This window comes from Actinoplanes sp. NPDC048988, from assembly GCF_043197815.1.
In the GTDB taxonomy this organism is placed as follows: Bacteria; Actinomycetota; Actinomycetes; order Mycobacteriales; family Micromonosporaceae; genus Actinoplanes.
Genome location: NZ_JBICTW010000014.1, coordinates 165,534 through 220,790, shown reverse-complemented (window position 1 = coordinate 220,790; position 55,257 = coordinate 165,534). Strand labels below are relative to the sequence as shown.

Below are 55,257 nucleotides of genomic sequence, written 5' to 3'. Positions count from 1 at the left end.
CGAGGCCGTGGACGCCGGCGAGATCAACCCGCCCGGCCTCCCGATCGAAGGTAAGTGATCATGACACAACCCCTGCATCTGGCCGTCGCGCTCGACGGCGCCGGCTGGCACCCCGCCGCCTGGCGCTCCACCGGCGCGCAGCCCGGACACCTCTTCACAGCGCCCTACTGGACCGAACTCGTCCTCGAGGCCCAGCGCGGCACGCTCGACTTCGTGACCATCGAGGACTCCCTCGGCATCGCCGACAACGGTGTCGGCGCCCGCCTCGACGCCGTGCTGATCGCGGCCCGGGTCGCCCCGGTGACCTCGCACATCGGGCTGGTGCCGACCGCGACCGTCACGCACACCGAGCCGTTCCACGTCTCCAAGGCCCTCGCCACCCTCGACTACGTGAGCCACGGCCGCGCCGGATGGCGCGTCCAACTCTCCGCCCGCCCCGCCGAGGCCGCGCATTTCGGGCGGCGGACGGTCCCCGAGATCCGGGAACACTTCGCCGAGGCGGCCGACTTCGTCGAGGTGGTGCGCCGGCTCTGGGACAGCTGGGAGGACGACGCGGAGATCCGCGACGCCGCCACCGGCCGGTTCATCGACCGGGCGAAGCTGCACTACATCGACTTCGACGGCAAGTACTTCAGCGTGAAGGGCCCGTCCATCACGCCCCGGCCGCCGCAGGGCCAGCCGCTGGTCACGGCCCTGGCCCACGCCGACATCCCGTACGCCTTCGCGACCGGCTCGGCCGATCTGGTGTACGTGACGCCGGCCGACGTGGACGACGCCCGGCAGATCGTGGCCCAGGTGTCCTCCCTCCCGCACGTCTTCGGTGATCTCGTCGTCTTCCTGGAGGACAGCGAGCAGGCCGCCCGCGACGCCAAGGCCCGGCTGGACGAGCTCGCCGGAACCCCGTACACCTCGGACGCCTCGATCTTCACCGGCACCCCGGCCCAGCTGGCCGACCTGCTGCTGAGCTGGCAGGCGGCGGGCCTGACCGGCTTCCGGCTGCGGCCGGGCCGGCTGCCGGCCGACCTGGAGGCCATCACCCGCGCCCTGGTGCCCGAGCTCCGGCTGCGCGGCGCCTTCCGCAAGGAGTACGAGTCGGCGACCCTGCGCGGCCTGCTCGGCCTCGGCCGGCCCGCGAACCGCTACCGTCAGGAGGCACCCGTTGCCTAAGCAGATCCACCTCGCCGCGCACTTCCCGGGCGTCAACAACACCACCGTGTGGAGCGACCCCGAGGCCGGCAGCCACATCGAATTCGAATCCTTCGTCAAGCTGGCGCGGACGGCCGAGCGGGCCAAGTTCGACTTCTTCTTCCTCGCCGAGGGCCTGCGGCTCCGCGAGCAGGGCGGCCAGATCTACGACCTGGACGTGGTCGGCCGCCCCGACACCTTCACCGTCCTGGCCGCCCTGGCCGCGGTCACCACCCACCTCGGGCTGGCCGGCACGATCAACTCCACGTTCAACGAGCCGTACGAGGTGGCCCGGCAGTTCGCCAGCCTCGACCACCTCTCCGACGGCCGGGCCGCGTGGAACGTGGTGACCTCGTGGGACGCCTTCACCGGGGAGAACTTCCGCCGCGGCGGCTTCCTGGCCGAGCCGGACCGGTACAGCCGGGCCACGCGGTTCCTCGAGACGGCCAAGGAGCTGTTCGCCTCGGTGCCGGCTCCCGAGGGCTTCCTTCGTGACCCGTCGGCCGGCACGTTCGCACACCAGGACGACCACTTCGACATCGCCGGCCGGTTCAACGTGCCGCGCAGCCCGCAGGGCCGCCCGGTGATCCTGCAGGCCGGCGACTCGGACGCGGGACGGGAGTTCGCGGCGGCCACCGCCGACGCGATCTTCAGCCGGCACGGCACGCTCGCCGAGGGCCAGGCGTTCTACGCCGACGTCAAGGGCCGCCTGCCCAAGTACGGGCGCGAGCGCGACGAGCTGCTGGTTCTGCCGGCCGCCACGTTCGTGCTCGGCGACACCGAGACCGAGGCGCAGGAGAAGGCCCGGATCGTCCGCCGCCAGCAGGTCAGCGGGGCGACCGCGATCAAGTTCCTGGAGCAGCTGTGGAACCGGGACCTGAGCTCGTACGACCCGGACGGCCCCCTGCCCACGGTCGACCCCGACGTGTCGGACAACCACATCGCGCGGGGCCGGGCCAGCGTACGGATGCACCGCGACCCGATCGCGGTGGCCGGCGAATGGCGCGCCAAGGCCGAGGCCGAGAAGCTCTCCATCCGGGAGCTGATCATCGAGGTGACCGGGCGGCAGAACTTCATCGGCACGCCCGCGTCGGTGGCCTCGTCGATCAACGAGCTGGTTCAGGCCGACGCCAGCGACGGCTTCATCCTGGTGCCGCACGTGACGCCCGGCGGCCTGGACGAGTTCGCCGACAAGGTGGTCCCGCTGCTTCAGGAACAGGGCGTCTTCCGGACGGACTATTCGGGTCCCACCCTGCGCGACCACCTCGGTCTGCGGGCGCCGCGATGACCACCGTCTCGCCGGGCACCTCGGTCCTGGACAACGCGGCCTGGGAGTCGCTGACCGGCCCGCACGCCCGGTTCGCCGAGCGGTACGGGCAAGCGGCGCGCTATCAGCCCGACGTGGCCCCGTTTTACGCCCTCGACGACCCGAACGACCCGGCCGCCTGGAAGGACCTGCTCGAACTGACCGGGCCCGGCGCCGAGGTGGCGGTGGCCGGCCCGGTACCCGCCGCCCACCCCGGATGGCGGCTCGTCGACGAGGTGGCCGGCGTGCAGTTCGTCGACGACACCCTCGCGGACGCGCCGGCGCCGGAAGCGGTCCGGCTCACCGCGGCCGACGTGCCCGAAGTGCTCGACCTGATCGAGCGCACGCGCCCGGGACCGTTCCGGACGCGCACCATCGAACTGGGCGGCTACCTCGGCCTCCGGGACGGCGGCAAGCTGGTCGCCATGGCCGGCGAACGGCTGCACCCGCCGGGCTGGACCGAGATCAGCGCGGTCTGCACGGACGCCGCCCACCGCGGGCGGGGCCTCGCCACCCGGCTCGTTCGGGCGGTCGCCCACGGCATCCGGGAGCGGGGCGAGACGCCGTTCCTGCACACGTCGGCCGCGAACGCGACGGCGATCCGCCTGTACGAGTCGATCGGGTTCCGGCTGCGCCGGCGGACCACGTTCGGCCTATACGCCGCGCGGATCGAAGTCTGAGCTGCTGGCGAGTTTCTGCCAGCGGCGGCGCTCGCTCGCGCTGAGCTTGGGCGGCATCACGATCCTGATCTCGGCGTAGAGGTCACCGGCGACACCGTCCGGGTTGGGCAGGCCCCGGCCCCGCAGGCGCGCCCGGCGGCCCGAGGACAACCCCGCCGGCACCTGCACCTGCGCGGGGCCGGACGGGGTGTCCACGGGCACTGTCGCGCCCAGGGCGGCCTCCCACGGCGCCAGCGGCAGGTCGACGTAGACGTCGCGGCCCTGCAGGCGGTAGCGCGGATGGGGGGCGATCCGGACGGTCACCGAGATGTCCATGCCGGGCAGCGGGATGCGCCGCCCGTCGACGACGCCCGGCGGCAGGTCGACCTCGACCACCCGAACGGCGGTGCCGAACTCCAGCGTCAGGTTGCGGCGGCCACCGGCGTACGCCTCCTCGATCGAGATCTCGAGGACCTCGACGCCGGCGTCGAAGCGCGGCATGCGCGCGCCCCACCCGAACTGCGCCGACCCGGATGACACCCCGAGACCGCGGTCCAGGTCGTACATCGCCCGTTTCCGCTCGTCGGCCAGGATGTTGTACGCCTCGGTGATCTGCTTGAACCGGGTCTCGGCGCCCGTCTCCCGGTTGAGGTCGGGATGGAACCGCCGGGCGAGGGCCCGGTAAGCGCGCTGGATCTCGGCCGGGGTGGCCGACTTGGCCACGCCGAGAACTTCGTAATAATCGCGCGTCTTCGTAGGCACGGGCCCTCCCCTTGCGCTCGCGTCCATAGAGGTTTATGGCTTGAGCGCCCTCATGTCAACTCTGTGTCCCCAGGGAGTCACGTTCCGGTCCCGCGAACGCCCCGGGCGCTCGTTGGGCATGATGGACTGGCTCACGAGAGGAGGCCCGGCGTTGATGACATCGAATGGCTCGGCCCGTCCGGTCACGCTGCGCGACGTGGCGCGCCTGGCCGGTGTGTCGGTGGCGACGGCCTCCAAGGCCCTCAACGGCCAGCCGCAGGTGAAAGCGGAGACCCGCAGCCGCGTCCTGGAGGCGGCGAGCCAGCTCTCGTTCTCGCCCAACACGCTGGCCCAGGCCCTGATCGGCGGCCGCACCGGCACCGTCGGCCTGCTCACCTCCGACCTCGAGGGCCGCTTCTCCATCCCGATCCTGATGGGCGCCGAGGACGCGTTCGGCTCCGACCAGGTGTCGGTCTTCCTCTGCGACGCCCGCGGGGACGCCATCCGCGAGAAACACCACCTGCGCGCCCTGCTCTCCCGGCGGGTGGACGGCCTCATAGTCGTGGGAGCCCGCCCCGACAGCCGGCCGTCGCTGGGCCGGGACCTTCCCGTGCCGGTCGTCTACGCGTACTCACCAAGCGATGATCCTGAAGACCTGTCCCTGGTCACCGACAACGAGGCGGCCGGCCGTCTGGCGGTCGACCACCTCATCGCGTGCGGGCGCACCCGGATCGCCCACATCACCGGCGACCCCTCCTACGGCGCCGCCCAGGACCGGGCCCGCGGCGCCCAGTCCCGCCTGGCCGAGGCGGGCCTGGGCCTGGCCGGTGACCAGGTCTGGTTCGGCATGTGGTCCGAGGCGTGGGGCCGCGGCGCCACCCGCATGCTGCTCCAGAAGGACCCGACGGTCGACGCCGTCTTCGCCGGCTCCGACGAGATCGCCCGCGGTGTCCTCGACGTGCTCCACCAGGAAAACCTGGACGTGCCGGGGCGTGTGGCCGTCATCGGTTTCGACAACTGGGAGGTGCTGGCGGCCAACGCCCGCCCGCCCCTGTCGACCATCGACATGCGGTTGGAGGAACTGGGCCGCCGCGCGGCCCAGCGCCTCTTCGCCGCCATCGACGGCAACCCCACGTCAGGAACCGAGACCCTCCCCTGCCGCCTGATCACCCGCGAGTCGACGGCTCCGCTGGGCTGACCGGCGGAGCGTGAAGCTGAAGTCGCCGGCCGACTTCCCGGTCAGCCGGTGGGCCGAGGTGAGCAAGCCCTCGGCGATGAGCCGGCGCACCTCGCGACCCGGCACCTCCAGACCGGCCGACAGCAGCCGCGTCCGGCGGACCGGAATCCGCCGGACGAAGCGGATGGAGGTGTCGACGGCCCGGGCATCGGTCCTTTCCCGGCGGAGCGTCCACGCGCCGTCCCAGTCCAGGGAGACGTTGTTCCGGCGCAGAACCGCGGGATCGGCGAGCACGGTCGCCGCGAGTTCGGGGTCGTTGTCGTGGAAGCGGGTCAGCGTGGACGGGTCGATGGCGCGGACGGTGACCCGCTCCAGAACTGTCAATTTGATGGTCTCCCCGCATCGGGAGCACAACGCCAGGAGCCAGACGTCGAGGAGCTTGTGGTTGGCGTTGACGCGGAATTTGCCGTACGTGCGGTACCGCCCCGACGGGCAGCGCCGGCAACGGCGGTTGATGAGGGGAAGGCCGGTGGGACACACCAGCCACTGATTGGTGGTCACTGAGGGACAAGCCGATCTGCTACGACGATTCCGTGCGGAGACACAGCTCCGCTGAGGAGTTCCGCGCATGACTGGGAAGCGAGGGGCGGGCCGTGTGTCACGACGGCCGGCCGCACTCGCCTGGTCGATGCGGGAGGTCAATGCTCGAGAAAGCAGAGCCCGGCGCCGCGCGCCGGGAAGATGTCTTAGCTGTACAACGGCTTTCCTCGTCTGGTGCCACCGGATGGGCCCGGCGACGTTAACAACGCTCCGCCGCGGCGCTCCACCGGTTTTCGCCGGCGGCGCGGCTCAAGCCCGTACCGAAAGTGGCTCCCACAGCGGGGACCGCGACCGAGCCGGCGAAAACGAGGATGGCGGTCGGGGCGCCGAAGGCGGCCACGAGGGAGCCCGCGACGACCGGGGCGAGGGCCGCCATCGACGTGGCGGCCATCATGATCACGCTGACGACGCGGCCCTGCAGGTGGTCGGGGGTGATGGCGGCCTGATAGCCGAAGAGCGCGGCATTGCCGGCGGGCCCGAGGAACACGGTCAGAGCCAGCGGTACGGCGGCGGCGACGCTCGACGTGAGCAGGGCGGCGCTCGCCAGCAGGACGACGGCCAGCCAGCAGATCACCCGGACCAGAACGGTCAGCCCGAGGCGGCGCTGAAGACGGGGCGCGACCACGGCCCCGAGCAGGCCGCCCACGGCGACGACGGTTTCGACGAGCCCGATGACGGCCGGCGCGGTGCCGCCGCTCTGCAGGGCCACGACGACGGCGAAGACGACACCGCCGATCGCGAAGTTCAGCGGGGCCGCGATCAGCATCAGCATCCGCAGGAACGGGTGGGTCACAATGAACCGCAGCCCCTCGGCGAACCTGACCGGAACATCCTTGTCGCGCGGCGCCTGCAACGGCTTGCGAATGGCGCCGACCATCACCAGCGAGACCAGATAGGAGACGGCGTTACCGAGGAACGGAACCGCGTGTCCCACCGAGAAGAGGAGACCGCCGAGAGGCGGGCCGGCCAGCATGGCGCCGTACGAACGGGCCTCGTTGCGCGCGACCGCGTCGGGCAACTGCTCGATCGGCACGATGCTGCGCAGGGAGGCGTCCTCCGCCGTACCGAAAAGGGCCCCGAAAGCCGCGTCGAACACCGCCGCCGCGATGATCAGGGGCAGCGAGGCCCGGCCGGTGACAACGGCCACTGTCAAAACCGTGAAGGCCAGCAGCCGTACGCAATCACAGGCGAGCATGAGCCGCCGCCGGTCGAACCGGTCGGCGATCACTCCGGCCGGCAACCGGCAGACGAGCCGCGCCACCGAGGCGAGGGTGCCGACCAGCCCGGCGCTGACCGGATCGCCGGTCTGCACCAGAACGAGCAGGGCCAGCGCCAGGGTGGCCACGCCGTCGCCGAGATCGGAGAGCGTCTGCGACGTCCACAGCAGATTGAACTCCCGGTTGCGCCACAGCGAGGCGTTCACGAGGCGCGATGCGGGTAGGTCTGAAGGACGACGAGCACCTGCTCGGCGCCCGGCTCATTGGTGCGGGCCTCCTCGACGGCCTGCCAGATCCGTTCCCGGAGCCGTTCGAGCCGCTCCGGAGTGGTCCGGATGACCTGATCGGAGCCCTCCCCCGCGGCCTGCCATTCCGGGCTCCACCGCCCTTGCGCGACCTGAGCGTGAAAGGTCTCGATCCAGGCACCCCACACCTCCCGGGAGGCGCGCTCGACGGCGACCTCGTCCTCCCGGCTGCCGTCACCGAACCGCGTCGACACGTGAGCGGCTTTCCACCAGCGCTCCCGCCCGTGCGCGCCGCGCCCCAGCTCGGGCGCGTCCACCACGAGCCCGTGCCGGGCCAGAAGCCGCAGGTGATGGCTGGCCTGCCCCGAGTCGGTGCCCAGCCGCCGCGCGAGAATCGCCGAGGTGGCGGGCCCGTCCACCCGCAACGACCCGACGATCCGCATCCTCAGCGGATGAGCCATCACCCGCATCAGCATCGCGTCGGTGACCACCAGTTCACTCATGAGCGGGACGCTAGTTCGTCCGCCACAACGAGTACAAGCGGCTTATGCATAGAAGCTCTGCATCGGTCGGCGGAAAAGTGTCATACCCCGGGGTCATCATGTCCGCATGGCCCAGCCAGCAGCTTTCTCACCGTCCGACCACGACTTCGAGGTGTCGGTGCACGAGGCCCGCACCCGCTTCGTCCAACTGGTACGCGTGGCCTCCCTGACCGGCCGCCCCGTCACCATCACCGACCACGGCCGAGCAATGGCTACGATCGTCCCCCACCAGCGCCCCGGCCTCAGCCGCCCACCCGACCCCCCGCCACACCGCCCGGTCCCCACGGACCCCGCCGCGAATCCCCCAACCGCCAGCAGGACCGCTCCTCACCCGCCCACCGCCGCCAACGCCGCTTCCCACCCGCCTACCGCCCCCAGCGCTGCTCCCCACCCGCCGACCGCCACCAGCGCTGCTCCCCACCCGCCGACCGCCACCAGCGCTACTACCCACCCGCCCACCGCCGCTTTACACCCATCTACCGCCACGCAGTTACATTCCGGCGCCGCTTCACCACCGACCGCCTTGCCGGCCGATCTCGAAGCGGAGCGGCGATCCGGAGCGGAGGGTGAATGGCGTACTGGCCTCGCACCCGGACGGCAGGCTGGGCCTGGGTATGAGTGGCAGGCCTACCCGAGGGCCAAGCGGCGCACCGGGGCATCGGCCGAGCGAAGAGCCGAACACCACGCCGGAGCCGAACAGCGAACCGGGGCGGATGCCGAACACCGGACCGGGGCCGAACAGCGAGCCTGGGCGGAAGCCGAACCCCGGGCCGGAGCCGAACGGCGAGCTGGAGCCGAACAGCGAGCCGAGGCAGAAGCCGAACACCGCGCTGGAGCCGAACAGCGAGCCTGGGCGGAAGCCGAACCCCGGGCCGGAGCGGAACAGCGAGCCGGAGCCGAACAGCGAGCCGGAGCCGAACGGCGGGCCGGGGCGGAAGCTGAGCGGCGGGCCGGGGCGGAAGCTGAGCGGCGGGTCGGGGCGGAAGCCGAACGGCGGGCCGGGGCGGAAGCTGAGCGGCGGCACGTCGAGACCTTCAGGCAGGCGGAGGCTGCGCGGCAGCGGGCCGATCCGGAGCGGGCTCAGGCGGTCGCGGCGGGGTGGGCCCGGCGGCTCGAAGAGGTGCGGGCCGCCCAGCAGCGCCGGCATGCGGCTGAGATCGCGTCTTTTTCGCAGGCGCTGGCCGAGGCGTGGCGCGTCATCGACCACCTGCGCCCGCGCGGAGCCGATCCCGGTATCGACCGGCTCCGCACCGAGCATCGTGAATTCCTGCCGGGGCGGCTTGGTCAGTCGATGTAGAGCTTGTCGAGCAGGTGGGCGTTGTGCTGTTCGACGTAGCGGCGGCGCAGCTTCAGAGAGGGGGTCAGGTCGCCGTTCTCGACGGTCAGGTTTCGTTCGAGGATGGTGAAGCGTTTGATGGTTTCCCACTTGCCCAGTTCGGTGTTCAGCTGGGTCACGTAGCCGTCGATGGCGGCCACCGTCTTGGGGTGGCGGACAATCTCGGCGTGGGTGGCGCCGGGCACGCCGTGTTCGGCGGCCCAGGCTCTGGTGGCGTCGGGGTCCAGGTCGATCAGGGCCGTGATGTACTGGCGGCCCTCGCCGTGGACGACTATGCGGGCCGACAGCGGGCACAGGGCCGCGAAGCGGGTCTCCAGGGACTGCGGGGCCACGTACTTGCCGCCGGAGGTTTTGATCAGATCTTTCTTGCGGTCCGTGATTTTGATGTTGCCGCGAGGGGTGATCTCGCCGATGTCGCCGGTGTGGAGCCAGCCGTCCTCGAGCATGGTGGCGCTGGCGTCGGGCAGGCCGTGGTAGCCCTCCATGACGCCCGGGCCCTTGATCAGGATTTCGCCGTCGGCCGCTATCGAGATCTCGGTGCCGGGCAGGGGAAGCCCCACCGTGCCGTATTCGAGGTGGTGGCTGCGGTTGATCGTGGAGCCGGCGGCCGATTCCGTCAGGCCGTATCCCTCCAGGATGGGCAGGCCGATCGCGTCGAAGAACTCGGCGATGTCGCTGGACAGCGGGGCGGCGCCGGAGATGAAGTACCGCATCCGGCCGCCGAAGCGAGCCCGGACCTTGCTGAGCACGATCCGGTCGGCCAGAGCATACTGCCTGGTCAGCAGCGCGCCCGGGGTTTCGCCGCGGCGGCGGGCACGGACCGCTCGGCGGCCGACGCCGATCGCCCAGTCGAACAGGCGCGCCTTCACGCCACCCTCGCGGTGCACGGTGGCCACGACACCGGCGTGGACCTTTTCGAAGATTCGCGGTACGGCGGGCATCACCGTGGGCCGTACGACGGGAAGGTTGTCGATGATTTTGGTCAGGTCGCCGTCGACCGCCGTGGGATAGCCGATGGAGAGCTGCGCCGCCAGCAGCACCTTGCCGAACGAGTGGGCCATGGGCAGCCACAGGTATCCCAGATCGTCCGGCTCGATCAGCGCGATCGCCTTCGCCGTTGCCGCCTCGTACGTCCAGCGGCTGTGCGGGAGGCGGACGCCCTTGGGCCGGCCCGTCGTGCCCGACGTGTAGATCAGCGTGGCCAGGTGGTCGGCCGTCACCGCCGCCGTGGCCCGGGTGACCGCGTCCGGGCGTTCGGCCAGCAGCGCCCGGCCGCGGGCGCGCAGGCCGTCCAGGGTCATCGCGCGGGACTCGCCGGCCGGCACCGGCCCGTCGATCATGATGACGTGCTCGACCAGGGTGCCCGGGGACAGGACCTTGGACAGGTGCTCCGAGCTCTCGATGATCGCGATGTGACTGTGCGAGTCGGCGAGGATGTGCTTCACGTCCTCGGCCGACGACGTCGGGTAGATCGTGGTGGTGGCGCCGCCGGCGCACATGATGCCCAGGTCGGCGTGGATCCACTCGACCCGCGTCCCCGACATGATCGAGACACGGTCCTCGGGCTTGAGGTCCAGGGCGAGCAGTCCGGCCGCGATCTCGGTGGCGATCTCACCGACGCCGGCCCACGTCTGCGACTCCCACCGCCCGTCGACCGGCCATTTGTACGCCTCGGCGTCCGGCGTGCGGGCCACCCGGTCGAGGAGCAGGGCGCCCACCGAAGCCGGTGTCTCCTTCTGGATCCGTTCCCAGGTGGTGATTTCGTCGGGCTGGGCGCGCTGTGCCGTGCTCACTGTGGACCTCCCGGCGTCACTGATCGATGGGCATCACCGACAGGGTACGCACGGTAACGTGTCCTGCGTCACATCCGTTCGGCCTGATCACGACGAGAAGCCAGCTCGACCAGGCGCTCCAGGTCCGTACTGAGAGATTGCTGTACGTCGTTGCCCATCCGCCGGGCCCACACCCGCGCCCGGCGTCCCTGAAGGTAGGCGTGCACCTCGAGCCGGCTGCCCTCACCGAGCGGACGAGCCTCGTGATGCACCGTCAACCGGGCACCCCGCAGGAAGGTCGTGTCCGCGTACACACTCCCCGGCTCCAAGGCCGTCACCATGAACGGCGCCGGCGATCCGTCGTTCGGCTTGGACACGCCCCGCGCCCCGACCGCCAGCGGCTCCGACAGGCGCAGATACTCCATGCTGGCGCTCCACTCCTGATGAGTGGCGAGGTCGCACCACCGCTCGTAGAAGTACGACGGCGCGACGTGCGACTCGGCGGAGACCCGCGCAACTTCGATCATGGCGAGAATGTACCGGTACGATGCCCAAGCGATGAGCGCCGAGCAGGACCCCGAGCTCGCTCGGCGGCTGACGTTGTTGCGATTGCCGGTCCAGCCGCTGCGGCAAGTCGCGGTGTTGCGTCCCACGACGAACGGCCGTTGGTCATCCGATCCCGATGCCGTCGGGGTCGGCCGGATATTTCGACGAGGCGTTGTTCGGGCCGGGCGAGCTGTCGCGGCACATGCTCGTGTGCTTCGACGACCGGCTGGCGGCAACGTGGCGCTATCCGCGTATCGGCGACCTGCCGCGGATCTGGGAGTGTCAACGCACAGCGGTTCTGTCGCGGGGATGTGCTCTACGTGGCCGACCATGGGGCGTTCACCATGACCAGCATGTCAGGCGGCGCGGGCCGACCAGACTCGGGCGGCGGCGTTGCGGGCGGTCAGGCCGGGTCGGGTGCGTGGGACCAGTAGGCCTGTGGTGCGGCCGATGTGGCGCTGCTTCGGGTCGGTCAGTGTGCGGTGGCGGGTCTCGTAGCGGCGCAGGGCGGTCGCCACGTCGGCCTCGTCGGTCAAGGCGGCGGCGAGGGTGTACGCGCCCGCCATGGCCAGGGAGGAACCGTCGCCGAACAGGGAGACGCAGGACGCGGCGTCGCCCAGCAACGTTACGCGGCCTCGGGTCCAGGAAGGAAGGGACACCCGGCTCACCGCGTCGAAGTAGAAGTCGGTGGTGGTCAGGTGGGTCAGCAGTTCGCGCGTTCGCCAGCCCGCGTTCTCGTACGCGGAAGTGACGAGGTCGCGCGGGCCGGGATCGGGCGTCCACGGGTGCCGGAAGATGAAGGCGGCCAGGGCGTCGCCGCGCCCGGGGTGGACGGAGAGCAGGCGGCCGGGGGTGTTGTAGAGCAGCACTTCGGTGGGATTCCACGATGGCGCGCCGAGGGACACCGTGGCCACGTACAGGCCGAGGTGTTGGACGAAGTCGCGTTCCGGGCCGAAGGCCAGCCGCCGCACCGTCGAGTGCAAGCCGTCGGCGCCGACGACGAGGTCGAAACGGGCGGGCCGCGCGTGCGCGAATGTCACGTCGACGCCGCCGGCGTCCTGGGTCAGCTCCGTGACGGTGTCGTCCATCAGGATCGTGGCGTCGGCGGCGGCCGCTTCGAACAGGAGGGACGCCAGGTCGCCGCGCGGGATCTCGGTGCCGGAGTCCATCGGCAGCCGGGCCACGGATCGGCCGGACGCGTCGAGGACCCGCATGCCCGTCGCGTGGGTCGCGGCCGCCCGCAGCGCCGCGGTGATCCCCATGGCGGACGCGACATCGACGGCTTGATGTCGTACGTCGACCGGGTTGCCGCTCGACCGCAACGCGGCCGCCTTTTCGACCACGGTCACCCGCCAGCCGGTCCGGGCCATCCAGTACGCCAGGGTGCTGCCCGCTATGCCGGCACCCGAGATCAGAACTCTGCGCTCAGTCATGACGCCGACGTTAACCGCACTCAGTGCAGATTTGCAACGAGTGCTGCTTTGCATCAGGTGCGATATGGTACGGCGGTGAGCCTTCGCGACCGCAAGCGCGCCCGCACCCGCCAGGCCCTCGTCGAGGCCGCGGCCGATCTGTTCGAGAGGCAGGGCTTCGAGGCGACCACGATCGCCGAGGTGGCGGCCGCGGCCGAGATCGGTACGCGTACGTTCTTCAGCTACTTCCCGGCCAAGGAGGAACTGCTCTTCCCCGAGAGCGACCTGCGGGTGCACGCCGCGGTCCGGGCCATCGCGGAGCGCGGCCCCGGCGACGGGCCGGCCGAGGTGCTGCTGCGGGCGCTGCACACGGTCGGCGAGGACAGCGACGACCTCTCCGGACGGCTGGCCGCGCTGCGCCTGCGCTTCATCCGCGAGGTGCCGTCGGTGCGCGGGCGCGCCCTGCAGATCCAGTTCGACGCCCAGCGCGAGATCGCCCGCCACCTGGCCGCCGCGTTCCCCGGCGAGCTCGACGAGGTCGGCGCGGCCGCCATGACCGGTGCTTTCGTCGGCGCCGTCACGGCCGCCCTGCAGGTGCTGCTCGAGGACGTCGACGACCCGGGCGACCCGGCCCAGGTTCAGGCCGCGGTCGAGGTGGCGGTCGACCGGGCCCTGAAGCCGTGGCTCACGCACCGATGATTCGCATCCGCTCGGTCGACACCAACCCGGTCATGGTGCCGGCGCGCAGCCTGCGACACCCGCTCACCGACGCCGGCCGGTACGCCAAGTGCGCCACCGTGGTCACCGAACTGTTCAGCGAGCACCTGGCCGGCGGCCCGCCGCTGATCGCGAAGACCAGCTGGGTCCGGTTCCTGCCCACCGACCTGGACGGCCCGGCGGCCATCTCCCCCCTGCACGCCACGTCGGCGCTGGGCCTGGGCGAGGTGCACGAGGTCCCGTACGACCGCAAGGTCCTCGACCTTCCCGACGACGACCGTCGCCGGGCCATCCTCGACTGGCTGCGCGACCACATGCTGGCCCTGGGGTCCGGCCTGAACTGGGACCCCGGCCCGATCGAGGCGGCGTACGAGGCGTGCCTGCGCGACGGCTGCCGCTACCGGCGGACCGGCGCCGCCAAGGCCAGCCCGAACCGCCGGTGGAAGGCGCACGTCGAGTTCGAGATCGACGGCGACGGCGAGGCCTGGTCCTGGCTCGTCGTCACCGACCGGGCCGGCGCCGTGCTGACGGTGGGCGAGCGCCGGGACTCGGTCCCGTTCGCCCGCCGGGGGCGCAAGGTGCTGCGGTCCGTCCGCTGGGACGGCGACGTGCCGACCTGGACGCCCTGGATCGACGACGTCTTCACCGACGGCCCGCCGTGACGTGGGCGACCACCAGGTCGCCGATCATGGCGCGCAGGTGGTCGCGCAGGTGCGGGTCGAACAGGTCGCGGTCGAACATGGCCTTGAACGTGTAGCGGTTGGCGCCCCGGAAGACGCAGAACGCGCTGATGATCATGTGGACGTCCAGGGCGTCCAGGTCGTCGCGGAACAGGCCGGCGGCGCGGCCGCGCTCCATGATGCGCGACAGGACCTCCAGGGCCGGCGCGGCCAGCACCTCGCGCGACGACGAGCTCGACAGGTGTTTGGCGTAGTGGATGTTCTCGATGGCGACCAGGCGTACGAAATCGGGGTGTTGCTCGTGATGGTCGAAGGTCGTCTCGGCCAGGCGGCGCAGGGCCTCGACGGGTGCCAGATGCTCGACGTCGAGTTCCTGTTCGGAGGCGCGGATCCGCTGGTACGCGCCCTCGAGCACCGCCAGGTACAGGCCTTCCTTGCCGCCGAAGTAGTAGTAGATCATCCGTTTCGTGGTGCGCGTCTTCGCGGCGATCTCGTCGACCCGGGCGCCCGCGTAGCCCTGGTCGGCGAACTCGTGCGTGGCCACCTCGATGATCTCGGCGCGGGTGCGCTCGGCGTCCCGGACGCGCTCCTTCGGCGCCGACTCCGCTGTCATGCCCTGATCCCCCTCGACGTCGTTGGTGTCGACTCTAGTGGTCACGTCACCTAGGCTGAACGGACCGGTTCGTACATTAGGAGTTTCATGCGTACGAGTATCGCGACCGTCTGCCTCTCCGGCACCCTCGAAGATCGCCTGGACGCCGCCGCGGCCGCCGGCTTCGACGGTGTCGAGATCTTCGAGAACGACCTGATCGCCTCGGCGAGCTCTCCCGAGAGCATCAGAGCCCGTACTCAGGACCTGGGGCTGAGCATCGACCTCTACCAGCCGTTCCGTGACGCGGAGGGTGCCACCCCGGAGCGTTTCGCGGCCGTCGAGCGGCGGTTCCGGGCCAAGCTCGACCTGATGGGCCGCCTCGGCGCCGACACCATCCTGATCTGCTCGTCGGTCGCACCGGACACGATCCCCGACGACGCGGTCAGCGTCGCTCAACTCCGTACCCTGGCCGACCTCGCCGCCGCCCGGGGCATGCGCATCGCGTACGAGGCCCTGGCCTGGGGCCGTCACGTGTCCACATGGGACCACTCCTGGGAGATCGTCCGGCAGGCCGACCACCCCGCTCTGGGCTTGTGCCTGGACAGCTTCCATGTCCTATCGCGCGGGGCCTTTGAAAATATCCAGAATGTTCCGGGTGAGAAGATCTTCTTCCTTCAGCTGGCCGACGCGCCCCGGCTCGACATGGACGTCCTCCAGTGGAGCCGCCACCACCGCCTGTTCCCCTTGCAGGGCGGGCTCGACCTGGCCGGCTTCACCCAGGCCGTCCTCGACGCCGGTTACACCGGCCCCCTGTCGCTGGAGGTCTTCAACGACGTGTTCCGGCAGGCCGACCCGCATCGTACGGCCGTCGATGCCCGCCGTTCCCTGATCGCCTTGCGGGACGCCGGCCTCACCCCGCCCGCCGACCTGGACGGCATCGCGTTCGCCGAGCTGAGCGTCGACGCCTCGACCGGCCCCGAACTCGAGAACCTGCTGCGCGCGCTCGGTTTCACCCACTCCGGCCAGCACCGGTCCAAGGCCGTCCAGCTCTGGGAGCAGGGCACCGCCCGCATCCTGCTCAACTCCGGCGCTCCGCGCCCCACCGAGGGCTCGGCCGCGATTCGCGCTTTCGCTTGGGAGAGTACGCAGCCGGAGCAGTCGGCCGAACGCGCGCAACAGCTCCTCGCCACGCCGCTCCCCCGCCGCCGGCGGCAGAGCGAGGCCGACCTGACCGCCGTGGCCGCGCCGGACGGCACCGAGGTGTTCTTCGTCCGTACCACCCCCGCCGGCTGGCACGACGACTTCCTGCCGACCGGCGAGCGGGCGCCCGGGGCCGGGATCACCGGCATCGACCATCTGTCCCTGGCCCAGCCGTTCGACCGGTACGACGAGGCCGCGCTCTTCTACCGTTCGGTGCTCGGTCTGGTCGACGACGAGGCGGGCGAGTTCGCGGCGCCGTACGGCCTGGTCCGTACCCTGGCGATCCGCGATCCGCGGCGACGGGCCCGGATCGCGCTCAGCGTGCCCGTGCTGCGCCGCGGTGACTGGGCTCCGGCCGTACCGCAGCCACAGCACATCACCCTTGCGACGTCCGATCTTTCGGTGACGGCGGCGGCCCTTCGGGCGGCCGGGATCGAAACTCTGCCGATTCCCGCCAACTACTACGACGATCTGGAGGCGCGCCTGGAGCCGCCGGACGGGCTTCGAGCCCTCGGGGCGATGTACGACGAGGACGAGCACGGTCACTACCTGCAGCTGTTCACACCGGTCGTCGGCGACCGGGTCTTCTTCGAGATCGTGCAGCGGGTGGGTGGCTACCGGGGCTACGGCTTCGCCAACGTTCCCGTTCGCATGGCGGCGCACCGGGCGCAGCGCCTGCGCGTCAAAGGTTGAGCAGGGCCGCGCGCGTGCGGGCGGCGGTCCAGCGCCGGCCCAGCTTCGGCTGCAGCAGCCCTTCCAGTACGGGGGTGAGCCGCCCGGCTCGGCGGAACGGCGTCATCCGCCCCTCCGCCACGGCCAGCACGGTGGCGAACAGGTCGCCGCGGTCGAACGGCGACCGGCCCTCGACGGCCGCGTACAGCGTCGCCCCCAGCGAGAACAGGTCGCTGGCCGGAAGCGGCTCCCCGCCCTGCAACTGCTCCGGCGACACGAAGGCCGGGCTGCCGGCGAACCCGCCGGGCGGCGGCCGCCAGTCCCCGCCGGGCACGTGCGCCACCCCGAAGTCGAGCAGCACCACCCGGCCGTCGTCGCACAGCTGCACGTTGCCCGGCTTGACGTCGCGGTGCACGACCCCGGCCCGGTGCGCGGCGTCGAGCCCGTCGACGATGCAGTGCCCGATCCGCACGACCTGCTCGATCGGCAGCGGCCCCTGCTCCTTGATCGCCGCGCCCAGGCTCTGCCCGCTCAGGGCCTCCATCACGATCCACGGCTGGTCGTCGTCGCGGACCACGTCGTGAATCCGCACGACCCCCGGGTGCGGAACGCGCGACGCCGCCCGCGCCTCGGCCAGGGCCTGCCTGCGGGCCGTCTTGCCGGACCAGTCCGAGCCCAGGTCGACCTGCTTGACGGCGACCCAGCGCTCCATCAGCTCGTCCTGAGCGAGCCACACCGTTCCCATGCCACCGCGCCCGAGAACCGAGCGGAGCCGGTACCGCCCGGCCACCACGATCCCCGACGCGATCGGCGCTTCCGCTGCCTGAGTAAGAACCCCCATGCCCTAACAGGGTGGTCATTCGCGGCCCGGCTGTCGTCCAGGCGAGCCCCCAACCGCGGTACCGGCTAGCCGGAAAACCTCAGCTGCCACCCATCCGAATCAGGGCATTTCCCCCGAGCAGCAGCACGTCCGCACCGGCCACCAGGGCCATGCTCAGGTGCAGCCGCCGCGACGCCTGCTCCGGATCGGTCTCGCGAAGCCCCCGCACGAGCGCCCCGAGAGCGGTCAGCACGAGCGGAATGCCACCGATCAGCAGCAGCCCGACCGACCCCGGCGTACGCCCCTTGACGACCAGAAGCGTGACAAGCACGGTGGGCACGATCCCGAAGAACAGCCAGCACAGCCCGGCATACCAGCGCAGAGGCCGTGTCGCATCCATCCGAGGATCTTAAACATCCGTCAGCCGCCCAGGGCACGCAGCCCGTCCTCCCACCGCCGCCGCCGTTCCTCGAGGCTCTGCTCCCACCACGGCGTGCCCCGCTCCCCGAGCGCCACCTTGGCAACTTGCACCCGGGCCCGCGCCGCCGCCGGATCCTCCCCCGCCTTCAGCGCCTTCCCCACGTCCCGCCGCGCGGCCATCAGCGCCTTGCGCAGCACAGCCGCCTCCGGCTCAGGAATGGCCGGATCGGTAGCCCGCCAGCGACGCCCCTTGATGACCAGATAGCGCCCGTCGTCAGTCACCGTCTTCACCTACCCCAGCGGCCGCCACCTGAACTGTCACGACCGAGCGAAGAGGCTACCGATCTAGAAGCAGGCCAGCGACAATCTGTCGCTAGAGACCCACGAGCCGGCGAAACCTCGCCTTTCGGTGGAGAGCAGTCAGCGGCACTCCCGCCAAGACCGAAGGACGCGGTAAGCCGGCACCGGGACAACACGGTCCTTGAGCACAGAAAGGCGGGCCTCCATGATGCCCAGCACGCGGGAGTAGGACAGCCTCGGTGGGAAGTGCCACGGGACTTACCGTGGTGATCTTCCTGTTCTCGATCGTCGCACTTGCCCTCATCCTGGTCGGCTACTTGGCGAGCAAGGCCAATAGGACTCATGGCGGCAGGACGTACATCGAGATCAAGGCCGCGGGCCTCGTCCTCAAGTTCGGGACGGAGATCAATGGATCATCCTCCCCAGGCGTCCGAAGCGCCGACACCGGAGAGTCGTCGACCGGTGAGCACGAACAAGGACAACTGAAGGTCGAAAATCCACCTCCGGTGGAGCTGCCACCTGGCCGGCGACGGAAACGGCGTCCGCCCAGCAAGCGCGCTCCCGACGGGGGTGAGGCTTGACATAGAGCTCGCGAAGCAGCGCCTTCCCGGCGACGGGGAGGCGCTGCTTCCGCGCTCCTCGAACAGCGGGCGAGCGGCCCGTTCAGAGGGCGGAGAAGCGGCTCACCTTCTCCGGGCGCAAAACGATGCGGACCAGTGGGCCGGTGCGCCACTCGGTGAGGAGCTTGTCGTGTTCCGGATCGGAGAAGGTCCAGTAGCGCTCGGCCAGGCGGAGGGCGAGCTCGTTGGCGCCGTCGTCGTGGACGGTGGCCGGGCCCTCGGCCGCCACCCAGTGTTCGGGCTCGCCGGTGGGGGCGGCGACCACGATCGAGGCGCGGGGGTGCTCGCGGAGGCGGTCGACCTTGGGGGAATCGGGCAGCGAGAACAGTTGGAGGTCGCCGTCGGCGGTCAGCTCGTACCAGACCGGGCGGGGTGACGGCCATCGTCCGCCGCGCGGGGCGACGGTGAGGAAGGCGTAGAGCGGGCGGGCCAGCAGTGCGAGATCCTCGTCGCGGAACATGATGGGCAGCGTAAGCCACCCTCAAAGCCCGTGCACAATGCGTTCCACGCTGATTCACGGCTACGAATGCTGCAACGGCCGGCCCTTCGCTCCACCAGAGATGCCCAGCTGTAATCGGAAAGGGGGTTCAATAATGGAGTTGGCCGAATTTCACACCGAAGACGGTACGGCAGTACTCTTCGAATTGGCGCGAGACGACACGGTACGTGGGACGTCGCTCGCCTCGCGGCGCGGTGACGCATTGGTGGCTGAGACCGGCAAACGACTTGAGCAGGTGACCGAGGCCGTACGCCCTGCGGTCAACGCGTTGAAAGCCGCCGTCACGAGCCTTGACCCGGAAGAAGTGACAGTCGAATTCGGCGTCAAACTGACCCTGGCCGCCGGCGTGGTGATAGCTTCTGGAACTACCGAGGCTCACTTCAAAATCATCTGCAAGTGGTCGCGCGATAGTGGAGATCCCGGCAATGACGAAAATTGAACGGGCTTTGGGAAGCGCTCTTGTGACCGTCGGGAAACACGACCAGAAGGCGCCCGAAGGCGCGGGCCTGCTCCTGACCCGGACGCACATACTTACTTGCGCGCATGTGGTGAACAGCTCTCTCAACCGCAGCGAGAATGCGGCTGACGGGCCGAGCGATACAGAAACAGTTCGGCTGTCCTTCCCCTTCATCACGCCGACCGAGCACTACGAAGCGCGGGTCCGGGCCTGGGTGCCGCCATTTCCGAACGGGTCCGGGGATGTGGCTGTACTTCAACTTGTCGAATCCGCACCGGCCGACGCGCGCCCCGCGCAGCTCATCAGAACACAAGACCTCAATCGCCACGAATTCTGGTGCTACGGATTTCCAAATGGATATAGCGGCCGGCAAGCATCGGGGCGCTTGCTGCGCACCGAACCCAACGGGCTCGTCGCCTTGGAGGATGTCAAGTCCACGGGGGCCAGAATAGAGGCAGGTTTCAGCGGTGCACCCGTATGGGACGAGGATCTAGGTGGCGTTGTTGGCCTCGTAGTTCAAGAAGATCTTGACGCAATGGCACGTCGCGCGTTCTGCATACCCACCGGAAAATTAGTAGAGATTCTTGAGCATGAATGGCCGCCGATCCGGCAGACCGTCGTCCCCGCACGACGATCTGCCGTCAGCGGCCAAATGGATAGAAAGTACAAGTCCGTTTGGTATCGGAGCACCGCCCCCGAATTCACTTTCAAGAATCTCGCTGGAGTTCGAGAGACCACGGGAGAACTAATTGTTGGACGTGACTACATCTGGTACGAGCCCTTGGACATGGTGATCTTCGCAGAAGACATACTGCGAGTCAGACTGAGCAAAGCCGGGGCCGATTTCATCAATATGTGGGTGCAAATAGAACACGAAACACCCCATGGCCGCGCCATCGCCTATTTTGCCAGCGGACAGTTACTCGGATACGCCGGTTTGGCCGGCCGAAATCGAGCTATACATCGAGACATCGTCACCATGAAGGAAAGCACCAAGTATTGATGTGACCGGGGGCGGCGGCCTGAGACGGCCGTTCTTGAGTTGGCCGCCGAGCCGGGCACCGTGGTCGTGCGGGGAAGCGCCGTAGTTGCGCTCCATCGGCGGGCTGACCACCCGGTTGCGCAGGCCGAGCGGCGGAAAGGGGAGCCGAGCGGCATCACAGTCCCAGGTAGATCTGGCGTACGCGGGGATCGTTGCGCAGCTCGGCCGAGGTGCCGGTCATCGCCACCGCGCCGTTCTCGACGACCAGGCAGCTGCTGGTGGCCTCGAAGGTGAGTTTGGCGTTCTGCTCGACCAGCAGCAGGGTCAGGCCCTCGGAGCGCAGCCGCAGCAGCACGGCGAGGATGTCCTCGACCAGCTTCGGCGACAGGCCCATCGAGGGCTCGTCGAGCAGCAGCAGCCGGGGTCGCGACATCAGGGCCCGGCCGATCGCCAGCATCTGCTGCTGGCCGCCGGACAGGGCGCCGGCCAGCCGGTGCCGCATCTCGCCCAGCACCGGGAACAGCTCGTACACCTCGGCCAGCGTCGACCTCACCGAGGAGTCCCACTTGCGGGCGTACGCGCCGAGCAGCAGGTTCTTCTCGACCGGCAGGCCGGTGAAGACGTGCCGGCCCTCCGGGACGTAGCCGATGCCGTGCCGGACCATGTCGCGGGCGCTGACCCCGGCCAGGTCCACGTCGCCCAGGCGCAGCTTCCCGGACCGGCGGGACACCAGGCCCATCACCGCCTTGAGGGTGGACGTCTTGCCGGCGCCGTTGGCCCCGATGACGCCGACCGCCTCGCCGCCCGGCACCTCGAAGCTGAGGTCCCGGACGGCGCTGACGCCGCCGTAGTTGACCGTCAGCCCCTCGACGGTCAGAGCGAGCCCGGTGGTCATCGGGTGGCCTCCCCGACGGACGGGACGGGCAGGTCGTCGGTGTTCATCGAATCTCCCAGATACGCCTCGATCACCGCGGGTTCGGCGGCCACCTCGGCCGGCGTCCCGGAAGCGATCACCCGGCCGCCGGCCAGCACGGTGATCTGCTCGCAGAGCGACATCACCAGGCCCATGTTGTGCTCGATGATGATGACCGTGCGGCCGCTGTCCCGGATCGACCGGACGATCTCGGCCAGCTGCCGCACCTCCTCGCCGTTGAGGCCGGCCGCGGGCTCGTCGAGCAGCAGCAGGGCCGGGTCGGCGGCGACCGCCCGGGCGATCTCGACGCGCCGCTGGATCCCGTACGGCAGTGATGTGGGCGCGAGGGAGGCGAACTCGGTGAGCCCGTACCGGTCCAGGATCTCGGCGGCGGAGCGCCGCAGCGCGTGGTCCCGCCGCAGGACGCTGAGCGGTCGCAGCGCGTAGCGCCAGGCCGACCGCGTCGGCCAGCGGTCGAGCGCCACGAGCAGGTTCTCCTCGACCGTCAGATCACCGAAGAGCCGCAGATTCTGGAAGGTACGGGCCATGCCGGCGCGGGCGAGACGGTACGGCGCACGCCCGGTCATGTCGGCGCCGCGGAAGATCACCCGTCCGCTGGTCGGCTTGTAGAGGCCGCTGATCACGTTGAACAGCGTCGTCTTGCCGGAGCCGTTCGGGCCGACGATGCCCCGAATCTCTCCGGTCGCGACGGTGAGCGAGACGTCGTCGAGCGCTTTGAGGCCCCGGAACTGCTTGGTGACCCCCTCGACCCGGAGAAGTTGATCATGGGAGGTGGCGGGGGCGGCGGTGGTCTCGTACGGCTGGAAAGGTCGCAGCTGCGCGGCCACCCTCGCATGCTTGCCGAACCGCTGCCGTACGCGGCGGGGCAGACCGGCCAGGCCGGTGGGGGCGAAGACGACGACCAGGACGACGACCGAGCCGTACGCGAGCTGGGCGATCGTGGGGTGGTCGACCAGCAGCTCGCGGACCAGGGCCAGGCTGATCGCGCCGACCACGCAGCCGATCAGGCTCTGCCGGCCGCCGATGATGACCATGGCCAGGAGCAGGAACATGTTCGCGATGTTGAACGATTCCGGGGCCACGTAGCGGATCAGGCCCGCGTAGAGCACGCCGGCCACTCCCCCGTACACACTGGCCAGCATGAACGCCGTCATCCGGAGCATCGGCACCTCGGCCCCGAGCGCGCCGGCGGCCAGCGCGTCGTCGCGCATCGCCCGCATGCGGCGGCCCAGCGCCGTGCGGACCACGAAGAGCCCGAACCCCAGCACCACCGCGAAGACGATCAGTTCGAGGTAGTAGTAGATGTACTCGCTGGAGAGATCCACGCCGGGCAGGGCCGGCGCCGCGATCCCCGAGATGCCCTCGGCGCCGCCGGCGATGTCGGCATTGGTCACCCAGTTGGTGAACGCGAGGGCCAGGCCCAGCGTCACGATGCCCAGGTAGTGCGACTGGACCCGCAACGCCGGCGTGCCGATCACCAGGCCCATCAGGACCGTGGCCAGGATCGCCAGCACTCCCGCGACCCAGAAGCCCATTCCGGCGTGCGTGGTGAGGATCGCCGTGGCGTACGCGCCGACCCCGAAGAACGCCACCTGCGACAGGTTGACCTGCCCGGCGATGCCCATGACGAGGCCGAGCCCGATGGCCAGGATCGCGAAGATGAGGATGACGTTGACGACGTGGATGGCGTACGAGTCGAGGCCGTACGGCAGGAACCAGGCCGCGACACCGAGGGCCGCGATGAACAGAAGTCGCCGTCTCATGCCCGGTTCACCGTCCGCTCGCCGAAGATGCCGGTCGGCCGCACCATGATGATCACCGTGAAGACCAGGAAGGTGACCAGCTCGGAGTAGCCCTGGAAGTGCCCGGCGGTGAACGAGTCGAGGATCCCGATGGCGAGGCCGCCGAGGATCGCGCCGGGAATGCTGCCGAAACCGCCGAGGATCGCGGCGGCGAAGCCCTTGATGCCGAGCGCGCCGCCGAGCGCCGGGCTGACGTAGAGCAGCGGCCCGACCAGGCCACCGGCCAGCGCGGCCAGGCCGGCCCCGATCATGAAGGCGATCGCGTTGCTGCGGCCCACGTGGATGCCGACGGCGGTGGCCGCCTCGTGGTCCATGGCGACCGCCTGCATGGCCGCGCCCCGCTTGGTCCGGGACAGGAACAGCACCAGCAGCACGGTGGCCAGCGCCGCGATGGCCAGCACCACCAGGTCGTACGTCCGGATGCGCAGTCCGAAGATGTCGATCGGCGCGGTCTGCACCGGGGACGGCACCGCGCGGCCGGTGGCGCCCCAGATCATGATGATCAGCGCGTCGAGCACGATGCCGAAGCCGATCGTGCCGATCAGCATGAGGTCGAAGTCCTTGTTCTCCAGCGGCCGCAGCACCCGCTCGATGACCAGGCCGATCGCCCCGGTCACGACGATCGCGACGATCATGGCCAGGGCGAACGGGAGCTTGGTCGACAGGTAGAAGGTGGAGGCGAGGTAGGCACCGACGGTGACCACGTTGCCGTGCGCGAAGTTGACCAGCCCCATCGTGCGGTAGACCAGAGAAAAGCCCAGCGCCACCAGGGCGTAGACGGCGCCCAGGCTGACGCCGCCGACGATCGTCTGGAAGAAGACCTGCATACCTGCTCAGCTCTCGGCGGCGACGAGCTTGCCGCCCTTGATGACGCCGATCGAGGTCTCGAAGATGCCGACGCCGGTCTCGTCGAAGGCGAAGTTCCCGAGCAGCCCGTCGCGCTTGGTGGACCGGATGGCGTCGGCGAGCGGCTTGCCGCTGGCCACGTTGCTGCTCTTGAGAGCGGTCAGCAGGATCTGGGTTCCGTCGTACGCCTTGGCGCCGTGCAGTTCGGCCTCCTCGCTGAACTTCGCCTTGTAGGCGGCCGCGAACTTCTTGGACGCCTCGTCGATGTCGTTGCTCAGGTAGGGCGAGCTGACGATCGTGCCCTCGGCGTTCTTGGCGCCGGCCGTGTCGAGGAAGACCGGCGTGCCCTGCGGGGCGGCGCCGGCGAAGGTGGACGTGATGCCGAGGTCGCGGGCCTGCTTGACGATCAGGCCGGACTCGACCTCCTCGGCCCCCAGGAAGATGACCTTCGGGTTCTTCTGCCGGATCGAGGTGAGCACCGCGCTGAAGTCCTTCTGATCGGCCGTGACCACCTGGTCGGCCACCGGGGTGACACCTCTTTGCTCTAGGGCCTTCCGGAAGGCGTCGTGCTCGCCCTTGCCGTACCCGCCGTTGTTGGTGATCATCGCGATGCTCGTGATGCCCTGCTGGTCGACGACGTGCTTGGCCAGGGTCTCGTCGTACGTGGTGGAGGTGGGCCCGTTGAGGAACAGGAAGTCGCTCTTGGTGGCGACCAGGCCCGGCGACTGCCCGGACGTGATGTTCGGGATCTCGGCCTGCTTGAGCAGGGGGGCCATGGCGATGGTGACCGCGCTCTCGGCGGTGCCGATCATCGCGATGTAGCCCTCACTGTCGATCTTGCGGGCGAGGTTGGTGCCGATCGTCGGGTCGCCCTGGTCGTCGAAGACGTCGAGCTGGATCTGGCGGCCGTTGACGCCGCCGGCCGCGTTCCACTCGTCGACGGCCAGCCGGGCTCCCTTGAGCTCCCAGGCGCCGAGCGAGCTGAGCTGCCCGCTCTGCGCGTCCACGACGGCGATCTTGATCGGGCCGGAGTCGTTCCCGGACTCCTGTTTGCCGGAGCCGGGCGCGCTGCAGCCGGCGGCTCCGGTTAGGACAACGGCGAGCACGGCGAGGGCGGTGGCTCTCATGCGGACCATGTGCGTGTCACCTCATCTGTCGAATTTGCCCTGATAAATATCTTTGATGTTCCAGTGGCCCGGGGTGGGCACCGGCTCGTTGACCATCGGCACGTCGATCACCGCGGGGCGGCGGCGCTGGACGGCCGACTTGAGGGCGACGGTGAGATCGCCGGGTTCCGCCACCGTGTAGCCGTCGGCGCCGCAGGCGCGTCCGAGGGCGGCGAAGTCGGGGCTGTACGGGTTGCCGTCCGGGTCGAGGAAGTCGCACCCGTAGCTGCGGCCGAAGAAACTCGACTGCAGGTCGGAGATCGTGCCGTGGGCACGGTTGTTCATCACCAGGAAGATCACCGGCAGGCCCTGCTCGACCGCCATCGGCAGCGCCGGCAGCTGGGCGCTCATGCCGCCGTCGCCGATCAGCGCCACCACGACCCGCTCCGGCTGGGCCAGTTGCACGCCGAGGGCGGCGGCCGGCCCGAAGCCCATGGTGGAGGCGCCGCCCGGGGTGATGAACCGGCCGTCGGCCGGCAGCGGATAGCACTGCGCGACGCCGTTCTTGTTCCAGCCGACGTCGGTGACGAGCACGGCGTCGGACGGCAGGCACGCGCGGACGTCGGCCAGGATCCGCTCGGGCCGCAGCGGGAACTGGTCGCTGCGGCCGCGTTCGGCGCTGGCCGCGAACAACTCGGCCCGCGCGGCCTTCAAAGAAGCGCGGAGTTGCGCTCGGCCGGTTCCGTCCGGCTTCATTTGCCGTACGGCGGTGAGCACGCGCCCGACCGCGAGGGCCGCATCAGCGACGGCGCCGATCTCGACCGGGTAGTTGCGGCCGATCTCGGCCGGGTCGATGTCGATCTGGATGAGCCGGGACGGCGGGAAGCGCCACGTGTACTCGGGATCCCAGGAACTCGAGTCGGTTTCGGCGAACCGGGTGGCTATCGCGAGGACGACATCGGCGTTCCGGGCGTACTCGTTGGTCTCCGTCAAGCCCCAGAAACCGGTCATGCCCATGACGAGCGGATGGTCGTCGGGCAGGGTTCCCTTGGCCATCAGCGAGTGGGCGACCGGGATGTCGAGGTGTTCGGCGAGTTCCTTGAGGGCTGCGTTGTCCCGGAGGCCGCCGCCGACGTAGATCAGCGGTCGCTCCGCTTCCACCAGCGCGGTGGCGATCCTCTTCGCGTCCGGTTCGGGCAGATCAGGCTTCGCCGCGCTGATCGGCAGCGGATACTCCCCGCCGGGCGCGTCGCGGTTGAAGATGTCCATCGGGACGTTGAGCAGGACGGCGCCGGAGCGTCCGCTGGTGGCGGTCCAGAAGGCGCGCTCGGTGAAGCGGGGCAGGTCACCGGCGCGCTGCACGTGCCAGGCCCGCTTGACGAACGGGCGGTAGATGGCGGTCTGGTCGGCGTCCGCGTGCAGGTTGACTTCCTGGTGCGGGTGACGGCCGTACAGGTAGGAGGGGATGTCGCCCGAGATCGCGACCAGCGGGACCGAGTCGAGGGCGGCCGTGGCCACGCCGGTGACGGCGTTCATCATGCCGGGACCGACGTGCATGAGCACGACGCCGGGCTTGCCGGTGGCCCGGGCGTATCCGTCGGCGGCGTGCGCGGCGGTCTGCTCGTGGCGGGCGATGACGAAGTCGATGTCGCTGCGGCCGATCGCGTCGAGCAGGGCGATGTTCGTGTGCCCGCACGTGCCGAAGATGTGCGTGACGCCGTAGCTCGCGAGCTGATCGACCAGGGCGTCGGCGGCCGTACGTGTCATCAGTTCTCTCCCCAGATCGACAGGCCACGCAGGATCAGCGTCTTGACGACGGTGTAGTCCTCGACCATGTGGCGGGGGTCCTCGCGGCCGAAGCCGGAGTCCTTCACCCCGCCGAACGGGACGTGGTCGAGGCGGTAGTTGGACGAGCCGTTGACGATCAGGCCGCCGACCTCGAGCTCGCGCCACGCCGTGAAGATGCGGCCGGCGTCGTTCGTGAAGAGGCCGGCCTGCAGCCCGAAACTGCTTCTGTTGCAGGTCTGCAGCACCGCGTCGAAGTCGTCGAACGGCAGGACCACTACCAGCGCCCCGAAGACCTCTTTGACGACGACCTCGGCGTCCTCCCGCGGGTCGACGACGACAGTGGGGCTCAACGTCGCACCGTCGCGGTTACCGCCGAGGGCGATTTTCCCGCCGCTCTTCGTCGCCCACCCTTGAACGCGTTCAGCGGCCGCCTCGTCCACCATGGAGCCCACATCGGTGCTCGGATCGAGCGGATCACCCACCTGCAGCTTCGCCACCTCACCCGCGAGCCGTTGGACAAATCGGTCTTTCTGCGCGCGGGCCACGTAGATCCGCTGGACCGAGATGCAGCTCTGGCCGGAGTTGCTGTAGCCGGTGCGGGCGCAGACCTTCGCCGCGCGAACGAGATCGGCGTCGTCGCAGACGATGGTGGCCGCGTTGCCACCCAGCTCCAGGACCAGGCGCTTGGCCCCGGCCGCCCGCGCGACCGCCGCGCCCGTCTCGGCGCTGCCGGTGAAGCTGATGACGGCCACCTCGGGGGCGGCACACAACTCGGCGCCGACCTCTCCCCCGCCGTGCAGGAGCTGGACGGCCTCGACCGGGGCGCCCGCGTCGAGCAGCAGTGAGACGACCGCCGCGGACGCGGCCGGGGCCTGCGGCGGGGCCTTGACGATCGTGCTGTTGCCGGCCGCGAACGAGGCGCCCAGCTTGTGGGCGAGCAGGTTGGCCGGGGCGTTGAACGGCGTGATGGCCAGCGCCACCCCGGCCGGCGCACGGTAGGTCATCGCGGTGTTGCCGGCGCCGCGCGCCCAGCCGGCGACCGGGAGGACGTCGCCGCCGATGTCGCGGGCGGCCGCCGCGCAGACCGCGAACGTGTCGGCCACCCGGTCGAGCTCGCCGAGGCCGTCGCGCAGCGGCTTGCCCAGTTCCAGGGCGAGCAGCCGGGCGATCGCGGCGCGGCGCTCGATGGCGAGGACGGACGCCCGATCGAGGACGGCCGCTCGTGTGGCGGGGGCGAGCCGGGCCACCGTACGAGAACCGGCTTTGGCGTATTCGGCGGCGGCGCGGGCGTCGCCCGGCTCGGCGACGCGGGCGCTGCTCACGACCGTACGGACGAAAGGCCCCACACGCTCGAGGCCGGGCCCTTCAGAGATCCATTTTCCACCGAGGAGCGTCGGTGTTCGTTCGACCATCTGCGCCTCCTCTTCCTAAACGGTCCACTAGACGGACCGTAAGAGCGAGTTCTGGACCGCTGTGCGGACTCCGGTGTAACGTACGGTTGGCCGCCAGCGGAAGGCAAGAGGGTGACGCCAGAATCAGGGGCAGTCTTTTCGAGAGAGAGGGAGCCACCGTGACCCGCGACGAGAGCGCCGCCGACGGCTCGGGCGTCCGCAGCGTCCAGCGAGCGCTGGACATCCTGTCCCTGCTGAGCGAGGACCGGCCGCTGATCGCCGTACGCGACATCGTCGCCGCGACCGGCCTGGCCAAGACCACAGTGATCCGGCTCGTGCAGACCCTCGAACAGAGCGGACTGCTGTGGGCGACGAACTCCGGATACATGGCCGGGCCCGGCCTGTGGCGGTGGGCGCACCTGGCCCGCCGCAGCTGGGAACTGCCACCCGAAACCCAGCGGATGATGCGGGAACTGGCCGCCCGCGAACGCGAGACGGTGAACGTCTACGTCGCCCGCGACATCGTCCGCGTCTGCATCGCCCAGCAGGAGAGCCCGCAGCCGCTGCGGCACGTCGTGCACGTCGGCGACGAACTGCCCATGTGGGCCGGCGCCTCGGCCAAGGTGCTCCTGCGCAACGCCCCCGACCCCCTGCTCGAACGGATCGCCGCGTCCTCCCCGTACGGCGAAGGCCACGTCCGCCGCATGCGCGAGTGGATCGACGAGGCCGACCAGCAGGGCTACGCGACCAGCCACGGCGAGCGCGAGAACGGCCTGTCCGCCGTGGCCGTGCCGATCCTCGGCCGTTCGGGCACGGTGGTGGCCGCCCTCACCCTGAGCGGGCCGACCGTGCGCTTCGGCGAGGAACGGGTCGCCGCGTTCGCCGAGGCGCTGCTCAAAGCGGCCGCCCAGATGAACGAGCGCGGCTTCGACCATCCGCTGTTCTGAACTACATCTGCTGCTACGGGAGGAGTACCGCTGATGCCCGACCGGCCGCTCGACGGTGTCCGCGTCCTCGACCTCACCAACGTCCTGGCCGGCCCCTACTGCACCTATCATCTGGCGCTGCTCGGGGCCGAGGTACTGAAGATCGAGATGCCGGGACGGGGCGACCTGGCCCGCCAGCTCGGCCCGGACCCGGCCCTCAACCGGGCCCGGCTGGGCGCGTCCTTCCTCGCGCAGAACGCGGGCAAGAAGTCGGTGGAGCTCGACCTGAAGGAGCCGGCCGACCGGGCCGTGTTCACCGAACTGGTCGAACACGCCGACGTGCTGGTGGAGAACTACCGGGCGGGCGTCATGGACCGGCTCGGGCTCGGCTGGGCCCAGCTGCGCCCGCTCAACCCCCGGCTGGTGTACTGCGCGATCACCGGCTTCGGCCAGTCGGGCCCGCTGAGCCAGGCACCCGCGTACGACCAGATCATCCAAGGCCTGTCGGGGATGATGAGCGTGACCGGAACACCCGACACGGCCCCACAGCGGGTCGGTTTCCCGGTGGCGGACACGGTCGGCGGGCTCAGCGCGGCCCTGGCCGTGGTGGCGGCGCTGGCCGGCCGGCGCGGCGCCTACCTCGACGTGTCCATGCTGGAGGCCTCGATGTCGGCGATGGGGTGGGCGGTCTCCAACTACGTGGTCAGCGGCGCCGAACCCCAGCCGATGGGCGACCAGAACGCGACGGCGGCCCCCTCGGGCACGTTCGAGACGGCGGACGGCCCGCTGAACATAGCGGCGAACCGCCAGGAACAGTTCGAGACGTTGTGCCGCCTGGTGGACCGGCCGGGATTGCTCACGGATCCCCGCTTCGCGGAAAGGGAGAGCCGCAAGGAACATAGGGAGGCGCTGAACGAGGCACTGAACGAGGCATTGCGAGCTCGCCCGGCAGCGGAGTGGGAGCGGATCCTGCCGGCGGCCGGGGTGCCGGCGGCCCGCATCCTGACGGTTCCGCAGGCGGTCGAGTCGCCGCAGCTGGCCGGGCGGGGCTTCTTCACGGAACTGCAGCCACCTGACGGCGTCGACCGGCGGCTGAAAGTCAGCGGCAGCGGCGTACTCATCGACGGGGAACAGTTGCGGCCGGTGTCGCCCCCGCCGACATTGGGCGAACACAACGAGGAGCTGCCCGCTTTGCTGCGGCGCTGGCGCACATCGTCCGTTGCCGAAAACGCAGCCCGATAGAGGGCCGTGCCTGCCTTCGCAGTGCCCGGCTTCGCAGTGCCCACCCGCGCAGTGCCCACCCGCGTGGAGGCCGCTCTCGCAGCGCCCGCCCGTGTAGAGGCCGCCCTCGCAGCGCCCACCCGCGCAGCGCCCACCCGCGTGGAGGCCGCCCTCGCAGCGCCCGCCCGTGTAGAGGCCGCCCTCGCAGCACCCACCCGCGTGGAGGCCGCCCTCGCAGCGCCCGCCCGTGTAGAGGCCGCCCTCGCAGTGGCTGCCCAGCCGACGCCCGCCCAGCCAACGCCCGCCCAGCCAACGCCCGCCCTCCCAGGGGGAGCCCCCGCTGGTCATTCTCCCGGAATTTGCACGATCGCGCCTCGGGGCCTGTGGACAACCGCCGACTGTGGATAACCGCTTATTCACGGCGGCTCCCGGTCAACCTCTCGAAGTCGGCGTACATCAGCTCCTCGTCCGGCGACAGCCCGGTGAACAGCCGAAACGACGCGGCAGCCTGGTAGACCACCATGCCGCCGCCGTCGGCGACCCGGCAGCCCCGCGCGCGGGCGGCCCGGATCAGCCCCGTCTCCAGCGGCCGGTAGATCACGTCGGCCACCCACAGCGAGGCCCGCAGATGCGAATCCGCGACCGGCATGCCCGGATGTCCTTCCATACCGATCGGCGTCGCGTTGACGAGCCCGTCCGCGTCGGCCAGCCGCGACGGCACTTCGCTGGGTGCGATCACCTCGACGGACGTGTCGGTGCTCCCGGTGATGGCCTCGGCCAGCCTCTGGGCCCGTGCGGCGTCCAGGTCGGCCAGCGTCAGCAGCCGGGTTCCGGTTCCGGCGATCGCGGAGGCCACTGCCGCACCCGCCCCACCGGCACCGATCTGGACGACGTGACCGGTGGCGACGCCGGGCAACTGCCGGGCCAGTCCGGAGGCGAAGCCGTACCGGTCGGTGTTGTGCCCTGTCGCCCGCGAGCCGTCGAAGAGCACGGTGTTGACGGCACCGAGCTGGGCCGCCTCGGGCGAGAGCTCGTCGAGGAACTTCAGGACCTCTTGCTTGTACGGATGGGTGACGTTGACCCCGCGGAATCCGAGCCGCCGAGCCGCGACGAGCAGGTCGCCGATGTCGAGGCCGAGCAGTGACGGGTCGATGAGCTGGTAGAGGTAGCGCAGACCCTGCCGGTCGGCTTCGAGCTCGTGCAGCGCGGGGCTCATGGACGTACCGATGTTCGCGCCGATCAAGCCGACCAGGAAACGACGGTCCACGTGTGTCTCCAGTTCTTTGTACGAACCAGTACGTTAGTTATTCTCGCCGGACCGGTGCCCTGTCAAGACCGCTCGGGAGATCAGACGAGATCGATGCCGTCCTCGGCCACATCCGGGCCGGTGGCGGCATTCGTGTTGTTCAGATGCCCGTACCGGAAGCGCGTCCCGGGATGCCGCGCGAAGTGCGGCCGCGAGTCCGCCATCGGCAGATGCCCCATGCCGGCCGCGCTCCCCGCCCGCCCGGTCATGCGAGCCAACTCGTCCTCCGTCGCGAAGGTGCCGTCCACCAGCACCTCATCAGCACCGGCGATGAAGCCGTCGAACTCCGCGGTCCAGGCGGGCAGGCAGGTGGCATAGACAAACTCCGGATGCCGACCCTCGCCGGGAGCTGGCGCGGCGCCGCCCGCCGAATCCGCACCGTTTGAAGGGCAGACGCCGCCCGCCGCACCCGCGTCGTTTGAAGGGCAGACGCCGCCTGCCGGACCTGCGCCGCTTGAAGGGCGGACGCCGCCCGCCGGATGGGCTCCGTCTGCCGGGTGAGTGGAGAGCCGCAAGGCTGACACCCAGTCGTCGCCCGGCAGGTGAGCGGCGTAGCGCGGTCTCTTGGTGCCGACGGTCGTGCGCTGGACCTTCAGGCCCCCGTCGAGGGTCAGGTCGGTGAGGAGGTCGCGCCATTCGGCATTGGTGTACGCGGCGAGCAGCGCCCGGAACGGTGCCAGTGCGGTGGTGACGGCGCTGGTCGCGTACACAATGAGCGAAGTCGCCTCTCTCAGCGAGAGCAGGCCGATGGTGTGATCGAGCTCGGCCGTGGTGAGAAGCACGCCGCGTAGGGGCGTCTCGCGGAGGCCGGGGCCGGGGCGCAGCTCGGGTGTGGCGATGAGCTGGGTGCGGATGTCGGGCGAGGCGTTGATCAGGTACCAGGCGCGGCCGTCGCCCGAGACCGCCACCGAGTCCTGCGACTGCACATGGCCTCGGCGGCAGGTTTCGCAGGCGCAGTTCCATTGCGGGCAGCCGCCGCCGGCCGCGCTTCCCAGCACGCGAACCCTCACCAGCGCCACCCCGAACGCACGGGCCGCCCCGAAAGCAGACGCCACCCCGAAAGCAGACGCCACCCCGAAAGCACGCGCCACCCCGAAAGCACGCGCCGCCCGGAAAGCACGCGCCGCCCGGAAAGCACGCGCCACCCCAAAAACGCGCGCCATCTCGAAAGCGCGCGCCGTCCGGAGAGCACGCGCCACCCCGAAAGCGCGCGCCGTCCCCAAGGCAGACGCCGCCAGGAAAGCGCCCGACGCCCCGAAAGCGATCCTCGACCGAACAGCGCGAAAACAGCCGACCCCGAGCACCTGCCGGTGGCGTTCATCGGTAGCGCCGCGGAGTCACGGCCGGGCGGGTGCCGCCCGAGGGCACCAGGTCGCGGTGGTGTGGGGACAGGGTGCAGACCGGGTCGGTGGCCGCCGCGTCGCCGGTCAGCTGGTAGGCCTGGCAGCGGCAACCGCCGAAGTCGAGGTCGCGCAGGTCGCAGGAGCGGCACGGGTCGGGCATCCACGCGGTGCCGCGGAAACGGTTGAACAGCTCCGAGTCGAACCAGATCTGCTCGAGCGAGCCGCTCGGTTTCGGGCCCGGAAGCTGGTCGGCCGCCAGGCACGGCAGCACCGTGCCCGACGGGTTGACCGCGAACTGGCGGGAACCCCAGCCGTTCATGCACGGTTTCGGGCGGCCCGTGTGGTGGTCCGGGCGGACGTACACGATCTCCATGTCGTAGCGGCCGTGCACCCGCGCCGCCGCCTCGTCCGCGTGGTGGATCTGGGCCGCCGTCGGCATGATGGCGGCGCGGTTGCGCAGGCCCCAGCCGTAGTACTGGGTGTGTGCCAGCTCGAGCCGGGACGCGCCGAGGCTCGCGGCGAAGGCGGCGATCTCCTCCAGGGCGTCGACGTTGCCGGCGTGCAGGACCACGTTGACCGTCAGGGGCAGGCCGGCTTCGCGGACCAGGGCGGCCGCCGCGATCTTGCGGTGGTGGGCGCGCAGCCCGGCGATGGCGTCGGCGGCGGTCGCGTCGGCGTGCTGGACGGAGAGCTGCACGTGGTCGATTCCGGTCAGCCGGCGTGCGGTGAGGCCGACGCCGCTGGTGATGAGGTTCGTGTACATGCCGAGCCGGCGCGCGTGGGCCGCCAGTTCCGGCAGCTCGGGCCGCAACACCGGTTCCCCACCGGAGAAATGCATGTGGAGTACGCCCAGATCGCGGGCCTGCGTCATCAGCGCGAGCCACCCCTCCGCGCTCATCTCGTCCCGGGCAGCCTCCACCGGATTCGAGCAGTAGCCGCAGCTCAGGGGGCACCGATAGGTCAGTTCGGCGACCATCCCCACCGGCAGCGGCGTCCGGTCCAGCCGCTTCCCGGCGACGTTCTGGAGGCACGCCGCCGCACCTGCGTCGATGAAAAGTGGGCGGCCGACCAGATCGGACACGTCGGCCGCGGAGACGCCGTCGTATTCGGCCGCCAGGATCTTGACGATCTCGGCCAGATCTCGGCGGCCGTCGCATGCCCGGACGACGTCGGCCGCCGGTCCGTCCAGCAGCAGGCTCCCCTCCGGGTAGAGCAGCGCGTCCACGTCCCGCACCGGATCATGGACGAGCCGTACCCCCTGGGCCAGCCCCGGCCTGGTAATCGATGGCATCGAGCATCGCCCCCAGCACGTCACATTTGAACGCCAGCGCTTTGACCGCCGCGATCTGCATATCCTTCGTACGGCAATGTGTCAGCACCAGATCGAGCGTGTAGCGCGCGTCGTCGCGTACCACCGGAATGCGATTCTCGAAATAGGTGTAGCCGTCCGGTTTGATCCAGTCGTAATGCTTCCGCCAGGCCACGACGCGGGCCGCCATGAGCGTGGGCGAGAACATTTCGGTGAGCGCCGCGGCGGCCGCTTCGGTCCACGGCTTCTCCCGGCAGAATTGCAGATATCCGTCCACCGCGAACCGGGTCCCCCGAGCAACGTACCGCTCGTCGAGCAGGGATTCCCGGGACAGCCCGACCGCGTCCCCGAGCACCAGCCAGTCCTCGGTCGCACGGTCGTGGAAGACGACACGGGAAAGCCACTGCCGCCGAACAGCGGGCAGCGGGCAATTCGCGATGACGGCCGCGTTCTTCCGGGCCAGGATCTGCTGGTAGTACCACCGATTGGCCACCCACGAGCGAACCTCGCCGGGGCCGCACTCCCCCGCGTGCAACCGTACGTGGAACGGATGCCCGTCCCAATAGCGCGGCGCGAGGGAGCGCAGCTCGGCGGCGAAAGCCTCGCGGCTCAGCGCTTCGTGAGCCACGGGCGGTCGACTCCGGCGTAACCCGAGATCTCCGCGCGCGACTCCAGGCATTCCGTACGCGGCTTGGTCCAGGTTTTCTTCTTCTCCATGGCGATCCCTTTCATACGCAGAACGGAATCTTGCCCATGGCGGACAGGATTCCGTTGACGACGTGTTTCTTGAAAAAGGCCTGACCCGCGAAACCCGACCCGTCGATGTACGCCTGCGAGTCGTGCCCGAGGGCTGTCACCCACGACCGGCCGCCGTCGTAGTACTGGCACCACGAAATGGGATGGAACCGGCCGTGCCCGGGGTGGGTGTTCGATGTCGTGGCCAGCGACGCCTCGTCCACCGCGAGCAGAAATTTGACCCGGGTCGGGAAGGGCATCCAGTTGTACCACTCGTCCTTGAACTCCCATCGCGGCGGCAGCCCCTGGGTGGACGAGTCCTTGGTGAGCGTGACGACCGTGCCGTTCTGGTTGGCGCCGTGGTCGTAATACTGGGTGCCGCCGCTGAGCCCCTCGTAGTACGGCCAGTTGTATTCGGTGCCGCCGATGGCGTTGTGGATGCCGACGAAACCGCCGCCGGCCCGTACGTACTGCCGCAAGGCCGTTCGGGCCGCGTCGAGGTGCGCCGGTGTGGTCGTGTTGACCGCCGCGTTCGGCTGCACCGCGGTGCCGTGCTTGAACAATGTGTCGCGGCTGGTGCTGCCGAAGACCACCGCCTTGTACGTGCTGCCGATGCCCGGCATGAGCGTGACGTCCTCGGTCCAGTCGACCTGCACCCCGGCCTCGCCCATCCATTTCACGATGGCGTTCTGGAGCACGTGGGCCTCGGTGAGCGCCGGATTGAGACCCGCGGCCAGGGCCGGCCCGAGATGAGCGTGACGGGGCCCGGCCGTACGGGTGTAGAGAAGGATTTTGTCTTGCCGATTGGCGACCCAGGGGTGGTAGGAGGCGGGAACCTGGCCGCGGACGACGTTGTAATAGGGGTCGAAGTATTTCTCCTGGCCGCGCGGAATGTTCGTGGTGATGGGCTCTTTGACTGTCGGTTCCCGGCCGCCCGCGTGCGCCTCGGCCGATCCCGCGGCGGCCGTCGCGCCGACCGCCGCGGCGGTGACCGCCGCGGCGCCTCTGAGGACATTGCGCCTGTTCGTCACTCTGACCCGCCCTTCGGTGGTCCGCCAGGCGGACCCTGCGTTCCGATATAACGGCCGGGCTCAATATAAGGACGATGTTTCGAGCAGCGCAAGCATGGATTACTTTCACTGCGCGTCGTACGCTGCGTACCTCTAGACGGACTTTTAGGTCCGCCGGGCGGACCACTAAGGAGAACGCGATGGAGGTTCGACGCCGCACCGTCATCAAGGGGACGATTGCCGCGGCCGCGCTGGTCGGGGCCGCGCCCTCCCCCGCCACCGCCGCCAAGCCGGCGCAGGCGTGCACCACCCCGGGCGGATCCGACTTCCCCAAGGTCGGCGGCAACTACGGCAACCAGAACTACTCGGCGCTGCGCGACATCAACCAGGGCACCATCCGCCGGCTCGGCGGCGCCTGGGTCAACCGCATCGAGGGCGGCCTCACCACCGGCACCAACCAGAGCACGGCGGTCGCCGTCGACGGGGTGCTCTACATCGAGTCGGCGCTGGGCAACGTGCACGCGGTCGACGGGCGCACCGGGCAGACCAGATGGACGTACACGCAGACCCGCGGCACCGTGACCCGCCGCGGCGTCGCGGTCGGCGCCGGCAAGGTCTTCACCCACGGCAAGGGCAGCTGGATCATCGCGCTCGACCAGGCCACCGGGGCCGTCGTCTGGGAGCGGCAGATCACCGGCTACGGGTCCATGGAGAAGGTCGCCGTCACCTACCACGACGGCCTGCTGCACGTCGGCACCCACGACAGCAACCGGGCCGCCGCGCTCGCGCTCGACGCCACCGACGGTTCGGTCGTCTGGCACTTCTGGGGCGCGCCCGGCCCCGGCGAGCTCGGCAACGACACCTGGGAGGGCGACTCCTGGCAGGTCGGCGGGGCGACGCCGTGGCTGCATCCGGCGCTCGACCCCGAGCTGGGGCTCGTCTACTGGACGTTCGGCAACGCGCGCGGCAGCAACTCGTCGCAGGACGGCTCGGGCCGGGGCGGGCAGAACCTGTTCTCCAGCTCCATCGTCGCCATGGATATCAAGACCGGGAAGTACCGCTGGCACTTCCAATCGGTGCACCACAACATCTGGGACATGGACAATTCGATGGCCCCGGTCCTGGCCGACGTCCGCATTCGCGGCCGCCTGCGCAAAATCGTCGTCTACGGCAGCAAGAGCGGGATGTACTTCATTCTCGACCGTACGGACGGAAGCGCGCCGCTGGGCATCGACGAGATACCCGTACCGCAGGAACCGCGGCAGAAGACGTGGCCCACGCAGCCTTTCCCGCGTCAGGGCGGCTGGGTCGAGAACGAGGTGGTCCCGCAACCGCTGGGCACGTCGGTGCCGGGCGATCCGAACCGGGCCGTGCCGAACTACAAACGCGGCAAGCTGTACGACCCGTTCTGGGACGTTCCGGTGCTGTCCACCCCGGGGCACGGCGGCGGGGCGTGCTGGAACCATCAGTCGTACAGCCACAATTCCGGTCTGGTCTACACCGGTTACGGATATGTGCCGGCGGCCCACTCGCTCTCGGAAAGCAGCAACGGCCTGCGCCCGCCCGGCGAATACCAGACCGGCGGCGTCGTCGCGGTCGACCCGGCGACGAACAGGGTGCGCTGGCGGCGGCGCATGCCGTATTCGCTCGCCCACGGCAACGGCGTGCTCAGCACGGCCGGCGGCCTCATCTTCATCGGTCAGCCCGACGGCAATCTCATCGCCCTGGACGCGTTCAACGGCCGCGAGTTGTGGCGTTTCCAGTGCGGCGCGGCCATCAGCGCCAGTCCCATCATGTACGAGGTGGACGGCACCCAATATCTGTCCGTCTACGCCGGCGGAACCGGAATCCCGTACGGCGACTCCGCCCCGCGCGGCGACTTCCTGTGGACGTTCAAGATCGGCGGCACGGTCGAGCCGGCCCCGGCACCGCCGCCTCCGGTCGTGCGCCGTCCGGTCCAGGGCGGGCCGGTCGAGGGCAGCGTCGTGAACAACACCGTCGTCCTGGCGCGAACCTTCGACCCGGCGACCGGCACGGTGGGCGCGATCGAGTCGACGGCGGTGAACGGGATGGCCCCCACCCATCTGCGCGTTCCCGCCGGCACCACCGTCACCTTTGAGAATCCCGCCGACAACGTGCACGCGCACGGGGCCACGCAGTTCTTCGAGGGACTGTTCGACATCCGGCTCGAACCCGGCGAGTCTTTCCAGTACACGTTCAACCGTCGCGGCGAGTACTTCTACAACGACTTCCACAGCCCGCGGCCGACCGGCAAGATCGAGGTTTACTAGCCATGACCGACTCCCAGGCCGCGGACTGGTGGGCCACCGCCGTCTCCCGCATCGAGCCGAACGTCATCGAGCTGCGCGGCCTGCCCGTCGCGTCCCTGATCGGTGACATCGCCTTCGGCGAGATGACCTGGCTCATGCTCCGCGGCGCCCGCCCCGCGCCCGGCCAGCTCCGCCTCTTCGAGGCGGCCCTGATCGCCGGGGTGGACCACGGCCCGCACGCCCCGTCGATCGCCGTGGCCCGGATGGCCGCGACCTGCGGGGTCGGTCTCAACAACGCCATGGCCAGCGCCATCAACGTTCTGGGCGACTCGCACGGCGGCGCCGGCGAACAGTGCGTCGAGCTGTTGTCGGAGATCGTCACCCGTGACGTCGCCGCGGACGTGGTCATCGCCGAGTGGCGGGCCCGGGGCATCCGCTACCTGCCCGGCTTCGGCCACCGTTTCCACACCCGCGATCCCCGCCGCGACCCGCTGCTGACCCTGACCGCCGAAGCCGCGGACGCCGGCGTGGTACCCGGCGACCACCTGCGGGCCGCCCTGGCCGTCGAGGAGGCGCTGCACCCCGTACCCATGAACATCGACGGCGCCACCGCCGTCATCTACGCCGAACTCGGCTTCCCGGCCCCGCTCGCGCGCGGCCTGTTCGTCCTCAGCCGCAGCGTCGGCATCCTGGCCCACGCCTGGGAGGAGACCGGACAGGGCCGCCGCAACAAGGGCCCCATCCCACCCTCGATCCGCCCGACCTATCTGGACTAGCTCCGGCTCAGGCCGGGTAGGCGCGGGTCTCGGTGGCCTTGACCGCGGCCCACAGCTCCCGGCCGGGGGCGAGGTCGAGCTGGGTGGCGGCGGCGGGGGTGATGTCGGCGGCGACGCTGATCGGGCCGTCGAGGCGTACGCGAAGGTTGTCGCCGTTGCGTTGCATGTCGGCCAGCACGGCGGGCCACGTGTTGCGCGGGCTGCCGTCCGGGCGCCGGCGGAAGAGGGAGACCGCGGACGGCGGGAACGCCACGAAGGCCGGGCCGTGCACCGGCTCGGTCGTCGCGAGGACGAAACCGCCGGCGAGCTCGACCGCGGTGCCCGTGCCCTGGCCCCGGTAGAGGTTGAGGCCGACGAGCTGGGCGACGTAGTCGGTGCGCGGCTGGGCCGTGATGGTCGCCGCGTCGCCGTCCTGGACCACCCGGCCGCCCTCGACGATCACGAGGCGGTCGGCCAGCACCAGCGCGTCCAGCGGGTCGTGGGTGACCAGCAGGGTCGCGCCGGGGTGGGCGGCGAGATGGCGGTGCAGTTCGGCGCGGGTCTCGAGCCGGGTACGGGCGTCGAGCGCCGCCAGCGGCTCGTCGAGCAGGAGCAGTCGCGGGTCGACGGCCAGCGCCCGGGCGAGAGCCACCCGCTGGGCCTGGCCGCCGGAGAGCTGGCGCGGCTTGCGGCGGGTGTGCTCGGCCAGCCCGACACGCTCCAGCCAGCGGTCGGCGATCTCGTGGGCGGCGCGCCGGTCGACGCCGTGCCGGCGCGGGCCGAAGGCGACGTTGTCGCGCGCGGTCAGGTGCGGGAAGAGCAGGTAGTCCTGGAAGACGACACCGATCGGGCGTCTCTCCGGCGGGGTCCCGGACAGGTCGGCGCCGTCGAGGGTGAAATGCCCGTCGGTGAGGGGGGTGAGCCCGGCGAGCGCCCGCAGCGCGGTGGTCTTTCCGGCGCCGTTCGGCCCGAGCAGGGCGACCGTCTCGCCGGCGCTGATGCTGAGGTCGATGTCGAGGTGGAAGGTGCCTCGCCGCACGACGAGGCGGGCGTCCAGGAAGGTCATGGCGCGGTCAGCCAACGGTCGCGCAGGGCGGCCAGGATCGTGATCGAGACGGCCAGCAGGATCAGGCTGAGCACGACGGCGCCCTCCAAGTCGCCGCTCTCCATGGTCTGGTAGACCGCGAGCGGCATGGTCTGGGTGATGCCGGGATAGTTGCCGGCGAAGGTGATGGTGGCGCCGAACTCGCCCAGCGCCCGGGCCCAGCACAGCACGGCGCCGGCCGCGATGCCCGGGCCGACCAGCGGCAGTGTGACGTGGGTGAACGTGGTCCAGCGGGTCGCGCCGAGGGTGGCGGCGGCCTCCTCGTAGCGGGCGTCGGCGCCGCGCAGCGCACCCTCCACCGAGATGACGAGGAACGGCAGCGCCACGAAGGACTCGGCCACGACGACGCCGGCGGTGGTGAACGGCAGCGAGAAACCGAAGGTGGAGTCGAGCCACTGCCCGACCAGGCCCCGGCGGCCGAGCGCCAGCAGCAGGGCGATGCCGCCGACCACGGGCGGCAGCACCAGCGGGACGGTGACCAGCGCCCGGACCAGGCGCCGGCCCGGGAAGGTAACCCGGGCCAGCAACCAGGCCAGCGGAACCCCGAGGACCAGGCAGAACAGTGTGGCCAGGGTCGCCGTGACGACGGACAGGCGCAGCGCCTGGAGAACGTCGGGCTCGGTCAGCCGCTGGGGCAGGGTGGTCCACGGCACCCGCGCGAGCAGCCCGATCACCGGCAGGATCAGGAAGATCAGGCCGAGAACCGCCGGGAGAAGCAACGGGAAGGGCACGCGGGAGCCGCGGGTTCGGGTCATGATCAGGGCGCCTGGAAGCCGGCTTCCTCGAGCACCTTGGTGCCGTCGGCGGAGAGCACGTAGTCGATGAAGGCCTGGCCGCCGGACGCGTTCCTGGCGTCTTTGAGCAGGACGATCGGGTAGTCGTTGACCGCCTGGGCCGACTCGGGGAACTCGACCGCGCCGACGTCGGCCGCCGCGGCCTTGGCGTCGGTGCGGTAGACCAGCGACGCGTCGACCTCGCCCAGCTTCACCTTGGACAGGGCCGCTTTGACGTCCTGTTCGTAGGTGACCGGCGTGACCTTGACCCCGGCCGCGTCGAGGGCCTTCCCGGCCGCCGCGCCGCAGGGCACCTCCTCGGCGCACAGCGCGACCTTGATGCCCCGGCCGGACAGGTCGGCCAGCGCGCCGATCTTCTTCGGGTTGCCCTTGGCCACCGCGATCACCAGCTGGTTCTTGACGAACGTGGCGGGCGGCCCCGCCGCGTTCCCGGCGCCGGTCACGGCCGTCATGTTCTTGGCAGCGGCCGAGGCGAACACATCGGCCGGCGCGCCCTGGTTGATCTGGGTCGCCAGGGCCGAGCTGCCCGCGAAGTTGAACGTCACGGCCGTGCCCGGATGCGCCGCCTCGAACTGCTTGCCGATCGTGGTGAACGACTCGGTCAGCGAAGCCGCCGCGAAGACCGTGACCGCACCGGTCACCTCGGACGCGCCGGAACCGCTCGCCGGGGTGGTGCTGCCGTCACCGCAGCCGGCGACGCCGAAAGAGATCACCGCGGCCAGCCCGGCCGCCGCGAGGCGAAATGTTCTCAACTGGCCCTCCCCCTGGGCGCCACGGCGGGAGCGGAGCGCTCCACCACCACCGTGGTCGACTTGATCACTGCCACGGCGACCGAGCCGACCTGCAGGTCGAGCTCGTCGGCCGCCTCGCGGCTCATCAGCGACACCACCCGGAACGGGCCGGCCTGAATGTCCACCTGAGCCATCACGGTGTCCCGGACGACGGCGGTCACGATGCCGCGCAGCCGGTTGCGGGCCGACGACTCCCCGCTCTCATGCTCACCGGCCTGGTTACGGACGAAGGCGGCCAGTTCGGCACCGTCGATCTGCCGATGACCGTGCTCGTCGCGCTCGGCGGCCAGCCGCCCTCCGTCCACCCACCGGCGCACGGTGTCCACGCTGACCCCGAGCAGTTCGGCCGCCTCACCGATCCGAAATGTCGTCACGACGATCACCCTAGCGCCGCGCAACTGCGACCGACAGCGACTTAAGGCCATGCATTTGCGATGTCCATCACCGCACCACGGCCGCAGCTGCACCTAGGGCGACGCTCTACGAACCAGTTCCTGAGCCGGCCGACTGCCTCAGGGCAACACCATCAGCTTCCGGCCGTGTGCTGGCTCGGTGGGAATACTCAAAGACGGCGTCTCGGTTCCTGAGTCCTCGGTTTCCGTAGCCGGCCGCACTGCCAGAGCTCCGCCTGGCCGAGGGCGAGTCGCACGGCCTGCCCAGGACGTACCTGAACTTGCTCTACGAGTTGCCGCCCAGTGCGGCGGCGGACTTTACGCGCACCGCTACCGCATGCACATAAGCCGGCAAACAACCGAAACTGGGCGTGCCGCGTTCGCCCAGTTTGGAGTGGGTGTAGCTCCTGCGGCATTGCGAACTCATGGTGAAACGTCTCTGAGCTGCGGAGACGTGGTAATCCACAACATCGCCGCTGTCTGTACGCGGTCCGGAAGATCGCTAAGCAGGTGGGTGAGGCGAGGCGAGAGAAGATCCGTCAGCGGGGGAGACCGAGCGGCTGGCGATCGTCCATGCGACGCCTCGGCCGGAGTTCAAGAGCCGACCGGATGAGAAGCAGGCGGGGAAGCAACGCGGACTGGACGCTGCATGACCTGTCTGCCGGCGCGGCCCGGGCCTCGCTCGCGTCGATCACTGTGACACCAGGCTGTCGAAGAAGGCGGACTTGTGCCTCTCGTAGGCGGCGATGTCCGACCGGGATGCCAGTTTGAGGTCGTTGTAGGCGCGTAGCAGGGCCGGGTCCGAGCTCAGGCGCTGCCAGGCGCGGGTGAAGCGAACGTCGTGTTCGGAGCCGGCCGGGGTCACCGCGACGCCGGTCGGCAGCGGGGCGTTCACGGCGAAGGTGGCCAGGGTCGGCTGCCAGATCTGCGGGTGTACGACGCGGTAGACGCCGCCCAGGAGCTCGACCGCGTGGCCGAACGCCTCCGGGGGCGTACGCAGGTGAAGGTCGACGTCGCCTTTGGTCAGCGCGCCGCGCACGGAACTTCCGCCGACCAGCATCAGTTCATGGGGCACGCCGGCGAGCAGGGTGGCCAGGCGGGCGCGTTCGGTGTTCAGGATCGTGTGTGCCGTCTCGATGAACTCGTCGGAGGGCCGCAGAGGGCTGAATGGGGCGGGGATCCCCGGCGCCGGCGGCGAAGGGAAGGAGCCGGGCGGGACGACCTCGGCGATGGCGAAGCGGCGGGCCAGCCGGAGGATCACCCAGGCGTAGGCCAGCAACACCGGCAGGTCGATCAGGGCCAGCTGCCACGGCATGTCGGTGGCGGTCTCGTCGACGGTGAGGTCCCCGTACGCGGCGGCCAGGCCCGCGCCGATCAGGTTGTTCATGACGTGCAGGGCGATCGCCGCCTCCAGGCCTCCCGTGCGTACGGTCAGCCAGCCCGCGACCGCGCCGAACACGATCAGGTCGGCGAAGCCCCACGGTGTGCCCCAGCCGTGCAGGGAGGCGAAGACGATTGCCTGTACGCCGATGGGCAGCCACGGATTGCCGGTGCCGATCGCCTGCACGAGCCAGCCGCGCGTCAGGTACTCCTCGGCCGCCGCCTGAAGCGGCACGACCAGCACCAACACCAGCATCGACACCGCGAACGGGCCCCAGCCGGCCAGCGCGTCGCCGAGGCCCATGTCCTCGCCGGTGGCCGTGGCCAGGCCCATGCCCGCGGCGAGGAAGACGATGATGGCCCCGCCGGCGACGGGCAGGCAGGTGAGCAGCCAGCGCCGGCGTAGCCGGCCGGTCACCGACGACAGCGTGCCGGCCGGGCGGCGCTGGATCAGCCGGGCGGCGAGCAGGGGCAACGGCAGCAGCGCGGCGATGAGCAGGAACGACGCGGCCAGGGTGGGCAGCGGGCCGAACGCCGGGACGCCGTCGGCGTCCTCCGGGCGGCCGGCGATCAGGGCGGCCAGCGTGACGGCGAAGAAGCCGGCGATCGCCACGATGACGCCGGCGACGACGATGAACAGGGTGCCGAGGACCGGCTGCCACCACCGGAAGGCGAGGGTCCGGGCGAGCCGGTGGTACGGGGTGGCCGGGGCCGGGGCGATCACCATGGTCACAGTGTTGGCGGGGCATGCAAATCGGGGCCGGGCGGCTGCCGTCGTTTGCCGGCACGGCCGTACCGAAACCAAGGTCTTTGCATTGACGACAGTCCATTGAATGATCCGGCACCGGTCCCGGCCGCGGCATCGAAGGCCGGCCACCGGCGGGCACTGAACCGGTAAAGATACCTTCACTTTCCGACCTCGCCCATGGCATTGACATTCTTAAATGCCTGTCCCTATGGTCGGCCCAGGTAAGCGCTTACCTATCGCCCCCTGAGAACCGGAAGGATTCCCCCATGTCCGCTCCTCACCTTCGTCGCCGCACCGTCCTCGCGGCGATGTCCGCCAGTGTTCTGGCGGTCGGCGGCGTCACGGTCGCCAGCCAACTCGAGGCGTCCGCCGCCGAGAACAGCCCGGTCGGTTTCGCCAGCCTCAACGGCGGCACCACCGGCGGCTCGTCGAGCACGGTCGTCACCGTGACAAGCGCTTCCGCCCTCAAATCGGCGCTCAGCTCGAGCACGTCGCAAACGGTCCGCGTCTCCGGCCTCATCGCGATTTCCGGGATGTACACCGTGGCCTCGAACAAAACCGTCATCGGCGTCGGCTCGGGCTCCGGAATCACCGGCGGCGGCCTCAACCTGTCCGGCGTCCGCAACATCATCCTGCGGAACCTGGTCTTCCGCAACGCGAGCGACGACTCGATCAACGTGCAGACCAACACCACGAACGTCTGGATCGACCACAACGATCTGGCGAACGGTTACGACGGCCTCATCGACATCAAACGCGGCTCCGACTTCATCACCGTTTCCTGGAACCGCCTGCACGACCACGACAAGTCCATGCTGCTCGGCCACAGCGACGACAACGGCTCGCAGGACATCGGCCATCTGCGCGTGACCTATGTGCACAACTGGTTCGACGGCACCAATCAGCGCCACCCGCGCGTGCGTTTCGGCAACCCCGTCCACGTGCTGAACAACTACTACAGCAACATCGGCTCGTACGGCGTCGCCTCCACCGAGAACGCCGGTGTCTTCGTCGAACGCAACTACTTCGAGAACGTCAAGAGCCCGACGGTCACCCAGACCGGCGATTCCGCCGCCGGCAACCTGAAGGTCCTCAACAACTACAAGGTGAATTCCGGCACCGAACAGGTCCGCAACGGCGCCGGCGTCGCCGCGATCCCCTACTCCTACACGCCGGAGGCCAACAACACCGTCAAGGCCACCGTCACCGCGGGTGCCGGCACCGGCAAGATCTGACCATTCCCGTACGGGGGCGAGCCCGTTCCTCATTCCCGACGGGCTCGCCCCGGTCACCTATGAGGTGAGGAACGCCTGCGGATTGGCCAGTTCCCAAACCTCCGGCGAAGTGGTCGAGTTCGTGGCCAGGAGCAGCCGTGTGCCGTCGACGGTCACATCGGCGCCCCGCAACGGCCGGCCGGCCGGAACGGCCACGGCTTGCCAGGCACGGCCATCCTTCGACAACCACACCACCGCGTCGCGGTGACCCGCCGACATCCGGGTCCCGGCCGCCGCCCAGCCGCCGGTGACGGCCCGGACGGGCTCGAAGGTGTCGCCTCGCTCGCCGAGCGGGGCCATCGCGAACGTCGCGCCGTCGGTGGTACGCCACATCGCGTCGCGTCCACCGTCCGTACCCTGGATCAGAGTGGTGCCGCCCTCGGTCAGGCACGAGGTCAGCGCACCGGCGTCGGCTCCCCCGAAGGCGCCGGCGTCCACCCGCGCCCAGCTGGCCCCGTGCCGGCGCCACGCCGCGGGCCGCTCGTCCGCCCCCGTCTGCGACTCACCCACGACCAGCACGTCGCCGCCGGGAAGCGGGCACACGTCGGCCGCACCCGTGTTGCCCCCGCCCGGCGGGCCGAACGGCCCCGTCTCCTTGCGCCACGTCACGCCGTCGGCGGACGTCCACACGGCAGTGGTCTCGACGTCCGCCGCCGAGAACGTCGGCCGGCTGTAGCCGACGGCGACCCACGACTTCCCGGCCCACACGAGGTCGGTGAGCTGCTCCGTGCGCGAGGTCGCGAAGCCGCGCAGCGGCTGCCACGAGGCCTTGGGCCCACTACGGAACCAGCCGGCGACGTTCGCGCCGATCGGCAGGCCTTTCGCGTTCTTCCGAAGGAGGTGCCCGGCCACGATCTCCCCACCGGCGGGGTTGTTCCGCATCAGCGGCGAGCCAAGTTGCTGGCTCGCGGCCGGCTGCCAGGCGGCATCGGCGGCCGTGCCGTCCGAGCCGATCTGATACTGCGACGCACTGGTGAACTGGGCCCACGCGTAGTCGTCCACCTGCACTTCGGTGGTGTATCCGAGCAGCGTGGACACGCCGGCGCGGGAGGCGAAGCGCGACATGGTCAGCCCGGCGTCCTGAACCCCGGCCCGCTTGAGGTCCGACCAGTCGCCCGAGGTGCCGAGCCGGCCGATCCGGGCCTTGTTCAGGCTGGACTGCGCGAGCAGCATCGAGCCGTCCGGCTGAAGGGCGGCGAGACCGTCCTCGCCCGGAGCGATCCAGGCGTCGGTGTATCCGGCGATCCGCCACTTGCCGGCGGCACTGCGCTCCAGCACAGCGGTCCACAGCATCGATGTGACCCCGATGGGTACGGCGAGCCGGCCGCCGGTCTCGCTCGGCGCGCCGAGCGAGATGTCGTTGGCGGCCGCCGGGGCGTACTTCCCCAGCGAAGGCACGGTTTCGGGTGTCCAGCTCAGCCCGTCGCTCGACGACCAGGCGGCCGCGGCCAGCCGGTCGCCGTGCCACTGGCCGCCGGTGGCGACGAAGCGGCTCGAGGTGGCGGCGACGCCCGAGGTCACCAGCGAGCCCGCGACCGGGCCGGAAGCGGCCGTCCACGACGCGCCGGCGTCGGTGGAACGGTAGACGACACCGCCGTCGCTGCGGCCGGGCACGGCGGCGCGGCCCAGCGCCACGATCGTACGGCCGCGGACCGCCGCCCCCGCGAAGTCATGGAACTCGAGGCCGGCCGGAAGCGCCTCCCGTAGCGACACCACCCGGGCCTGCGCCCCGGCCAGCACGGCAGTCGGGTTCACGTCCTTGTCGACGCCGAGAAGGACCAGCCCCACGCCCGGCACCGCGGCCGCGGTGTTCGGCGCGAAAGCGGCGTCGGCCGCCGCCTGCGGCAGCGAGAGCAACCGCCAGGCGCGGCGGTCCTCGGACTGGGCCACGAACGGCTCCCGCGGCCGGCCCGCCTGCCACAGCGTGCCGCCGACCCAGGTGGCGGACCCGTCCGAGACGGCGAACGTCACGGTGGCGTCGCGGCCGGCGGGCAGCGGCAGCTCCGTCGGATCGGACCGGAAAGAACCGTCCTCGGTCCACACCTCGGCCCGGTCGGCCTGACCCGGCTCGGCGGCGACGCCCACGGCCATCGCCGGCAGCTTGCCGGCGGCCGGCAGCAGCGCCGAGAAGGCCACCCTCTCCCCGGCCTGCTTGGTGCTGTCCGGCAATGACAGCCGCGACCACTCGGCTTCGACCGCGCCGCCCTCCGGGCCGGCCGCGGCATCGTCATCGCCGCGGCAGGCCGCGGTGCCCAGAACCAGCGCGACAGACGTAGCCGCGGCGACCATGCGCCCGCCAGGTCCGAACTTCCCCATTCACGGCTACCTTCCCCTAGACCAACCGCATCCGTCGGCCGGCGAGCGGAGAAGCTGAGCCGTCCTCGACGCAGCTGCGGAGAGCCGGGTCACACGGCCGGATCAGCGGATCGCGCAGGTGGTCGCGTCGAGGGTGTAGTCGCCCAGACTGACGTCGTAGGTCGGCGTGCCCAGGTCACGGCCGGGCGCCCAGACCCGCAGCGAGGCCCTCACCTCGCTGTAGCCGTCGCCCTCGAGAGCCGGCCACCGGATCGTCGTCTGGCCGGCGTTCGTGGCGGGGGCGCCGTTCCAGCCGTAGTCGCGGCGCAGGTGCCCGAACGCCGGGAGCAGCTCCGAATACCGGCCGCCGGTGATCGTGTACGAGTACGTGCCGGCCATCAGGCCGCCCTCCTTCTTGCAGGAGACCAGCTTCCACGCCGACACCGAGGCCGGCGCCACGTACGACGGCAACTGCTGATAGGTGTACCCGGTGGTGCGGGTGTTACCGGCCTGGTCGACGGCGCGAACGGAGAAGGTCCGGGTGAGCGACGGCGCCGACGCCGAGCTGGCGGGAATCTTCGCCGGGGTGAGCGTGTACGCGTACGGGGCGACCGAGTCGGTGCCGACGACCTTGCCGGCGATCAGGAACTCGACCCGGGCGATCCCCCGCGCGTCCGACGGTTTCGCGGTCACTGTCGTGTTGGCCCCGATGTACGAGCCCGGCGCCGGGGCGGTCACCGTCAGCACCGGAGCGGTCGAGTCGACGATGACGGTACGGGTGACGACCCGGCGATTGTTCCTCTTGTCCCAGACCCGCCACTCGAGCTTGACCGCGCCGTTCTTTCCGGCCGCGTTCACGGCCGCCTTGAACGGCGCCTTCGTGAGCCGGGCAACGCGTCTCCCGCCGGTCCACAGTTCGGCGGCGGAGATCCCCGACTTGTCGGTGGCGGTGACCGACGAAGTGAAGGCCGCCTTCACCAGCGCCCCGGCGACCGGGGCGGTGACCGTGACCGACGGCGCGGTCCGGTCAGCGGAGGCTGCCGACGCCGCGGACGGGACGCTGAGAACGGCGGCCACCGCAATACAAATGATCTTCACCTCCCGATCGTGCCTGCTCAGAGGCCCCATCGCACTGCCCGTACGGCCAAGCCCGGACGACGTTGCGGCATCACGACGGTTCCCGTTGCCCTTCGATGGCACGATCGGAGGATGGCCGTATCAGCGAATGAGACGCCGGTCCGGGACGGTCGAGTGGCCCGTACCGCCCTGCTCGGCTTTCTGGCGGCCGGCTTCGGCCCGGCCGTCTTCGACGACCCGGGAGACTCACTGGGTACGGCGGTCGCGTTCACGCTGATGATGCTGATCACCGGCGCGCTGATCATCGAGGTGACCGACCAGGCCCGGCGCCGCCGCCCGGACGGCGGCAACCGCTGGTCGGGCACGGACACCGCGCTCGCGGCGGTCCTGATCGGCTACGCGGTCCTGCTGATCGGCGCGGCCACCCTGCACTACCTGTCCCCACCGAAGCAGACGGCCGCGGCCTCGTTCGGCGCCCTCTACCTGGTCCTGGGCGCCTGCTTCGGCGCGGTACGGCGGAGGGTCGTCAGAGGGTGAATGTGATCGGGCCACATCCGCTGTGCCCGAAGTGCCGGACGGCGAACGGCGGACTGGTCGCCGTCAGGCACCGCCAGGTTCACCTCCGCGCACACGGCCGGGAGGCGTGCGTCGACCACGGCATCGCCGGAGTCCTGGCCGCCCTGTGGACGGTCTCGGAAACCCGGAGTTGCTGCCAGAACGACGGCGGACGGGCCTACGTCGTACCCACCGCGGAAACCCACGACGCGGCCGTGGAAGCGCTCACCACCCTCGGGCTCGCCCCCGAGCCGGAGGACGGTTTCGTCTTCTTCCGGGCGCGGACCTCGGATCGCCTGGACGACGTGGCTCACGTACGCCACCGGCTCGAACACCCCACCAGCACCCAGACGATCTGGCGAGTGAACAGCGCCGGCCGGTTCGAACGGTCCTATTCGGCCGAGCCCGCTTCCCCAGACGGCAGTTGACGATCGGACGGCTCGGCCACCCGCTCGACGACCCGGAGCGGAGCCGTTCGAACGAGTGTCTCTCCCGCCGGCTCCAGCCCTCGCTGGATCACCGCCATCTGCCGCTCGGCGAGGGTCTGCCGATGGTTCTGCCAGTCCATCACCATTTTCAGGGTGCGCTCGACCAGAACCCACCCGGCGGCAACGTACCCGGCGATCGGAGCGGCGTTGACGGTGTTCGTCAGGATGAGTTCGAGAGGGCTGGACAATCGCATGTGCGCAACGGCCAGCAGGCGACGTCGTTCGTCAGCCACATACCGGCCGGGCCTCCGCCTGTATTCGATGTTCAGACCATGGTCAAACAACTGTTGAAGCGCCCGGAGATAGTCCGCGACCGCGAGTACCGAGGGCCGCTCGCCCAGGTCCACTACGACGCGCAGCATCCACTCGGTCGATTCGGCGGGGGTGGCATCCTCGGCACCGGACGCCAGAGCGACGAAGTCTTCCCCCACATGATGCCCCGGTTCGGGCGAAGCATTGTAGAAAACGTTGCCCTGCACATAGTCAAAGTTCGGGCTCGCCATACCCTCCATCCTGGATGGCTACGAGCGCCACCTCAAACCGGGCGCTGATAGCGTCGCCGGCATGAGGGTCGCGGTCGTCGGTGGGGGTGTGGTCGGGCTGTCGGTCACGGAGGCGCTGCTCCGGCGGGGCGTCGACGTGTGGTGTCACGAGGCCGGTGCGCCGATGGGTGAGCGTTCCGCCGGTGATACCCGGATCTTCCGGCTCGCCCACGCCTACCCGGACATGGTCGCGCTGGCCGCTCGGTCCCGCGCCCTGTTCGCCGAGTGGGGCGTGCGGGCCGGCACCGACCTCATCGACGACGTCGGCACCGTGGTCAGCGGCGGCCAGATGCGCGTGTGGGCCGACGCGATGGCCGCGGCCGGAGCCGACCACGACGTTGTCGACGGAGAGTCGCCGCTGCTCCGGCTGCCGGGGAGAGCCGATGCCGCGCTGATCGACCCGGCCGGCGGGGTGATCCGGGTGGACCGCATCCGCCGCTTTCTCGTCGAGGCCGCCGGCGACCGCCTGCGGACGGCTCACGTCGACGCCGTCGAAGAAGTGACGGCTGGTGTACGGGTTGTCTCCGGCGACCGGGCCGACACCTTCGACGCCGCCCTGATCTGCGCCGGCGCCGGCTCCTCCGCGCTCGCCTCCGGTCCGCGCTCGCCTCCGGCGCCGGCCTCGACCTCCCGGCCGCCCTGGAGCATCACCTGCGGGTCAGCTTCCCGATCCGCCCGGGTGCGCCCGAGCCGATGCACTGCTGGATCACCGGCGACACCTACCAGCATCTGGCCGCTCCCGGCACCTGGGCGGTCGGCGCCGACATCGACCCGGCCCTGGTCGCCTGGGACGGCGGGCGGCCCGCCGCCGAGCGGGCTTCGCTGGACGCGCTCACCGCGTACGTCACCCGGCATCTGCCGTTTGTCGAGCCGCGCCCGGTCGCCCAGGTCTACTGCACGCACGACCCGGCCCTCGGCGACGGGCTTCAGTTCGCCCGAAACGGGCGCGTGCTCGCCACGTACGGTGAGAACCTGATGAAGTTCGCGCCTCTGCTGGGCGAGATGCTGGCCCGGGCCTGCCTCGACGGCTCCACTCCCGCCAACGCCGGCCCCACGGCGGAAGGAACCGCGTGAAATACACGAGACTCGGCCGTACGGGCTTGCGGGTGAGCCGCATCGGGCTCGGCTGCATGAGCTACGGCGACGCCGGCACCGGGCTGCACCGGTGGACGCTGGACGAGGACGCCGCGGCCGGGTTCTTCCGGCAGGCCGTCGAGCTCGGCGTCACCTTCTGGGACACCGCCAACGTCTACCAGGGTGGCACCTCGGAGGAGTTCGTCGGGCGCGCGATCACCCGGTTCTCCCGCCGTGAGGACATCGTGCTGGGCACCGACTACCTCGACGTCTACTACCTTCACCGGTTCGACCCGGAGACGCCGGTCGAGGAGACCCTGCAAACCCTCGACGATCTGGTCCGGGTGGGCAAGGTCCGCTACCTGGGGGCGTCCTCGATGTGGGCCTGGCAGTTCGCCAAGCTGCAGCACACCGCCGCGATGCACGGCTGGACCGGGTTTTCGGCCATGCAGGACCAGTACAACGTCCTGAAGCGCGAGGAGGAGCGGGACATGATCCCGTTCTGTCTGGACCAGGGTGTCGGTCTCACCCCGTACTCGCCGCTGGCCAAGGGCCGGGCCGCCCGGCCGTACGGCGAGCAGACGCCGCGATCCGCTTCCGACGAGGTCGCGAAGGCGTTCGACCGGGACGTCGACCAGCCGGTGGTCGACGCGGTCCAGCGGGTGGCGGAGGGTCGCGGCGTGCCGATGGCCCAGGTCGCTCTCGCCTGGCTGCTCGGCAAGCCGGCGGTGTCCTGCCCGATCGTCGGCGCCACCAAGCCGCGTCATCTGGCCGACGCCGTGGCGGCGCTCGACCTGGAGCTCACCGCCGAGGAGGTCACCGTCCTGGAGCGCGGCTACACGCCCCAGGACAACTACTGGTGGTGACCTACTCCACCAGTTCCGCCGGCAGCGTGGGGTGCTCGCGCAGGTGGCGGTTGTTGCGGGGCTCCTGTCGGGTCTTGGCGTCGTCCAGCTTGCGGCGCAGGTCGTCGCGGACGTCGTGCAGGGCGGCGTTCAGATCCTCCTCCGTGGAGGTGGTGACGATCTTCTGGCGGCCGGCGATCCAGCACTCCAGGGTGACCTTCTGTCCCGGCGCGTCGCGGTCCTTGACCATGACCTCCAGCTCGGTGGAGTCGGCGTGGAAACCGGCCAGGCGGCTGTCGAGCGTGACGAACTGCTCGGCGATCCAGTTGCGGTCGCCCTGCGAGAAACCGGCACCGACGCGTAGGCACTCGCCCACGGTGGCGGGATTGTTCACCGCTGTCATCACAACTCCCTCGTTGAGACTCTGCCTTCCGTGAAGATCCTTCCCCGGACGGCGGCCGCTTGAAACGCCCGAAACGCCAACTAGCCGTACGAACTCCCCGGGCGAAAGTGCCAGGGACGGGTGTACGAACGGACTCGCGTACCTTGCTTGGGTGATCACGCATGCCCGGTGGACCAGTCAGCGCTGGTTCGCGTCCGTCCTCATCGCCATGGTGGCGCTCATCGCCGTGGCCACCGTGGTGGGTGCGGAGCTCCTGTCCCGGACGACCGAGGTCTCCGACCGGCTCAATGACCGGATCGCGCCGGCCCGCACCGCGGTGGCCGAGCTGACGGCCGCCGTCGTCGGGCAGGAGACCGGGGTGCGCGGTTTCGTGCTCAGCGGCGAGCAGCAGTTCCTCGATCCGTACGAGCAGGGCCGGGCCGACGAGACCCGCCTGGTCGGGCAGCTGCGCGACCTGCTGGACGGGCAGGACGAGGCGCTGGCCGATCTGGATCTGGTCGAGCAGCGGATGGCCTCGTGGCGCGAGACGGCGGCCGAGCCCCTGGTGCGGGCCCGCCGCGACGATCTGGCCCTGGTCACGGCGAGCAAGACCGCGTTCGACGCCGTCCGGGCCCCGCTGGCCGATCTGGATCAGCGGCTGGTCGGGCTGCGGCAGCAGGGCCGTGCGGACCTTCAGGACAGCCGCCGTCTGCGCAACACCGCCTTCGGAGGCCTGGTCGTCGCCCTGCTGGCGCTGATCGCCTCGATCGCCGTGCTGCTGCGGGTGGTGGTGCTGCGGCCGCTGAACGAGCTCAGCGCCTCGGTGCGGAAGGTCGCCGGCGGCGCCTTCGACCATCGAGTCACCCCGCGGGGCCCGTCCGACGTGGCCCGGCTGGCCAAGGACGTCGAGGCCATGCGCGGCAAACTGGCCGACAGTCTCGCCGCCAGCCAGCAGCAGGCGGCCGAGCTGCACCGTTCGAACGCCGACCTGGAGCAGTTCGCCTACGTGGCCTCGCACGACCTTCAGGAGCCGCTGCGCAAGGTGGCGTCGTTCTGCCAGATGCTGCAACGCCGCTACGCCGGTCAGCTCGACGACCGGGCGCAGCAGTACATCGGGTTCGCCGTCGACGGCGCCACCCGCATGCAGCAGCTGATCAACGACCTGCTGGCGTTCTCCCGGATCGGGCGGATGTACGACGAGCGGGAGCCGGTGGATCTGAACGTGATCGTGGGCCGGGTCGAGGACACGCTGGCCCTGACGATCGAGGAGACCGGGACCGAGATCGTACGGCCGAAGCTGCCGACCGTGCCGGGGGACGCCACCCTGATGACGCAGCTGTGGCAGAACCTGCTCGGCAACGCCATCAAGTTCCGCCGCCCGGACGTGCCACCACGGGTGGTCATCACCGTGGACGAGGACGCCGAGAAGTACACGCTCGCCGTGCAGGACAACGGCATCGGTATCGAGGCCGAGTTCGCCGACAAGATCTTCGTCATCTTCCAGCGGCTGCATCCGCGCGACGTCTACTCCGGCACCGGCATCGGCCTGGCCATCTGCAAGAAGATCATCGAGCACCACGGCGGCCAGATCTGGCTGGACACGGAGTTCACCGAAGGTGCCCGCATCGTGTTCAGCCTCATGAAGTGAGTCCGTTGCAAGGGTTCACGCTGACAAAATGACACCTGCTTCCCGTACGGCGTCACGCCCGCCCTCTTTCGCCTGATACAGCGCGTCGTCGGCCCGGGACAGCAGCTGCTCGACCGTCTCCCGGCGGTCCCACGTGGCGTACCCGATCGAGCACGTCTCGGCGCCCGGTGTCGCCGCGCGGACCCGGTCGAGCACCTGGGCCGCGTCCGGCGCCGGGCAGTCGGGCAGGGCCATCGCGAACTCCTCGCCGCCCCACCGGGCGATCAGGTCGCTGTCGCGCAGCGCCTCGGTGAAGGCGGCCGCCGTGCGCTGCAGCAGGTCGTCGCCGGCCGGATGCCCGTACGTGTCGTTGTAGCGTTTGAAGTGGTCGAGGTCGGCGATCGCCACGGTCAGCGGCGCGCCGGTGCGCCGGGCCTGGGCGACGAGCC

General features: G+C 70.3%; 55 protein-coding genes and 1 pseudogene (2 of these 56 running past the window's edge). 22 read left to right on the top strand and 34 right to left on the bottom strand.

All coding sequences use genetic code 11. The features are described from left to right. The 4 genes in view from ACGFJ7_RS34385 to ACGFJ7_RS34370 are tightly spaced (at most 2 nt apart) and all read left to right on the top strand, a layout consistent with a single transcriptional unit that may run on beyond the window. A protein-coding gene (locus ACGFJ7_RS34385; RefSeq protein ID WP_360257407.1) for an ABC transporter substrate-binding protein crosses the window boundary here: on the top strand, positions 1 to 58 show its end. Its footprint begins 917 nt before the window's first position; only the last 58 of its 975 coding nucleotides appear in the window; its start codon lies beyond the left edge, outside the window; its stop codon occupies positions 56 to 58. A 2-nt stretch (positions 59 to 60) separates the two neighbouring features. Next, positions 61 to 1,167, top strand: a complete 1,107-nt coding sequence (locus ACGFJ7_RS34380) for an LLM class flavin-dependent oxidoreductase (protein ID WP_392645951.1) — start codon at positions 61 to 63, stop codon at positions 1,165 to 1,167. Next, a complete protein-coding gene (locus ACGFJ7_RS34375) occupies positions 1,160 to 2,473 on the top strand; it encodes an NtaA/DmoA family FMN-dependent monooxygenase (RefSeq protein ID WP_392645949.1) in 1,314 nt (437 codons plus the stop codon). The genes ACGFJ7_RS34380 and ACGFJ7_RS34375 overlap by 8 nt, the downstream gene beginning before the upstream one ends. Further along, positions 2,470 to 3,171, top strand: coding sequence for a GNAT family N-acetyltransferase (locus ACGFJ7_RS34370; RefSeq protein ID WP_392645947.1), 702 nt, complete (start codon positions 2,470 to 2,472; stop codon positions 3,169 to 3,171). Before ACGFJ7_RS34375 ends, ACGFJ7_RS34370 begins: the two co-directional genes overlap by 4 nt. Here the strand turns inward: ACGFJ7_RS34370 and ACGFJ7_RS34365 are convergent. After that, positions 3,145 to 3,912, bottom strand: coding sequence for a DnaJ C-terminal domain-containing protein (locus ACGFJ7_RS34365; RefSeq protein ID WP_392645945.1), 768 nt, complete (start codon positions 3,910 to 3,912; stop codon positions 3,145 to 3,147). The two genes, ACGFJ7_RS34370 and ACGFJ7_RS34365, sit on opposite strands and share 27 nt — an antisense overlap. A gap of 154 nt (positions 3,913 to 4,066) precedes the next feature. Between ACGFJ7_RS34365 and ACGFJ7_RS34360 the strand changes: the two genes are divergently transcribed. Next, on the top strand, positions 4,067 to 5,089 hold the full coding sequence (locus ACGFJ7_RS34360) for a LacI family DNA-binding transcriptional regulator (protein ID WP_360257418.1): 1,023 nt from the start codon (positions 4,067 to 4,069) through the stop codon (positions 5,087 to 5,089). On the opposite strand, the gene ACGFJ7_RS34355 is transcribed toward ACGFJ7_RS34360, so the two are convergent. From ACGFJ7_RS34355 to ACGFJ7_RS34325, 7 genes are all read right to left on the bottom strand, one after another. Next, the gene (locus ACGFJ7_RS34355) at positions 5,027 to 5,629 is read right to left on the bottom strand and encodes a DUF1062 domain-containing protein (protein ID WP_392645943.1); all 603 of its coding nucleotides are present in this window, start codon (positions 5,627 to 5,629) and stop codon (positions 5,027 to 5,029) included. The genes ACGFJ7_RS34360 and ACGFJ7_RS34355 overlap by 63 nt on opposite strands. Before the next feature lie 238 nt (positions 5,630 to 5,867). After that, entirely contained in the window at positions 5,868 to 7,091 is a 1,224-nt protein-coding gene (locus ACGFJ7_RS34350; RefSeq protein ID WP_392645941.1) for an MFS transporter, read from the bottom strand. After that, entirely contained in the window at positions 7,088 to 7,633 is a 546-nt protein-coding gene (locus ACGFJ7_RS34345; protein ID WP_360257426.1) for a helix-turn-helix domain-containing protein, read from the bottom strand. Before ACGFJ7_RS34345 ends, ACGFJ7_RS34350 begins: the two co-directional genes overlap by 4 nt. Before the next feature lie 547 nt (positions 7,634 to 8,180). Further along, positions 8,181 to 8,930 (bottom strand): hypothetical protein, encoded by a 750-nt coding sequence (locus ACGFJ7_RS34340; RefSeq protein WP_392645939.1) that lies wholly within the window; start codon positions 8,928 to 8,930, stop codon positions 8,181 to 8,183. 26 nt (positions 8,931 to 8,956) lie between these two features. Continuing rightward, entirely contained in the window at positions 8,957 to 10,801 is a 1,845-nt protein-coding gene (locus ACGFJ7_RS34335) for an AMP-dependent synthetase/ligase (RefSeq protein WP_392645937.1), read from the bottom strand. Between the two features lie 68 nt (positions 10,802 to 10,869). After that, on the bottom strand, positions 10,870 to 11,307 hold the full coding sequence (locus ACGFJ7_RS34330) for a hypothetical protein (RefSeq protein ID WP_360257432.1): 438 nt from the start codon (positions 11,305 to 11,307) through the stop codon (positions 10,870 to 10,872). Between the two features lie 375 nt (positions 11,308 to 11,682). Beyond that, positions 11,683 to 12,759: an FAD-dependent monooxygenase gene (locus ACGFJ7_RS34325; protein WP_392645935.1), complete on the bottom strand. Its 1,077-nt coding sequence runs from the start codon at positions 12,757 to 12,759 to the stop codon at positions 11,683 to 11,685. A 75-nt stretch (positions 12,760 to 12,834) separates the two neighbouring features. On the opposite strand from ACGFJ7_RS34325, the gene ACGFJ7_RS34320 reads away from it, so the two are divergent. Then, complete coding sequence (locus ACGFJ7_RS34320; protein WP_360257436.1) at positions 12,835 to 13,437, top strand: TetR family transcriptional regulator; 603 nt, start codon at positions 12,835 to 12,837, stop codon at positions 13,435 to 13,437. Further along, a complete protein-coding gene (locus ACGFJ7_RS34315; RefSeq protein WP_392645933.1) occupies positions 13,434 to 14,117 on the top strand; it encodes a hypothetical protein in 684 nt (227 codons plus the stop codon). The genes ACGFJ7_RS34320 and ACGFJ7_RS34315 overlap by 4 nt, the downstream gene beginning before the upstream one ends. Here ACGFJ7_RS34315 and ACGFJ7_RS34310 read toward each other — a convergent pair. Beyond that, positions 14,098 to 14,793 carry a TetR/AcrR family transcriptional regulator gene (locus ACGFJ7_RS34310; protein ID WP_360257441.1) on the bottom strand — a complete coding sequence of 232 codons (696 nt, stop codon included), beginning with the start codon at positions 14,791 to 14,793 and terminating at the stop codon, positions 14,098 to 14,100. The genes ACGFJ7_RS34315 and ACGFJ7_RS34310 overlap by 20 nt on opposite strands. Positions 14,794 to 14,835: 42 nt before the next feature. Between ACGFJ7_RS34310 and ACGFJ7_RS34305 the strand changes: the two genes are divergently transcribed. Next, complete coding sequence (locus ACGFJ7_RS34305; protein ID WP_392645931.1) at positions 14,836 to 16,620, top strand: bifunctional sugar phosphate isomerase/epimerase/4-hydroxyphenylpyruvate dioxygenase family protein; 1,785 nt, start codon at positions 14,836 to 14,838, stop codon at positions 16,618 to 16,620. Here ACGFJ7_RS34305 and ACGFJ7_RS34300 read toward each other — a convergent pair. The 3 genes from ACGFJ7_RS34300 to ACGFJ7_RS34290 form a co-directional block, all read right to left on the bottom strand. Then, on the bottom strand, positions 16,610 to 17,440 hold the full coding sequence (locus ACGFJ7_RS34300; RefSeq protein WP_392645929.1) for a serine/threonine-protein kinase: 831 nt from the start codon (positions 17,438 to 17,440) through the stop codon (positions 16,610 to 16,612). The genes ACGFJ7_RS34305 and ACGFJ7_RS34300 overlap by 11 nt on opposite strands. Positions 17,441 to 17,519: 79 nt before the next feature. Then, positions 17,520 to 17,819 carry a hypothetical protein gene (locus tag ACGFJ7_RS34295; RefSeq protein ID WP_360257447.1) on the bottom strand — a complete coding sequence of 100 codons (300 nt, stop codon included), beginning with the start codon at positions 17,817 to 17,819 and terminating at the stop codon, positions 17,520 to 17,522. A 20-nt stretch (positions 17,820 to 17,839) separates the two neighbouring features. Continuing rightward, a complete protein-coding gene (locus ACGFJ7_RS34290; protein WP_360257449.1) occupies positions 17,840 to 18,121 on the bottom strand; it encodes a hypothetical protein in 282 nt (93 codons plus the stop codon). A 281-nt stretch (positions 18,122 to 18,402) separates the two neighbouring features. On the opposite strand from ACGFJ7_RS34290, the gene ACGFJ7_RS34285 reads away from it, so the two are divergent. Further along, positions 18,403 to 18,720 (top strand): hypothetical protein, encoded by a 318-nt coding sequence (locus ACGFJ7_RS34285; protein WP_392645927.1) that lies wholly within the window; start codon positions 18,403 to 18,405, stop codon positions 18,718 to 18,720. A gap of 82 nt (positions 18,721 to 18,802) precedes the next feature. Here the strand turns inward: ACGFJ7_RS34285 and ACGFJ7_RS34280 are convergent, their stop codons facing one another. Then, positions 18,803 to 19,219, bottom strand: a complete 417-nt coding sequence (locus ACGFJ7_RS34280; RefSeq protein ID WP_360257453.1) for a pyridoxamine 5'-phosphate oxidase family protein — start codon at positions 19,217 to 19,219, stop codon at positions 18,803 to 18,805. Positions 19,220 to 19,352: 133 nt separating this feature from the next. Here ACGFJ7_RS34280 and ACGFJ7_RS34275 point away from each other — a divergent pair, with 133 nt between their 5' ends. Continuing rightward, the gene (locus ACGFJ7_RS34275) at positions 19,353 to 19,697 is read left to right on the top strand and encodes a CU044_2847 family protein (protein WP_360257455.1); all 345 of its coding nucleotides are present in this window, start codon (positions 19,353 to 19,355) and stop codon (positions 19,695 to 19,697) included. Continuing rightward, the gene (locus tag ACGFJ7_RS34270) at positions 19,684 to 20,718 is read left to right on the top strand and encodes a serine protease (RefSeq protein WP_392645925.1); all 1,035 of its coding nucleotides are present in this window, start codon (positions 19,684 to 19,686) and stop codon (positions 20,716 to 20,718) included. The genes ACGFJ7_RS34275 and ACGFJ7_RS34270 overlap by 14 nt, the downstream gene beginning before the upstream one ends. A gap of 154 nt (positions 20,719 to 20,872) precedes the next feature. Here the strand turns inward: ACGFJ7_RS34270 and ACGFJ7_RS34265 are convergent, their stop codons facing one another. From ACGFJ7_RS34265 to ACGFJ7_RS34240, 6 genes are read right to left on the bottom strand one after another with little or no spacing between them, the layout of a single operon-like run. Then, entirely contained in the window at positions 20,873 to 21,592 is a 720-nt protein-coding gene (locus tag ACGFJ7_RS34265) for an ABC transporter ATP-binding protein (protein ID WP_392645923.1), read from the bottom strand. Then, a complete protein-coding gene (locus ACGFJ7_RS34260) occupies positions 21,589 to 23,394 on the bottom strand; it encodes a branched-chain amino acid ABC transporter ATP-binding protein/permease (protein WP_360257462.1) in 1,806 nt (601 codons plus the stop codon). Before ACGFJ7_RS34260 ends, ACGFJ7_RS34265 begins: the two co-directional genes overlap by 4 nt. Continuing rightward, positions 23,391 to 24,260, bottom strand: coding sequence for a branched-chain amino acid ABC transporter permease (locus ACGFJ7_RS34255; protein ID WP_360257464.1), 870 nt, complete (start codon positions 24,258 to 24,260; stop codon positions 23,391 to 23,393). Before ACGFJ7_RS34255 ends, ACGFJ7_RS34260 begins: the two co-directional genes overlap by 4 nt. 6 nt (positions 24,261 to 24,266) lie before the next feature. After that, a complete protein-coding gene (locus tag ACGFJ7_RS34250; protein ID WP_360257466.1) occupies positions 24,267 to 25,415 on the bottom strand; it encodes an ABC transporter substrate-binding protein in 1,149 nt (382 codons plus the stop codon). A 12-nt stretch (positions 25,416 to 25,427) separates the two neighbouring features. Continuing rightward, the gene (locus tag ACGFJ7_RS34245) at positions 25,428 to 27,152 is read right to left on the bottom strand and encodes a thiamine pyrophosphate-binding protein (RefSeq protein WP_392645920.1); all 1,725 of its coding nucleotides are present in this window, start codon (positions 27,150 to 27,152) and stop codon (positions 25,428 to 25,430) included. Beyond that, complete coding sequence (locus ACGFJ7_RS34240; protein WP_392645918.1) at positions 27,152 to 28,585, bottom strand: aldehyde dehydrogenase family protein; 1,434 nt, start codon at positions 28,583 to 28,585, stop codon at positions 27,152 to 27,154. Before ACGFJ7_RS34240 ends, ACGFJ7_RS34245 begins: the two co-directional genes overlap by 1 nt. Positions 28,586 to 28,743: 158 nt before the next feature. Here ACGFJ7_RS34240 and ACGFJ7_RS34235 point away from each other — a divergent pair, with 158 nt between their 5' ends. Together ACGFJ7_RS34235 and ACGFJ7_RS34230 are read left to right on the top strand one after the other, a co-directional pair. Continuing rightward, the gene (locus ACGFJ7_RS34235) at positions 28,744 to 29,511 is read left to right on the top strand and encodes an IclR family transcriptional regulator (RefSeq protein WP_360257473.1); all 768 of its coding nucleotides are present in this window, start codon (positions 28,744 to 28,746) and stop codon (positions 29,509 to 29,511) included. A 33-nt stretch (positions 29,512 to 29,544) separates the two neighbouring features. After that, positions 29,545 to 30,732 (top strand): CaiB/BaiF CoA transferase family protein, encoded by a 1,188-nt coding sequence (locus ACGFJ7_RS34230; protein ID WP_392645916.1) that lies wholly within the window; start codon positions 29,545 to 29,547, stop codon positions 30,730 to 30,732. 391 nt (positions 30,733 to 31,123) lie between these two features. Here the strand turns inward: ACGFJ7_RS34230 and ACGFJ7_RS34225 are convergent, their stop codons facing one another. From ACGFJ7_RS34225 to ACGFJ7_RS34205, 5 genes are all read right to left on the bottom strand, one after another. Continuing rightward, on the bottom strand, positions 31,124 to 31,978 hold the full coding sequence (locus ACGFJ7_RS34225) for a shikimate dehydrogenase (protein ID WP_392645914.1): 855 nt from the start codon (positions 31,976 to 31,978) through the stop codon (positions 31,124 to 31,126). A gap of 80 nt (positions 31,979 to 32,058) precedes the next feature. After that, positions 32,059 to 33,027: an MBL fold metallo-hydrolase gene (locus ACGFJ7_RS34220; RefSeq protein WP_392645912.1), complete on the bottom strand. Its 969-nt coding sequence runs from the start codon at positions 33,025 to 33,027 to the stop codon at positions 32,059 to 32,061. 307 nt (positions 33,028 to 33,334) lie between these two features. Further along, positions 33,335 to 34,651 carry a pyrroloquinoline quinone biosynthesis protein PqqE gene (pqqE, locus tag ACGFJ7_RS34215; protein ID WP_392645911.1) on the bottom strand — a complete coding sequence of 439 codons (1,317 nt, stop codon included), beginning with the start codon at positions 34,649 to 34,651 and terminating at the stop codon, positions 33,335 to 33,337. Then, positions 34,599 to 35,297: a pyrroloquinoline quinone biosynthesis protein C gene (locus ACGFJ7_RS34210; RefSeq protein WP_392645909.1), complete on the bottom strand. Its 699-nt coding sequence runs from the start codon at positions 35,295 to 35,297 to the stop codon at positions 34,599 to 34,601. Before ACGFJ7_RS34210 ends, pqqE begins: the two co-directional genes overlap by 53 nt. A gap of 100 nt (positions 35,298 to 35,397) precedes the next feature. Then, the gene (locus tag ACGFJ7_RS34205) at positions 35,398 to 36,435 is read right to left on the bottom strand and encodes a ThuA domain-containing protein (RefSeq protein ID WP_392645907.1); all 1,038 of its coding nucleotides are present in this window, start codon (positions 36,433 to 36,435) and stop codon (positions 35,398 to 35,400) included. A 179-nt stretch (positions 36,436 to 36,614) separates the two neighbouring features. On the opposite strand from ACGFJ7_RS34205, the gene ACGFJ7_RS34200 reads away from it, so the two are divergent. Next, positions 36,615 to 38,705 carry a PQQ-binding-like beta-propeller repeat protein gene (locus ACGFJ7_RS34200; RefSeq protein ID WP_392645905.1) on the top strand — a complete coding sequence of 697 codons (2,091 nt, stop codon included), beginning with the start codon at positions 36,615 to 36,617 and terminating at the stop codon, positions 38,703 to 38,705. A gap of 2 nt (positions 38,706 to 38,707) precedes the next feature. After that, positions 38,708 to 39,460, top strand: coding sequence for a citryl-CoA lyase (locus ACGFJ7_RS34195; protein ID WP_392645903.1), 753 nt, complete (start codon positions 38,708 to 38,710; stop codon positions 39,458 to 39,460). 7 nt (positions 39,461 to 39,467) lie between these two features. On the opposite strand, the gene ACGFJ7_RS34190 is transcribed toward ACGFJ7_RS34195, so the two are convergent. The 5 genes from ACGFJ7_RS34190 to ACGFJ7_RS34170 form a co-directional block, all read right to left on the bottom strand. Then, entirely contained in the window at positions 39,468 to 40,505 is a 1,038-nt protein-coding gene (locus tag ACGFJ7_RS34190; RefSeq protein ID WP_360257494.1) for an ABC transporter ATP-binding protein, read from the bottom strand. Continuing rightward, positions 40,502 to 41,299, bottom strand: a complete 798-nt coding sequence (locus ACGFJ7_RS34185; RefSeq protein ID WP_360257496.1) for an ABC transporter permease — start codon at positions 41,297 to 41,299, stop codon at positions 40,502 to 40,504. Before ACGFJ7_RS34185 ends, ACGFJ7_RS34190 begins: the two co-directional genes overlap by 4 nt. A gap of 2 nt (positions 41,300 to 41,301) precedes the next feature. Next, a complete protein-coding gene (gene modA, locus ACGFJ7_RS34180) occupies positions 41,302 to 42,090 on the bottom strand; it encodes a molybdate ABC transporter substrate-binding protein (RefSeq protein ID WP_392645900.1) in 789 nt (262 codons plus the stop codon). Beyond that, complete coding sequence (locus tag ACGFJ7_RS34175; RefSeq protein WP_360257501.1) at positions 42,087 to 42,503, bottom strand: TOBE domain-containing protein; 417 nt, start codon at positions 42,501 to 42,503, stop codon at positions 42,087 to 42,089. Before ACGFJ7_RS34175 ends, modA begins: the two co-directional genes overlap by 4 nt. A gap of 709 nt (positions 42,504 to 43,212) precedes the next feature. Further along, the gene (locus tag ACGFJ7_RS34170) at positions 43,213 to 44,628 is read right to left on the bottom strand and encodes a CPBP family intramembrane glutamic endopeptidase (protein ID WP_392645898.1); all 1,416 of its coding nucleotides are present in this window, start codon (positions 44,626 to 44,628) and stop codon (positions 43,213 to 43,215) included. 287 nt (positions 44,629 to 44,915) lie between these two features. On the opposite strand from ACGFJ7_RS34170, the gene ACGFJ7_RS34165 reads away from it, so the two are divergent. Beyond that, a complete protein-coding gene (locus ACGFJ7_RS34165; protein ID WP_392645897.1) occupies positions 44,916 to 45,884 on the top strand; it encodes a polysaccharide lyase family 1 protein in 969 nt (322 codons plus the stop codon). Positions 45,885 to 45,941: 57 nt separating this feature from the next. Here the strand turns inward: ACGFJ7_RS34165 and ACGFJ7_RS34160 are convergent, their stop codons facing one another. Continuing rightward, positions 45,942 to 48,239, bottom strand: coding sequence for a hypothetical protein (locus ACGFJ7_RS34160; RefSeq protein WP_392645895.1), 2,298 nt, complete (start codon positions 48,237 to 48,239; stop codon positions 45,942 to 45,944). Positions 48,240 to 48,341: 102 nt separating this feature from the next. Then, positions 48,342 to 49,316 (bottom strand): Ig-like domain-containing protein, encoded by a 975-nt coding sequence (locus ACGFJ7_RS34155; RefSeq protein ID WP_392645893.1) that lies wholly within the window; start codon positions 49,314 to 49,316, stop codon positions 48,342 to 48,344. Between the two features lie 111 nt (positions 49,317 to 49,427). On the opposite strand from ACGFJ7_RS34155, the gene ACGFJ7_RS34150 reads away from it, so the two are divergent. Both ACGFJ7_RS34150 and ACGFJ7_RS34145 read left to right on the top strand, forming a co-directional pair. Next, a complete protein-coding gene (locus tag ACGFJ7_RS34150; RefSeq protein ID WP_392645891.1) occupies positions 49,428 to 49,832 on the top strand; it encodes a hypothetical protein in 405 nt (134 codons plus the stop codon). Further along, on the top strand, positions 49,829 to 50,278 hold the full coding sequence (locus ACGFJ7_RS34145) for a hypothetical protein (RefSeq protein WP_360257519.1): 450 nt from the start codon (positions 49,829 to 49,831) through the stop codon (positions 50,276 to 50,278). Before ACGFJ7_RS34150 ends, ACGFJ7_RS34145 begins: the two co-directional genes overlap by 4 nt. Here the strand turns inward: ACGFJ7_RS34145 and ACGFJ7_RS34140 are convergent. After that, positions 50,242 to 50,841: a hypothetical protein gene (locus tag ACGFJ7_RS34140; RefSeq protein ID WP_360257522.1), complete on the bottom strand. Its 600-nt coding sequence runs from the start codon at positions 50,839 to 50,841 to the stop codon at positions 50,242 to 50,244. The genes ACGFJ7_RS34145 and ACGFJ7_RS34140 overlap by 37 nt on opposite strands. A gap of 61 nt (positions 50,842 to 50,902) precedes the next feature. Between ACGFJ7_RS34140 and ACGFJ7_RS34135 the strand changes: the two are divergent. From ACGFJ7_RS34135 to ACGFJ7_RS34125, 3 genes and pseudogenes are all read left to right on the top strand, one after another. Further along, a pseudogene (locus tag ACGFJ7_RS34135) lies at positions 50,903 to 51,418 on the top strand (FAD-dependent oxidoreductase); the annotation flags it as partial. Positions 51,419 to 51,573: 155 nt separating this feature from the next. Continuing rightward, a complete protein-coding gene (locus ACGFJ7_RS34130; protein ID WP_392646018.1) occupies positions 51,574 to 51,954 on the top strand; it encodes a hypothetical protein in 381 nt (126 codons plus the stop codon). Next, positions 51,951 to 52,820, top strand: coding sequence for an aldo/keto reductase (locus ACGFJ7_RS34125; RefSeq protein ID WP_392645889.1), 870 nt, complete (start codon positions 51,951 to 51,953; stop codon positions 52,818 to 52,820). The genes ACGFJ7_RS34130 and ACGFJ7_RS34125 overlap by 4 nt, the downstream gene beginning before the upstream one ends. A 1-nt stretch (position 52,821) precedes the next feature. Here the strand turns inward: ACGFJ7_RS34125 and ACGFJ7_RS34120 are convergent, their stop codons facing one another. Then, positions 52,822 to 53,202: an HPF/RaiA family ribosome-associated protein gene (locus ACGFJ7_RS34120; RefSeq protein ID WP_360257526.1), complete on the bottom strand. Its 381-nt coding sequence runs from the start codon at positions 53,200 to 53,202 to the stop codon at positions 52,822 to 52,824. Positions 53,203 to 53,353: 151 nt separating this feature from the next. Here ACGFJ7_RS34120 and ACGFJ7_RS34115 point away from each other — a divergent pair, with 151 nt between their 5' ends. Then, on the top strand, positions 53,354 to 54,829 hold the full coding sequence (locus ACGFJ7_RS34115) for an ATP-binding protein (RefSeq protein WP_392645887.1): 1,476 nt from the start codon (positions 53,354 to 53,356) through the stop codon (positions 54,827 to 54,829). Between the two features lie 15 nt (positions 54,830 to 54,844). On the opposite strand, the gene ACGFJ7_RS34110 is transcribed toward ACGFJ7_RS34115, so the two are convergent. After that, positions 54,845 to 55,257, bottom strand: the final stretch of a protein-coding gene (locus tag ACGFJ7_RS34110) for a diguanylate cyclase domain-containing protein (RefSeq protein WP_392645885.1). Its footprint extends 1,450 nt past the window's final position; only the last 413 of its 1,863 coding nucleotides appear in the window; the start codon falls outside the window, past its right edge — the gene reads right to left on this strand; it ends in the stop codon at positions 54,845 to 54,847.

What these genes read in the sequence shown, in the direction of transcription:
- ACGFJ7_RS34165 (WP_392645897.1), top strand. Translation starts at nt 44,916, where the DNA reads ATGTCCGCTCCTCACCTTCGTCGCCGCACCGTCCTCGCGGCGATGTCC.
- ACGFJ7_RS34150 (WP_392645891.1), top strand. Translation starts at nt 49,428, where the DNA reads ATGGCCGTATCAGCGAATGAGACGCCGGTCCGGGACGGTCGAGTGGCC.
- ACGFJ7_RS34240 (WP_392645918.1), bottom strand. Translation starts at nt 28,585, where the DNA reads ATGGTCGAACGAACACCGACGCTCCTCGGTGGAAAATGGATCTCTGAA.
- ACGFJ7_RS34200 (WP_392645905.1), top strand. Translation starts at nt 36,615, where the DNA reads ATGGAGGTTCGACGCCGCACCGTCATCAAGGGGACGATTGCCGCGGCC.
- ACGFJ7_RS34250 (WP_360257466.1), bottom strand. Translation starts at nt 25,415, where the DNA reads ATGGTCCGCATGAGAGCCACCGCCCTCGCCGTGCTCGCCGTTGTCCTA.
- ACGFJ7_RS34380 (WP_392645951.1), top strand. Translation starts at nt 61, where the DNA reads ATGACACAACCCCTGCATCTGGCCGTCGCGCTCGACGGCGCCGGCTGG.
- ACGFJ7_RS34370 (WP_392645947.1), top strand. Translation starts at nt 2,470, where the DNA reads ATGACCACCGTCTCGCCGGGCACCTCGGTCCTGGACAACGCGGCCTGG.
- ACGFJ7_RS34325 (WP_392645935.1), bottom strand. Translation starts at nt 12,759, where the DNA reads ATGACTGAGCGCAGAGTTCTGATCTCGGGTGCCGGCATAGCGGGCAGC.
- ACGFJ7_RS34265 (WP_392645923.1), bottom strand. Translation starts at nt 21,592, where the DNA reads ATGACCACCGGGCTCGCTCTGACCGTCGAGGGGCTGACGGTCAACTAC.
- ACGFJ7_RS34270 (WP_392645925.1), top strand. Translation starts at nt 19,684, where the DNA reads ATGACGAAAATTGAACGGGCTTTGGGAAGCGCTCTTGTGACCGTCGGG.
- ACGFJ7_RS34185 (WP_360257496.1), bottom strand. Translation starts at nt 41,299, where the DNA reads ATGACCCGAACCCGCGGCTCCCGCGTGCCCTTCCCGTTGCTTCTCCCG.
- ACGFJ7_RS34255 (WP_360257464.1), bottom strand. Translation starts at nt 24,260, where the DNA reads ATGCAGGTCTTCTTCCAGACGATCGTCGGCGGCGTCAGCCTGGGCGCC.
- ACGFJ7_RS34140 (WP_360257522.1), bottom strand. Translation starts at nt 50,841, where the DNA reads ATGGCGAGCCCGAACTTTGACTATGTGCAGGGCAACGTTTTCTACAAT.
- ACGFJ7_RS34345 (WP_360257426.1), bottom strand. Translation starts at nt 7,633, where the DNA reads ATGAGTGAACTGGTGGTCACCGACGCGATGCTGATGCGGGTGATGGCT.
- ACGFJ7_RS34195 (WP_392645903.1), top strand. Translation starts at nt 38,708, where the DNA reads ATGACCGACTCCCAGGCCGCGGACTGGTGGGCCACCGCCGTCTCCCGC.
- ACGFJ7_RS34120 (WP_360257526.1), bottom strand. Translation starts at nt 53,202, where the DNA reads ATGACAGCGGTGAACAATCCCGCCACCGTGGGCGAGTGCCTACGCGTC.
- ACGFJ7_RS34280 (WP_360257453.1), bottom strand. Translation starts at nt 19,219, where the DNA reads ATGTTCCGCGACGAGGATCTCGCACTGCTGGCCCGCCCGCTCTACGCC.
- ACGFJ7_RS34360 (WP_360257418.1), top strand. Translation starts at nt 4,067, where the DNA reads ATGACATCGAATGGCTCGGCCCGTCCGGTCACGCTGCGCGACGTGGCG.
- ACGFJ7_RS34190 (WP_360257494.1), bottom strand. Translation starts at nt 40,505, where the DNA reads ATGACCTTCCTGGACGCCCGCCTCGTCGTGCGGCGAGGCACCTTCCAC.
- ACGFJ7_RS34315 (WP_392645933.1), top strand. Translation starts at nt 13,434, where the DNA reads ATGATTCGCATCCGCTCGGTCGACACCAACCCGGTCATGGTGCCGGCG.
- ACGFJ7_RS34260 (WP_360257462.1), bottom strand. Translation starts at nt 23,394, where the DNA reads ATGAGACGGCGACTTCTGTTCATCGCGGCCCTCGGTGTCGCGGCCTGG.
- ACGFJ7_RS34295 (WP_360257447.1), bottom strand. Translation starts at nt 17,819, where the DNA reads ATGGATGCGACACGGCCTCTGCGCTGGTATGCCGGGCTGTGCTGGCTG.
- ACGFJ7_RS34170 (WP_392645898.1), bottom strand. Translation starts at nt 44,628, where the DNA reads ATGGTGATCGCCCCGGCCCCGGCCACCCCGTACCACCGGCTCGCCCGG.
- ACGFJ7_RS34130 (WP_392646018.1), top strand. Translation starts at nt 51,574, where the DNA reads ATGCACTGCTGGATCACCGGCGACACCTACCAGCATCTGGCCGCTCCC.
- pqqE (WP_392645911.1), bottom strand. Translation starts at nt 34,651, where the DNA reads ATGCCATCGATTACCAGGCCGGGGCTGGCCCAGGGGGTACGGCTCGTC.
- ACGFJ7_RS34340 (WP_392645939.1), bottom strand. Translation starts at nt 8,930, where the DNA reads ATGCTCGGTGCGGAGCCGGTCGATACCGGGATCGGCTCCGCGCGGGCG.
- ACGFJ7_RS34275 (WP_360257455.1), top strand. Translation starts at nt 19,353, where the DNA reads ATGGAGTTGGCCGAATTTCACACCGAAGACGGTACGGCAGTACTCTTC.
- ACGFJ7_RS34230 (WP_392645916.1), top strand. Translation starts at nt 29,545, where the DNA reads ATGCCCGACCGGCCGCTCGACGGTGTCCGCGTCCTCGACCTCACCAAC.
- ACGFJ7_RS34160 (WP_392645895.1), bottom strand. Translation starts at nt 48,239, where the DNA reads ATGGGGAAGTTCGGACCTGGCGGGCGCATGGTCGCCGCGGCTACGTCT.
- ACGFJ7_RS34330 (WP_360257432.1), bottom strand. Translation starts at nt 11,307, where the DNA reads ATGATCGAAGTTGCGCGGGTCTCCGCCGAGTCGCACGTCGCGCCGTCG.
- ACGFJ7_RS34300 (WP_392645929.1), bottom strand. Translation starts at nt 17,440, where the DNA reads ATGGGGGTTCTTACTCAGGCAGCGGAAGCGCCGATCGCGTCGGGGATC.
- ACGFJ7_RS34245 (WP_392645920.1), bottom strand. Translation starts at nt 27,152, where the DNA reads ATGACACGTACGGCCGCCGACGCCCTGGTCGATCAGCTCGCGAGCTAC.
- ACGFJ7_RS34305 (WP_392645931.1), top strand. Translation starts at nt 14,836, where the DNA reads ATGCGTACGAGTATCGCGACCGTCTGCCTCTCCGGCACCCTCGAAGAT.